We start from the raw sequence: 57,671 nt of genomic DNA on the forward strand, positions 1-57,671 counted from the left end.
ACAAAAATATCCGCATTACGGATGAATCGGCTTTATCTGTTGTTATGCAAGCTGCCGGACAACTTCAACTTGCGATTACTGCGCGCCTATCAATGAGCCTCAACAACACTCCGATGGCAGGAACCCAGCTCAATGTCGTTAGCGGAAACTACATCATTGCTCAGCCACTCGGCGTTGATGATGGTGTGGACTATTGCCATAGTGGACGCATTCGCCGCATTGACACCGATGCTATCAACCGCACTCTTGATCAAGGTTCAATTGTTCTGCTAGGTCCCATTGCTAGCTCTGTGACTGGCGAGTGCTTCAATTTATTATCGGAAGAAGTCGCCACCCAACTAGCGATAAAGCTGGGTGCGGATAAGCTGATTGGTTTTTGCTCCGAACAAGGTGTCATTGATGACAACGGCAATGCTGTCGCCGAGTTACTACCAATTGAGGCGGAGCATGTCATCAAAACACTTTCTGAAAATACGTCTCCTGACCTAGATTACAACACTGGGACACTGCGCTTTCTTAAAGGCTCTATTGCCGCTTGCCGTGCCGGAGTACCTCGTAGCCACTTGATCAGTTATAAAGTAGATGGCGCCTTAATTCAGGAGTTGTTCTCTTTCGACGGTATCGGTACCCAAGTTGTTATGGCGAGTGCTGAACAAGTGAGGCAAGCTAATATTGACGATATTGGCGGTATCTTAGACCTCATTCGCCCGTTAGAAGAACAAGGTGTACTGGTTAGGCGCTCTCGAGAGCAGCTAGAGCAAGAGATTGGAAAATTTACCATCATCGAAAAAGACGGCTTGATTATTGGCTGTGCTGCCCTTTATCCATACCCAGAAGAGCGTAAAGCTGAGATGGCTTGCGTAGCGATTCACCCTGACTATCGTGATGGAAACCGAGGTTTGTTACTGCTCAACTACATGAAACATCGTTCTAAATCCGAAACCATTGATCAGATTTTTGTCCTCACGACACACAGTTTGCATTGGTTCAGAGAGCAAGGTTTTTACGAAGTCAGTGTCGACTATTTGCCTGGAGCCAAACAAGGGTTATATAACTTCCAGCGTAAGTCCAAAATCTTAGCGTTAGATTTATAGCTTAACCTTAAATCAGGGAGCGAAACTTAACGTTCCACTATACCAACTAACCTCAAAGGGCAGGATTTAGTTCATTAACGCTCAACCCTGCACATCGAGCTTGTTTAGGAACGAGTTTGTTGAGGAGTAAGGCCACACATAAACCCTACTCCGGACTAGCGGGTCATCATGTAAACCCAACTTAGAAATGCGCAAACCATTGCTTGATTTTTGTTCCAATTTTATCTTTTAAATATACATTTGGTTGGCTATACTCTGCTCGCTAGTGATTGGTTTTTAACCAATACGAATGGATCTAGGTGATGTAATTAGCCTTCACCCTAAAATACTGGGCAATTGAAAAACTAGTTAGCTCCGTATTGCACACCAAGGACAGTTGTTAATCTGACTTTAAATAAGCCGAGACGAGCACTGTTATGAGAACAATCATTTGTAATTCGCTTCAAAGCTTCTGGGATATGGCTGACAATCAGTTTTTAGAAGGCCTAGACGTCCACTGTGTTTTCCCCGTAAATGACGCTATCCGAGATTTTATTCTTGCTTATCAACAGCAATACAAAATACGCAGCGTGTCTTTTACCAATGCGTTTGCAAAACATGCATAAAAGAAGACCGAGCCATAAGCTCGGTCTTCTTGTTTTAGTTGGTAAGCCGCTTTACTAACCCACTCGCGCGAGTGGTTTTCACCTTAATGCCTCGCTTCAGAACATTGAGTTCGGCGTAAAGAGCTAAACGCTTTTTCGCGCGGGTAATGCCTGTGTAAATCAACTCACGGGTTAATATCGGGCTAAAGTCTGGTGGCAAAATCATCAGGGTGTAATCAAATTCACTGCCTTGCGATTTATGGATGGTCATAGCGTAAGCCGTTTCATGTTCAGGTACTCGGCTTGGCAAGACCGATTTCACACTGCCGTCAGGTAACTCGAAAAAGACTTTCAAACGCGGTTCTTCTTCACTGTCATCTCGCATGCAAATACCAATATCACCGTTATACAAACCTAAACCGTGATCATTACGCGTAACCATGACGGGTCTGCCGTGATACCAAATTTCATCCTGAACTTGAATGAACTTGCGCGCCGCGAGCGCTTTCTCAATGCGTTGGTTTAGCCCAGCCACACCGAAGTCACCTTCACGGATCGCGCACAGCAGTCGGCATTGGTTGAAGGTATCTAACACCGCTTTGGCTTTGTGCGTTAGCGACTCTGGCTCTCCGGTTTTAGGATCAGTTTCCTGTTGTCCAATGCGTTTGAGGTAACGACCGTATTCCTGCACCAACGTCTGCATCATTTGGTTGTAATGTTGACTACTTAGTGCGAAATGTTCGATATCGGAAAAGTCACGCGCCCAGACGTTATCTACGCTCGCAGCAGAACCGGAATTAACCGCTTTTGCCAACTGACCAATGCCTGAGCGAGCGTCAAATCGGTAGCTCTTTTGCAGCATACATAAACTATCAGCAATGCTAGATGCACTGTTACCCGTATGGGCTAAAGTATCGAAGCCCGTCAGTTTTGCGATGGCTGACGCCTGCTCTTTGCCATAACCCAACGCATGGAACGAACAGATATCACCCAACACTGCCCCTGCTTCAACTGAGGCAAGTTGATCTTTATCACCTAGCAAAATCAGCCGCGCATGTTTCGGTAAGGCATCGACCACTTTATACATCATTGGTAAATCGACCATCGACGCTTCGTCGATAACCAAAATATCCAAATGCAGTGGATTTTGCTTGTTGTGACGAAATTCTGCGCTATTAGGAATCGCACCCAGCAACCGATGTAAGGTACTCGATTCAGTCGGAATTTTGGCTTTTAGCTCCGGAGAAACTGGCAGCTCTTGCACCGCTTTACCAATGGACTCGGTTAATCGCGCCGCCGCTTTCCCCGTCGGGGCCACCAGCTTGATGGTTAGATTTTTCTCTTGCGTCGCCTGTTCAATCAAAGCAGCAAGCAATTTGGTTACTGTCGTCGTTTTACCCGTACCAGGGCCACCAGAAATCACAGCAAATCGACGAGTTAACGCAACCGCCGCCGCGACTTTTTGCCAGTTCACACAAGCTGAGAGTGGCACGAGTTCATCCAGTATTTGCAAATCTTGAACCTTGCGCGCATTGCTAAGCACGGAATCAATGGCGTGCCAATCCAACGATTCGCTTGCGACCACATCAAGGTGGTCACACACCAATTGCTGACGCAACACTTGGTTGCTGCTTCCCGCTTCTACTGCTTTGCCCAACGCGTTAAACAGAAAATGGTATTGGCGTGCGAACAGATGGTTGAGCAACTCCGATAATCGCGCAAACTCTTGTGGTTGCAAGTTAACTGCGGCGCCCAGCTGATTGAGCTTTTCCGCCAGTGTCACTTCATAATGCCAATAGCGATGCAGATACAGACGCTCACCATCGAACATTAAAGGCAAGGCTTCTCCTTGCGCGCCGACCACGCTGGAATTTTGTAATACTTGAATCCAGTCTATGCCTTGCAACTGTGTGTTAAGCGCCAATGCCGACTCACCAAACAGCCCTAGCTTACTGGCTAAATCCGTAGTTTGCCCTTGTGCATCGCACAGAGACAGACAGATATGTCCTTTACCAAGCTCACTACTGACAACACCAGCGATAAACGCCAGTGCTTGGCTGTCCGACTGTTCATCATGCGTTTGAGAATCAATAAAACAGGCGAATTGGTAGTCGAGCTGACGAATAGCACCTTTGTGCGCCAAGCGTTCCAACACTACCAATAGGCTATCTTGGTCAGAATGAAGATTGTGATTTGTCGTCATTAAAGTAGCTCCATCTGCCCGGCTTGAGTTGAGCGCGTTTCAAGTACTTGACCATCAATCAAACGATCCATCTCTTGTAAGAACTCGAAAGTTGGTTTCGCGGCAAAAATGCCGTGGTCACTCTGCCCATCCATGCCGCGCAAGAACAAGTAATACACGCCACCAAAGTGCTGTTCATAATCATAATTGGCCAATCGGCTGCGTAGGAAACGATGCAGGGCTAACGCATAAATCTGGTACTGCAAATCGTAGCGGTGATCTGCCATCGCCGATTTCAGAGCCTCACCATGATAGTGCGTCACATCGTCGCCAAGATGATTCGATTTCCAGTCAAGCACGTAGTATTTACCTTGATGTTCAAACACCAAGTCGATAAAACCTTTGAGCATGCCTTGCACGGTTTGGAAACCTAAATCCCCCGCTTTCGCCGACAACGGATCGTGACGTTGAATGACTCGGTTTAACGCCGGTGCAGACAAAACTTCAATCGGCAGCAAAAATTCCATCTCCACCAAACGTTGCGACGGTGCTTTTTGATTCAGCAGCAAAGACTTACCATCCAACGGCGTTGCGAGTACGGTATCAATCAATTGCTGTAAAATAGGTAGCCACTCTTCATCGAGCTGTTCGCTTTCCATCAAGCCAAGGATGATTTGTGTATTCTCTTCCGTAGTGGCTGGCTGAGTAAATTCAACTTCCTCAAACAAGCTGTGCAGGAACGTACCCGGACGCGCACCACGAGGGAAGGTAAAAATAGAGCGCTCTGGCTCCACCAAATCCGCTTCGTCTTGCTCTTCAGATGAGTCGATATCAAAACCCGTAATCTCAATCGTGGCATCATGCTCGGCGTGATGAGAGCCTTGCTTGACCAAGCCAGAATAACTGGTGATGCGCCAGTTTCTATCGATAGGGTTTTGCAGCTCTTTCGCGCTAAGATCGTGTATTTCTTCTTGTGGCGCTACGTACTTCTCTTCGAGTTGCTGCGGCGGATCGGCCACAACGACACAATCAAGCTCGTCTTGTTGCTTTGTTAAACCTTGTTGCAAATCGTTAATGCCACCTTCTTGACCATTTTGAATCAAATAGCCAATCGCACTGCGGTGTACACCAGTTGGCTCTTTGGTCGAACGGCCATTGCGCAAAGGTGAGGCACCGATAAAACACGCATACACAGCTCGCGTTAGTGCTACGTATATCAAGCGTAAGTCTTCCGCCAAACGCTCTTTATCCGCGTGCTTCATGGACGCATCGTTGCCAGTAATATCCAGTACCGTGCGGTCATTGGCTGCATCGTAATATTTGGCTTCACTGGCTTCTCGATAGCTGAACACAAACGGCAGAAATACGAGGTCATACTCCAAGCCTTTTGATTTGTGAATAGTTACGATCTGCACTAAGTTACGTTCCGATTCTAAACGTTGGATTTGGTCATCACTGCCACCCAAACCGTTTTCCGCATCACTGATAGACTGAGCGAGCCAACGCAGTAGACCGTGATCGCTGTCCAGTTCATTACTGGCTTGTTGAAGCAGTTCACCGATGTGCATTAAATCGGTAAGCACTCGCTCACCATTTTCACCCTGTGAACTCGCGCCTTCTTCTAGTAATCGCTCGGCAATATGGCGTTTGCTGATCACCGCCCGCAGCATCGGCAGCACACCACGCTGAACCCAAAGTTTGCGATATTCTTTGAATTCGTTTACGGCGTTTTCCCACACAATTTCATCGTTATTAAGTGCATCCAAACTTGCTGCATCAAGGGCAAACAGCTCAGAGGCAAGACTTGCACGCAGCGCACGGTCATTTTCTGGAGTCAGCACCGCTTGCAGCAAACGCTGTAGATCCTGCGCCACTGAACTGGTAAACACACTGTCTCGGTTAGACAGGTACACGCTGGCAATGCCTTGTTCAGCCAGCGCTTGTTTGATCATTCGACCTTCACTACCTGTTCGAACCAACACCGCGATATCGCCCGCTTGAACCGCTTTCTGTTTTTCGCCATTCACCAGACACGCTTGCCCCTGTTGAGCCTGCGTCAAAATAGTTTGGATTTGGCTTGCAGTCGCCTCTGCCATTCGAGTCAAATACTCGCCTTTTGGTAGCGGTTTATCGTCCGCTTCTTGCAACCAATAAGTCAGCGCCGGTTGCTTTTGGCCACCCATAGTCCAAATGCGTTTTTCGGCATTGGGACTGTACTTAACGGGTAAGAACGGAATATCTGAATCATAGATAAATGGACTGTCTGGCAAAGCAAATACTTGGTTTACCGCCTGCACCATATCTGCGCTAGAACGCCAGTTGGTTCCTAACGTATAGTGGGCACTTACTTGGTTACGCGCTTTGATATAAGTGAAAATGTCTGCGCCACGAAAGCCATAAATCGCCTGCTTGGGATCACCGATCATAAACAAACCACATTCCGGATTATTCAGATAAATACGGCTGAAAATACTGTATTGAAGCGGGTCGGTATCTTGGAACTCGTCAATCATTGCGACGGGATACAAAGTACGAATACGCGCCGCTAAAAGCTCGCTTTCGTCCGTATCGATAGAAGCAGAAAGTTGCGTCAGCAAATCATCGAAAGAGAGCCACTGTTTTTGATTTTTCGCGTTGGCCAGCATTGCACGACAATGCTCAATCGCATGAGCAAGCAGTGGCGCTTTTAAGCTGATTGGATTGGCAAGAAATGTTTCAATGGCTTCAAATACCGCATGCTGCGGCGCACTGCCTTTCGGTGTTTTTTCCAACAAGACGTTTTGCGCGAATTTCTCCAGCTTGTCTGGATAATCGTAACCTGTAGTTTCCGTTGCAGCCCAAGCGCTTACCGCCTCCAACCACGTCGGCAGAGACTTTTTGTTGTAACTTCTCGGATTTACATCTGAAGACGAAATCAGCGTTAAGAAGCCATCTTGGCTTTCTCGCCACTGTGCTTTTAATTCATCAATTTTTTTCAAATTTTCAGTATGAAGATCAGCCAAACTGCCTTTCATTGCTGGAACAGAAAGGCTTAACGGCGCACCAGTTAAGTAATTGCTGATGTCAGACAACAACGCAGATGGAGAGCCCCATAGCTGGCGAATTTCTCCAGCCAAGGTAAATGGCAACGGGTAGAAATTGCGGCGCCAGTAATCGGCTACAACTTGCGCTTTTAGGTGACTTTCATCGGTCACAAACTCGTTATTAAATCGGCTGCCAGATTCAAACGCATTTTGCGTTAGCATACGTTGGCAAAAACCGTGAATGGTGTAGACCGCCGCCTCGTCCATCTGACGCTCTGCCTGCAATAAAATTTCTGCGGCTTGCTTGTGATCGTCAAACTCATTAAGCAAAGGTTGGATCACCGGGTCGGAACTCTGTCCACGCGCAAACGCGATTCGCGCATCATGGATTCTTGCCCTGATACGATCGCGTAATTCCGCAGTTGCCGCTTCGGTAAAGGTTACAACCAGAATTTGGTCGACCGTAAGCGGTACGCGATGTCGAGTTTCCGCGCTGCCATGACCAAGCAAAAGACGCAGATATAAACCTGCAATAGTGAAGGTTTTACCTGTACCTGCTGATGCCTCGATTAACCTCGCACCGTGCAGAGGAAACGTCATCGGTTCTAGTGGCGTTGGTTGAGGTTGCTCTGTGCGGTCTAACGTATGTAGAGGACACTCTGCACCTGACATTTGATCCATAACGCTGAATCTCTCCGGATTATTTACTAGGACGTATCACCTAATAAATGTGATCTATAGTTAAAAATTCTATTAATATGTTTAACAAGTTGGATAATTTAGAGCTTTGTGAGATCTTTCTCACGGTTATCCATAAGACGTACCGTTAGTATGCGCCCCACGAGATAAGCCAAACCTTTTTGGCGGCACAACTCAAATGAATTAAACAAAAGTATCATGGTCCCTCTGACCTTGTGGCCGTACAGCGAACGCCCTACAAAAAATAATGATTTTCTGGCGGCCACCCTACTCTTCCTTCTCTTTATCCAGCTGTCTTTATTACGCTTTTACATCATCAGCGTCTTGAACCGCTAAGCGCGCACCTTGCAGTACTAATGCTGTCAGCAAACGAACTTCTGAGGCCAACTCATCATTCCAAGCAGGCCAAATTCGAGAGATGTACGCATTACTGCCTTCGCCCGGGCTCATGAAGCCATCATTGAATGCGTCAGCCATTTTCTTCAAAGATTTCTCTTCGTAATCTACCCACTGACCGCGGCTAAAGCCCGCTTCAACACAAGCCAACGCCGTTTTCGGGAAATAAGGCAAAGGCTTAGTCATGCCTTCGAAAAATAAGCGAACTAATTCAGTCAGTAGCTGTTTGGCATACTGCGCATCGGCAATTTCTGGGTAGATCAAATGCAGCGCGCCTTCTTTACGATCGTAACCAATGATGTGAGTTTTCTTAGCATGACCCGACGCCGACATGGCAAGGTGATCGATCCACGCAGCAAGGTAATCCTGCGAGCGAATCTTACCGCTTCTATAGCGAATCAAACCGGATTGGTAGCATTGAGTCAGCCAACCTGTTAGGCGAACGTTTTTCTCTTCGCCTTCATTTCGCTCAAACAAGGAATCAAACGTCAGGTCGATTTCCAAATCGTCTTGAGGCGCACCAGATAAAAACGCCAGTTTATCCACCAGCTCTTCCGCCTGAACTCGGTTAGTTTCAAATTCGATATCACCAAACGCCCCCACCGGCAGTTTGCCTTGCGCGCGCTGTTGACTCATAAAGTGTTTAAGTACCTCTGTTTTTTTCTCTGGCTGCATCAATGTCGTTTCAAGCAAGGTTTCTAACAGCTCATCACGCATTTGATAGCTCTCCAAACCACCTAAAACAAAGGGTTCGTCGTCCTCCATCACCGGTAGTGGCGGTTCAAAGATTACTTTTAAACGACGATTGAAAAAATACTGCACAGGTAAGCGCCAGAAACGTTGCAACTCGACTAAGTCGAGCTCAAGTGGGAACGTCGCTCCTAACAGATAGTCGTCTAATGCCCGATTAAAATCACGACGAACATAGCCTTGCGATTGACTACTTTGAGTTAATGCCGCTGGAATCCACTCTTTCGCGTAGCTGGCGTGCATGCCTTGGAACGCACTTGGGCTAAACGGCACCATGGCGTGGGTATTCACCAACGCATTTAATAAGTTGTCGCCAGGCTCATCAACGGGCAACGCTTCATCACCACTTAAACAATAGTTTTGGTGGCAGTATTCCATCAGCTCAGAAACCAGAACCGAAGGTACTCGCTCGGTATTGTCTTGGATTGAACGGCCAACATAACTGATGTAGAGCGTTTGCTGTGCCGATAGCATTGCTTCGAGGAATAGGTAACGGTCATCATCTCGACGCGAACGGTCGCCCGGTTTGGTTCTTCCGGTCATCAAGTCAAAGCCTTCTGGCGGCATGGAGCGTGGGTACACGCCGTCATTCATCCCCAGTAGACAAACGGTTCTAAACGGAATAGAGCGCATCGGCATCAGGGTACAAAAGTTCACTTGACCAGCCAGGAAGCGCTGGCTGACTCGTGTGCCAGATAATTTGTTTTGAAGGTATTGGCTGATGATCGACGGCGACAACGCATCATCAAATGCGGCATCAGCTAATTGCTCTTTGAGTTGGCTGAGCGTATCGCGAATGGATTTGAGCGCCATTTCGCCTTCTAACTCAACTGAGAAGAAGTCATCCAGCAGTGAAACCAAAGTCTCTCGCCAACCATCAATAGTCTGAACATGAGAAAGTTTGCTTCGATAAGTGCTAATTTGTTGGATAAAGTGTGCCAACTTGCCCGCCAGCTCTGCACCCATGCCTTGCACTTCGTTGTACGGAGATAAACTGCCTTGCTCGGTTTCAAACAAACCTGCGGATTCTGGCATCGCGTAGCCAAGCAACATGCGTTGAATACCAAATTGCCATGTGTTTTGACGGGTTTCCGGCAGTTCAAATTCGCGTCCGGTATTGGCATCCAACCCCCAGCGAATCCCCGATTCCTCAACCCATTGTTTGGCTTGTAAGAAATCATCTTCGCTGAGTTCAAAACGCTTTAATATCGCCGGAGTTTCCAAAAGTTCGAGTAGTTCTGATGCCAAACAGCGCGTATTGGGTAAGTTCACCAACTGCATAAATGCGGCCAGAATTGGGCTCTCTTGATCGGCGGTTCGGTCAGAAATCGAATAGGGAATAAAACGCTCACCCGGTGCGTTACCAAAGACCGCCTGAATCGCAGGGCTGTAAGCGTTGATGTCCGCGACCATCACGATAATATCGCGCGGTTTTAACGTTGAGTCAGCATCGAACATCGCCAATAGTTGATCATGCAGCACTTCCACTTCACGCATCGGGCTGTGACAAGCGTGTAGGCTCAGTGATTTATCACCCAAGCTAACCACTTGTTTGTGATGACTGTTTTCAATCTGTTGGTCATCTTGATGTTCTTCAAGATTGAGAATATCCGCTTGCAATTGATGGAGCAGACTGTCGCGCTCAACATCAACAAAGGCTTCAATTTCATGAGATTCCAGCTGAGACAACAGATACATATTGTCGCGCCCGAGTTTACCCATGGACGCCAACAGACTGTTTCCGACCACATCGGTGTGCAGCTCATCGATCACATTATCTTCCAGTGATCCTTTCAGTTGCTCAGTTTCACCTTGCACTTCCGAGTGATCGTCCTGCCACACAACGTGCTGACGATGTTTCGCCGCCAAACGAGCCAGATATTTGCGATCTCGAACTTCACCCCAGTAATAACGACAAGGGTTAGTGAACATCAGATGCACGTCGATGTGTTCGCCAATTGCTTTTAGCGCATCCATATAGCGAGGCGGCAACGAAGAAATGCCAAAAACAAACAAACGCTTGGGTAAATGGTCAAAATTGCCGTTAAAACTCGCTAACGTGTCGATAAAGTGCTCATAAAGGTTGGCACGGTGATATGGAGACTGCCCTAACGACACAGTGTGATCATACAACGCTTGCCATAAGATCGGCTGCCACGGATGCTCATCTTCCAACTCTGCCACACTCTTCCCGGCTTCCCAACTTGCGATCCATTCCGGACGATACACCAAGTAACCATCGAAAATATCGGCAATTTTCTCAGCCAGCTGATACAGCTTAGAGTGGTCACTGTCATCTTTGAGGTACTGCGCTAACGGCGAAAACACCTCTTGGTTGAGAAGCCCCGGAAGCAAATGCATCAACTTCCACGTCATCGCTTCTTTGTTAAACGCACTGCGTTTTGGCACGTCTGGCAATACCTGCGTAAACATTTCCCAAATGAAAGTCGCAGGGAGCGGAAAATCAATGTTCGCGGCAACACCAAACTCTTTGGCCAATTCCATTTTTAGCCACTGGGACATGCCTGGACTTTGAACCAGAATTTGTTCTTTTTCGAACGGGTTTTCCAGCGGACTGATTCGAATCAGTTCGACAAGGAGTGATTTAAGAACGTCAACTTGGTTGGAGTGATAAACAGTAAACAAATTGGGAATACCGAGCGCCGATTGAAACTGTTAGCTAGCTTAGCACAGCCCTATTTAAACCCGCAGTGATCTCGCGTTCGGAAAAAACAAAAGGTTATATATCACTCAAATAGAGTATGAATCTTCTGAATTTTCACATGTCAATCAAGTCTGACACTTCCATACAAAATGTGACATTCGTCGCAACTATTCCATAATAAAAAACACTGTTTTATACTCCCTCTACCCATAATTTATAAACAAACAAAAAGTATGTTTCGCAAACTGTCTTCCAACAGCGCTTGGCTGATTGCTTTTTTTGCTTGCTTTGCAGTGTACCTGTCGATCGCTTGTTATCCTTTTGTGTTGTCTAACAATCAGAATGAACCGCTAACCTTGTTGCAAGGTTACTATTTGGTTTCGACTCAATATGGCTGGCTGGGCTTGATCGCTCTTCCATTTATGTTGTTGAGTTTATTGCTCTCTTTTCTACCGACTCGAGCATTCAAAGGTATCGTGATCGCTATCGCGATCTGTCTATTGATCATGTTTAAAGTCGATATCCTCGTTTTTCAGCAATACAAACTTCACATCAACGCCCTATTAATCCGTATGTTTTTCGAAGGTGGCGGTGATGTCTTCGATATTTCTTGGATGAGTTGGCTTATCTTCGTCAGTGAAGTTGCCGTTCTGGTGATCGGGCTCGCCTGTACCGTTTGGGTAAGTAATCAACTGTCAGAAAGCCGAGCTAAGTTCGTTTTGATCAGCGTTTGGTTTGCTGTATTGCTTAGCACACAGATGATTCATGCGTACAAAAACGCACTTTACGACGATGAAGTCAGTCAGTTTTCGAATAACTGGCCACTTTACTACCCGCTGACGGCTCGTAAATTTATTTACAAACACGACCTAGTGGATGAGAACATTGCATCGAAGAACCGCGTAGAGTTAACCAACATTGAACGTAGCTCACTCAACTACCCGCTTGCGCCGATTCAAGTGCAAAGCAAAGAGAAACAGCCCAATGTTTTGTTTATCTTGGTTGACGCGTGGCGCTACAGTGATGCGACGCCGGAAGTCATGCCAAATGTCAGCAAGTTCGCCGAAAAAACGGTGAATTTCACACAACATATGAGCGGCGGCAACTCAACTCAAGCGGGTATTTTCAGCCTGTTTTACAGCTTGCCCGCGACCTACTGGGAAAGCTTTTACGCAAGTCAACGCTCTCCTGTGTTTATGGATACGCTGCAAGCAGAAGGCTACCGCATGGGCATTTTTGGCTCAGCACCGCTCACCAGTCCGCCACTCTCTCGCACGGTATTCAAAAAAGTGTCGGATTTGACCCTGAAACAAACTGGGGAAACAGCTGTCGAGCGCGATCAGCAGATAACAGACAAGTTCATCGAGTTCCAAAAGCAGGACAGCGACAAGCCGTACTTTGGTTTTCTGTTCTACGATGCCGCCCACGGCACGGTGTTTCCTGAACCTGAATTTGCGAAATTCAAACCATACTGGGAACGCGTTGACCACATTTTGCTCAACAACGATTTTGACGCTTCGCTTTACCACAATCGATACAAGAACTCGTTGTACTACATCGACAGCTTGATTGGTGATGTGCTGAAAAACGTCGACTTAGACAACACCATTGTGGTGATTTCATCAGATCATGGTGAAGAGTTTAATGACCATAAGATGAACTATTGGGGCCACACGGGTAATTACAGTGACGTTCAAGTGCATGTGCCTCTTTACGTGTACATGCCAAATCGTCAGCCAGAGCAAGTTGATTACCGCACGATCCATTTTGACGTCGTGCCAACCATGATGAATACGCTGTTTGACGTTCAAGGCACAACGAGTTCATACAGCGTTGGTCATAACTTGTTTGATAGCTCTGCCTCTCGCGATTGGTATATTGCAGGCAGCTACTACAACTATGCATTGGTCGGCAAAGAACTGATGCTTGTGGTCAACCCTGGCGGGCACTCTCAGCAACTGAATCGCCAGCTAAAAGTCGAGAAAGAACAGAAAGTTCCTGTCGATATCATTCGTCATTCTCTGGATGAGATGTCGCGATTTTACAAAAAAGGCTAGCGTCCAACATCGACGCCGATTGAAATAAAAAAGCCTCTTGGTTGTAAGACCAAGAGGCTTTTTCCTATCTGCTATTTAAGCGTGATGAGCGTGCATCAAGCGTGGCTGAATCAACAAGTTGTTGATGTATTGTAAGGCCACATAAGAGACAACAAATGTTGCCACAATCAACTCAAGACCAGCTAAGCCTCGCACTTGTTGAACATAGTGCGCAGCCAATCCTTGCAACTCCATCCAATTCGCCATTTTAAACAGCGCCGTCGCACCGATCACCATCGGGAAGGTAAACGCTGCATAGCCAGGGCTGAATGGCAGTCTAAGCAATTTAAAGAACGCGAGATATATGATGGCTGTCATCAATACCGCGATACCAAATAGCATAGCGATGATCACTGGTGATGGTGTCGCAGTGACCGTTAAGTACCCTGCCAATGATAGACTTGCTGGCGCCGCCATAATTGCCATGGTTGGTTTTGCTGCATCCGGAATTTCATGGGTAAACATGAAACGGTAAATCATCATCGGCAACATGATCGCGTACGCCACCATACCAAACATCAATGCACCTTGTGCCACTGGTGCTAACATAGGGTTGCCAGAGAAAGACACATCCGCAACGATGATACCCACAGGCGGTACAAACCAACTAGGAACCATGTGGTGCAATTCAAAATCTTTGGCGCGATGGTAAACAAAGCTCACCAAGAATACGATGTGCAAAACCACCGCAATCAGCCAAAGCGCATCGCCAGCTAATGGGTAAAAATGGCCGAGAGAGTTCGATACCACCATAGTGCCCATCGCAAATGTCGGAACCACGCTGCCCACAACCGGATGAGCAAGATCTTGTCTCAATAGATGATTATGTAGCAAAAACTTGGTTGCCAATATAGCCAACAATATGCTCGCGATACCCGCACTAATCCACTGTCCGTAGCCATGTAATTCGGCGAAGTTTTCCCAACTCCAGCCCAAGCTTGCAATACCAAGAGCCAAACCCGCCATTGGAGTTGGCGCTCCCATTACTTTTGCTTTTGTTCTTTGAATCATGATGACCTCAACCAGACTCACTCTTGATGAGACGTATAATACGCTTGCACTTCGTTCCGATATATCTAATTATTTAAAACAAACGTTCAGAATTACTTAACGGTGGGGTATGGCAAGTCACATTTCTCTTAAACAACTGAAAGTGTTTACGACGATCACGCAGCACAAAACGCTCACAGCGGCTTCTGATAGTCTCTTTTTATCGAAAGCCGCAGTGAGCATGGCACTCTCAGAATTAGAAAAGCAGATCGGCCATCACTTATTTGATCGTGTTAATAACCGACTGATTTTGAACCAAGAAGGTCAAAAACTACTGCCACTGGCGGATGAATTACTCAACCGAGCCAAGGACATCGAGAGCATTTTCGATGGTGACCAAGCGCTATCGGGCCAACTTCGCATTGGTGCCAGCGACACCATTGGCAACCAAGTCGCGCCCTATTTGCTTAGCGAATTTCGTCAGCAAACGAACCATCGTTCTCAAAGTCTGTTCATTTCTAACTCCGCACAAATCTGCGACATGCTGACCGATTACGAGTTAGACATAGCCCTCATTGAAGGCAAAACACTTCACCCTGAATTGCAGTCTACCCAGTTTAGCGAAGATGAAATGTGCGTGATTTGCGCGCCCAATTCCCCAGCCGCGCACGAAGGGCCAGTAAACTTAACCGAGCTAGAAAACAGTGAATGGATATTGCGAGAGGCAGGCTCTGGTTCACGCGAATTTTTTATGCGCGTTGTCGCGCCGCGCTTGGAACATTGGCATGAAGCTTTTCAGCTCAATACCACCGAAGCGTTGATCAACTCAGTATCGGCAGGGTTAGGCTTGGGCTGTTTGTCACGTTTGTCTGCAGAACCTGCTATTCGTGACGGCCGCGTAAAACTGCTCGACATGCCTTTAGATATGAAACGTCGCTTCTGGTTACTGGTTCATAAAGAGAAATATCAAAGCCCATTGCTCAAAACGTTTATCGAATTTTGCCAAGATTGGGAGCGACCAACAAACCTTCCTTTGGCGGACAAATCCGCAAAGTGAAACCAAGATAGTTTAAATGCTAGTCAGTTAGTTGTACGTGTCTCTCATTCTGAGGCTTGTCGCTAGACTTGATTGGTCAAAAACTGTATAAAAAGCCAGTATCAATACACCAAATTAGGGGACCAACCATGGCTGTAATCGTCAAGTACGTGGTAGAACGCAATGGAGAAGAGAAAATGACTTTTACCTCTAAAGCGGAAGCTGACGCATACGACAAAATGCTGGATATGGCAGACGAGTTATTCTCACTGCTGGGTAAAAGTGAACTTCTAGAAGACGAAGGTAAGCAAGAAGATCTTGCAATGTTCCTTGCGCAAAACAAAGAAGAAGTGCTTTACGCTCTTGGTGCAAAACGTAAACCTGCACCAAAAAAAGCAAAGAAGCTTGAAGCTGTTGAAGAAGATAGCGAGCAAGAAGACGCTGCATAAGCCTCTCATTTGTTTAGAAAAAACGTCGCATTATGCGGCGTTTTTTTATTCCTGAAGTTAAACACTCTCTATTTCATAAAAACTAACCCCGGTAAACTCGTTTTTAGTCACTAGATTTAAAAAGCTATTGTCGATATTTGAAGTATAGATGCTTATTGGAGAACCACTTAATTTGAAGAGCCTCGGGGTTGAAACTTTAGCACGATCAATAACAAAACGCTTATATGGTCTAGTTCTATGAACTCTGCCATTTGGCTTGTAGTTTATCTCGCACAGTTCAGTATGTAATGCATCCAATTTAGAAGTCACATTAAGTGCATACCAAATGGAGTTATCCACATTTACAGGTAGGAATTCACAACAATCTCCGAGCGTATCTTTGAACAAGCTCGCAATATCATGGCGAACTACGTACGTACAGCTACCCCAGGCAGCAATCATTGGTTTTATTAAGTCATCGGAATCATCATGCCGGAGCCAATCAAGTGTCAATGGTTGCCAAGTTGATATTTTTGAAGCTCCATTGAATATTGGTAAAACTTCATTATTCACGTCGTCTAAACCCAATAGGCTCGTGTGCTCTAGATATAAATATTTATCCACATCTGGCTGAATACCAAATACCTTAGTAAAAGTTTGTTTTTTAAACTGCAATTTCATTCGCCCTTATTTTTCTGGTTATTGGAAACATGCCCATTTTCAAGTCGTCTCCAATATCCTCTAAAACCTCAACGATATCTTCTCTATCTGCATCCTGAGCAATCGTATTTTCAAGTAAATGTTCAACGTTCAAATAGTAAAATGAAGTATGGATACAGGAGTGAGAATAAGCTTCAACCATTTGCGAATGGGGCACATGTTTATTCCATCTTGGTAAAAATACACCATTTTCCGCACTATCTATATCGATTCGAAATGCTGATAGCCTCATTCTGGACTTTGCAGCTCTAATGTCTTTCCATGATACAATATGATGAGCAGCTACATTCTTAGGACGACATTGCCCTGTTTTTTTAAGGATGTTTTTGGACAAGCGATAACTATGGGCCTTATTATGCTCCCACCTTATATGTTGATTAAGTAAAAGATCATCTTTGGATATCACCCCTCTCTTATACTTAATAGAATCTATCACTGAACCTGCATAAAATATTTGAAATTGCGAAGCTTGCTTGGAAGCGAATAACTTATCACCAGTCACATTAAACAAATCTCTTTCCAGCTCAGACGTTGTAACCGTAACGACTTTTTTACCCATACTGATCTCATTGAAAATGCTTAAAAACGTAGATCAACCTTAATATGAATCAATATGAATATAAAGAATTATTTATCTCAAAACCGAGCCGCCTCAAGCTTGCGCCAAATTTATTTGAACTTATACGACACCTTGTTCTAAACAATTAAAAACATACCTCTGTATCTCGAAAGAACTCGCCAGAATAGGAAAACGCCCTTTCTTTCTAGAGCCGAGACAAGAAACTGCCTTCTATCGTTTCAGCAAAACTCCCCCAATAGACCACCTCGTAGCCACATTTCTCATCAGACAAACATATCTCTAAAAAGACAAAAGGTATCCATCTACGGACTTTCTCCATTTCCCCTCTTTAAACTCCCCAACACTCTCTTTATGATGACTGACAACTTAATTATTTCTTGTCAGTGAACAGACGAGACACAAGACTCAACACATGGAGATCAACTATGGCTTTCTTCTCTCTAGCCTTTGGTACGGCAACTAAAAACCGCGACGGCAAAATCATCGAAGCGTTTTTCCCAAACCCAGTTCTTAACCCAAGCGAAGCGCTTGTTAACGCACTAGCAGCAGTAGCAGGTTACGAGCAAGGCAACCAAGCTATCGAGATCTCTGCAGCACAAAGCGCAGAACTGGCAGCAGCATTTGAAGCAAACGGCGATGCGGCAAACGCTTCTTTCGCAGCAAAAGCAGCAGAATCAGCACAACCACTTGTACTGGTTATCCTTGCAACTGACGAGCAGCCACAAAGCGTTGCTGAAGGCTTCCTAAAACTTCAACTTATCTCTAACCGCCTAGTTCAACCGCACGGCACGGTACTAGACGGTATCTTCGGTCTACTACACAACATCGCATGGACTAACGAAGGTCCAATCGACCTACCTGAACTGGCAGAGCGTCAAATCGAAGCTCGCCTAGCGGGTCGTGCACTAAGCGTAGATTGCGTAGACAAGTTCCCTAAAATGGTGGACTACGTGGTACCAACTGGCGTTCGTATCGCTGACACTTCTCGCGTACGTCTTGGCGCACACGTTGGCGAAGGCACAACGGTAATGCACGAAGGCTTCATCAACTTCAACGCAGGTACAACTGGCGTGAGCATGGTTGAAGGTCGCATCTCTGCTGGTGTAGTGGTTGGTAACGGCTCTGACATCGGCGGCGGCGCATCTATCATGGGTACGCTATCTGGCGGCGGTAAAGTTGTGGTTTCTATAGGTGAAAACTCGCTACTAGGCGCGAACGCAGGTCTTGGCTTCCCAATGGGTGACCGTTGTACTATCGAATCAGGTCTATACGTAACTGCTGGTTCTAAAGTACGCATGCTAGATTCTGACGGTCAAGAAGTCGAAGTGGTGAAAGCACGCGATCTTGCTGGTGTTTCTGACCTACTGTTCCGTCGTAACTCTGTAACAGGTCAAATTGAGTGTCTTGCAAACAAGAGCGCGGTTGAACTGAACAGCGAACTGCATAAAAACAACTAATAAGTAGTTAAGAAAAATCCCCAGCAGGAAACTGTTGGGGGATTTTTTAGCTTAAGTCAAAATGCGTGATTACTGATTTAAAAAGCTGACCGCTTTATCTGGGAAATCAGTAAACAAACCATCCACTTTTACTTGGTTGTAGTACACATCCATCATGCCTTCAAAGCTGTCAGTGTACGCTGGAATGCGTCCGGGATCGGCGCGGAACGTGTATGGATGCACTTGCAAGCCAGCGTCTTTTGCAGCCTTCATCAACGGCTTGATGATGATATTGTCTTTGGTTGACTTATCATCCACCAGCATCGGCTTCCAAGGTCCAATTCCTTCCGCGTAACTCGCTACTTTCTTCATTCCGTCGGCTTCGAACATCCAGTCATAACTGTATGGTGTTGCCTTGTCGCCTTTGTACACCATAGTTTCGTTCCAGTCCGTGTAAGCCATAAGCTGAACGAGCTTTAAGTCCATGTCCATTGCAGGCATGAGTTCACTGTTGATGCGTTGAAGTTCATTCGCATCAAAACACTGAAGGTAGACTTTGTCGTCTTGAGAGCCGTAACCGTACTGCTTCAAGACTTTAAGTACTGCTTTAGAAATGTCCTTACCTTCATGACGATGGAACCAAGGCGCTTTAATTTCTGGGTAAATACCGATGTCATAACCCAGCGTTTTGTTTAAGCCTTGGATCAGCTCAATCTCTTCAGCAAACGTCGGCACGGTGAAGTCAGATTTCCACATAGGGAATCGGGTTGGATAGCCCGCTACTTTGTTGCCTTTCTCATCGATGTTGAACCCTTCGGTAACTCGCAAGGATTTGATTTCCGCCAGAGTGAAATCAATCGCGTAATAACGACCATCTTTACGTGCACGATCAGGAAAACGCTCCGCAACATCCGTTACGCGATCGAGATAATGGTCATGCAACACGACCAACTGGTCGTCTTTCGTCATTACCACATCTTGCTCTATGTAGTCAGGTTTCATTGCGTAAGCAAGTGCTTTGGCTTCTAGCGTGTGCTCAGGCAAGTAGCCCGATGCGCCACGGTGCGCAATGACAAGCGGCTTCGCAATCGCACCAGCAGAGAGGCTAAGTGCTAAAAAAGTAAGACATACTGACTTTGTTTTCATTGTTATTTCCTTGATAAAGCGAAGAGGCAGTATTCCACTGCCTCTTTAAATAAATATTACGCTAGCGCTTCCTTCTCGCGCTCTTTTTGCTCGTGGTGCGCACGTTCACCTAAGAAGGCGTACATCAAACACACGATAGAAGTAATACAAGAACCCACTAAGATGATAAAGCCACCATCCCAGCCAAAGTGGTCTACGGTGTAGCCCAAAATCGCGTTTGCGGCAACTGCCCCACCCAGGTATCCAAACAAACCAGTAAGACCAGCGGCAGTACCTGCGGCTTTCTTCGGAGCGAGTTCAAGTGCGTACAAACCGATCAGCATAACCGGACCATAGATTAGGAAGCCAATTGCAATAAGCGCCATCATATCTACTGTTGGGTTGCCCGCAGGGTTAAACCAATAAACCATCACTGCAACTGTCACTAGCACCATAAATAAGATACCAGCAGGTGCACGACGACCTTTGAACAATTTGTCAGAGATCCAACCACACAATAGTGTTCCTGGAATGCCAGCCCATTCGTATAAGAAATAAGCCCATGACGATTTATCTACCGAGAAATCCTTCGCTTCTTTTAGGTAAACAGGTGCCCAGTCCAGTACGCCGTAACGAATTAGGTAAACAAATGCGTTTGCAATTGCAATCGACCAAAGAAGTTTGTTGTTGAAGACGTATTTGAAGAAGATTTCCTTCGCTGTCATTTCTTGTTCATGGGACTTGTCATAGTCATCTGGGTAATCGTCTTTGTACTCTTCAATCGGAGGCAGACCACAAGACTGAGGGGTATCGCGAACCGTCATCCAAACAAACACAGCAACCAACGTGGCGAAAAATGCAGGAACATAAAATGCAGTGCGCCAATCATCATTAAATGCCCACAGGCCAAGAATAAATAGTGGACCAATCAAGCCGCCACCCACGTTGTGCGCCACGTTCCAAACCGAAACGATCTCACCACGCTCTTTACGTGACCACCAGTGCACCATGGTTCGGCCACAAGCAGGCCACCCCATCCCTTGGAACCAACCGTTTAAGAAAAGCAAAATGAACATCGCAGTGACGCTACCAGTCGCCCATGGCATAAAGCCAAAGCAAAACATCACTAATGCAGACATCAATAGGCCGCCACTAAGGAAATAGCGAGGGTTGGAGCGGTCTGAAACGCTGCCCATTAGAAACTTAGAGAGACCATATGCAATGGAAACAGCTGCCAAGGCGACACCTAAGTCTCCGCGGCTAAAGCCTTGCTCGATAAGATAAGGCATCGCCAAACTGAAGTTTTTACGAACTAGATAGTAACCGGCGTAGCCAACAAAGATACCGATAAAGAGTTGCCAACGGAGGCGAGAGTAGGTGCTATCGATGCTGCCAGGGGACAGACGATCAATGTGCGCCTTAGGTTTGAATATTCCAAACATAGGAACCTCATTATTTTGTATGCGATGGTAAAAACACAAAAGGAGCGAACGAAACAAAATAAATCTTCGTTCGAAAGTTCATGAATTGTATGGAGTTAGGATTTTATTTCTGTGACAAATGTTGCACATGGATTAAATATAAGTAAATACAGTAAATTATATGAGCATTAATTAGATCATCGTTCAACTTTACTCAAGATTCGTTAATATGAAACTGATGTTCAAACCTCTCACTTGAGCATTCCAATTCGAAACCTTTGAAACAAAGGCTCGAATTAGAACATAAACTAACCGTAAAAAGGGCGATTTACGCCTGCCCTACTCGCTCCGAACCAACTAATAACTAAAAAGCTGAAAAACGATCACGTTTAGCATCAAACGAAATAAAAAAAACAATTTTTATTTGAATACAAGCCGAAGCAATGATTCACAAACACAAGACATTAACAGCGTTTATTCTCTTATCAACTCATCCTATTGGTACCAATGGGATGACGATTGTTTCTAAAAGTCCAAACATGACAGCGTATTTTTTATATCACTGCTATCCCTTGATACATTTGACATTCCGCTACTCCTTTAGGGTTAATTGCTACACAAGTTCTGTGCAATAAATCTCCAAGCACGTAGCAGCTTCACAAAACTCCTCTTACCAGTTGTGCATTCTTTTTCACATCGGTAATTTGAGCGCTCTCAACACTGGCCTCGTGACAAATAAATTATTTTCGTTGTGTTCTTTTCCGGTTAAAAGATGCGCCATTTAACAAAAACGAAGACTTTGATTAACAAATTTATGCTCAAACGCTCATTTTTAACGCTCGTTTGTTTTCGCAAACGTTTATATATGCACAATAGTATCGTGCTAGACAGGCAAAAATGATCAAAGGACTTTTAACATGACAACGAACAAACACCCCTCTCTGCTCGGAGAATGTTTGGCCGAGTTTATCGGTACAGGACTACTTATTTTCTTCGGCGTAGGCTGTGTTGCAGCCTTAGTTCTAACAGGCGCATCATTTGGACAATGGGAAATCAGTATTGTATGGGGCTTCGGTGTCGCCATCGCGATTTACTGTACGGCTGGCGTCTCTGGTGCACACATCAACCCTGCCGTTACCATCGCACTTGCTATGTTCCATGGTTTTGATAAGGCGAAAGTGGTGCCATACATTATCGCGCAAATGCTTGGGGCATTCTGTTCTGCTGCGTTGGTTTACAGCTTATACAGCAACCTTTTCACCGACTACGAAATCGCTCATAACTTCGTTCGCAGCAGCCAAGATGCACTAGCAACTGCTGGTATCTTCTCAACCTATCCGCATGCCTCCCTATCTTTCTTTGGTGCTTTTGCTGTGGAATTCGTTATCACTGCTGTGCTGATGTTTGCGATTCTGGCTCTGGGCGATGAAAACAACGGCGCGGCACGTGGCGCAATGAACCCTCTATTGATCGGTATTTTGATTGCCGTCATCGGTGGTTCACTTGGCCCACTAACAGGCTTTGCGATGAACCCTGCTCGTGACTTTGGACCGAAGCTGTTCGCTTACTTCGCTGGTTGGGATTACGCTCTGACAGGTGCTAAAGACATTCCTTACTTTATCGTGCCTTTACTTGCTCCGATTGCAGGTGCGTGTTTTGGTGGTTGGTTGTATCCAAAAGCGATTGCCGCTTACCTTCCACAACAAGGTCACGGTTGCACGATTCCAAACCAATGTGAGACGGAAGAAGAAACAGAAGAAGCTAGAGCTTAAAACTGACGTAACTCGAACATTTACTAAAATATAAATAACGAAACAAAAGGATTCTTACCATGACTGAGCAAAAATACATTGTTGCCCTAGACCAAGGTACAACAAGCTCTCGCGCAGTGATTCTTGATCATGATGCGAACATCGTAAGCGTCGCGCAACGCGAATTTACTCAGATTTATCCAGAAGCTGGTTGGGTTGAACATGATCCAATGGAGATCTGGGCAACACAAAGCTCTACCTTAGTAGAAGCTCTAGCTAAGTCTGGCATCCGTAGCGACCAATTAGCGGCTATCGGTATTACTAACCAGCGTGAAACGACTATCGTCTGGAACAAAGAAACAGGTAAACCCGTTTACAATGCGATTGTATGGCAATGTCGCCGTACTGCTGATATCTGTGAAGATTTAAAAGCACGCGGTCTCGAAAACTATGTACGTGACAACACTGGTTTGGTGCTTGACCCTTACTTCTCCGGTACCAAAGTTAAATGGATTCTGGACAATGTTGAAGGCGCACGAGAAGACGCAGAAGCAGGTAAGCTGTTGTTTGGTACTGTCGATACTTGGTTAGTTTGGAAGATGACTCAAGGTCGCGTTCACGTAACCGACTACACTAACGCATCGCGTACCATGCTGTTTAACATCAACGATCTATGTTGGGATCAAAAAATGTTAGATGAGCTTGGCATCCCAGCATCTATGATGCCAGAAGTGAAGCGCTCATCGGAAATTTACGGTAAAACCAACATCGGTGGTAAAGGCGGTACTCGTATTCCTATTTCTGGAATCGCAGGTGACCAACAAGCAGCGCTTTACGGCCAAATGTGTGTTGAAGCGGGTCAAGCGAAAAACACTTACGGTACGGGTTGTTTCTTGCTAATGAATACTGGCCAAGAAAAAGTCACTTCGACACATGGCCTTCTAACTACTTTGGCTTGTGGTCCTGCAGGCGAACCAGCTTATGCACTTGAAGGCGCCGTATTCATGGGTGGAGCTTCTATCCAATGGCTACGCGATGAATTGAAAATCCTAAACGGTGCAGAAGACTCTGAATACTTCGCGACAAAAGTGGATACATCAAACGGCGTTTATGTCGTGCCAGCATTTACTGGTTTAGGCGCTCCATACTGGGATGCCTACGCACGTGGCACGATTGTCGGCCTTACTCGCGGTGTGAATTCAAACCATATCATCCGTGCAACATTGGAAGGCATCGCTTATCAAACTCGTGACGTACTGGATGCGATGCAAGCTGACTCAGGCATTAAGCTTGCGAACCTTCGCGTCGATGGTGGTGCAGTAGCGAACAACTTCCTCATGCAATTCCAATCCGATGTATTGAACACAGAAGTACACCGCCCTCAAGTAACTGAGGTTACCGCTCTTGGTGCAGCCTACCTTGCCGGCCTTGCCGTTGGTTACTGGGATAGCATTGATGAGTTGCAGAATAAAGCGGTACTTGATCGCACCTTTGAGCCACACGATGATGAAGAAAAACGCAATCGTCGTTACAAGGGCTGGAAACGTGCAGTGAAATGTGCACAAACCTGGTCTGAACTTCACGACGAAGAAGATTAATCTCATCTCCATAAGAAAAAAAGAGCGCCATTTGTGCGCTCTTTTTGCGCTTTATCCCCGATTCCTGAACTCGCTTACTTCTCACAACGAGCAAATTCGAGCACAATAGAGCTTCGAATTTGAAGCATTGGCCGTTACCAATGCACAAGGGAGTGGTAAGTGAAGCAAATACCTCGACACCAGCAGATTGTTGAGCTGGTGAAAAAACAAGGCTATGTCAGCACGGATGAGTTGGTAGAAAGATTCAATGTCAGCCCACAAACCATCCGACGCGATCTCAATGAACTCGCCGATGACAACAAAATTCGTCGTTATCACGGTGGAGCCACTATTCCTCTCAGTTCTGAAAACACATCTTACAACACGCGTAAAGCGCTCAACTTCAATGAAAAAGATGTCATTGCAGACGAGGTAGTCAAACACATTCCAGATGGTGCCACACTATTCATCGATATCGGCACCACACCAGAAGCAGTTGCGCGAGCGCTCAATAAAAATCATAAACAGTTGCGTGTTGTCACCAACAACATCAATGTTGCGACCATTCTTTTCCCTAACCCTGAAATCAAAGTCATCTTAGCGGGTGGAGAAGTCCGCAGCAGAGACGGCGGTATTGTTGGCGAGGCTACCCTCGATTTCGTTAAACAGTTCCGTCTCGACTTTGGTATTCTCGGCATTAGCGGTATCGACTTCGATGGCTCGCTATTAGACTTTGATTACCACGAAGTCCGGGTAAAACAAGCGATAATTGACAATAGCCGTAGTGTATTTCTTGCCGTAGACCACACCAAGTTCGGGCGCAATGCTATGGTGAAACTAGGCAATATTGCACAGCTCAACATGATCTTTACCAATAAGCAGCCACCAGAAGAAATCTTGTCAATTTTGAAGGAAGCTTCTATCCCACTTGAAGTGGTTGAAGCTAACGAATCAAACTCCGAAAACGAGTAACGTCAATCGTATAATTCCCCCTCAAATGACCTCTGCCTTAATTAGACAGAGGTTTTTTTGTGTCTAAATCACACAAAACGCTCACAAACGAAAATAATAGATGATCACAAACGAAACCTGAGCTAGGATTACATTATGTTCTAAAATGCTCGTTCGCTCACCAAGAGGTCAAATTTATGAGTATACAAAATAATGCTTCCACTACTAGCTCATCCACTACCTTAGACTTGATCGTAATCGGTGGCGGCATTAACGGAGCTGGTATTGCAGCAGACGCAGCTGGCCGAGGTTTGAGTGTTGGCTTATACGAAGCAAATGACTTCGCATCTGCGACTTCTTCAGCAAGTTCTAAACTGATACACGGCGGTTTACGCTACCTTGAACACTACGAGTTTCGTTTAGTTTCGGAAGCGCTCGCAGAGCGTGAGGTTATTCTTCGTAAAGCACCACACGTCGCACTACCAATGCGTTTCCGTTTACCGCATCGCCCATTCCTACGCCCAGCTTGGATGATTCGTTGTGGCCTTTTCCTTTACGATAACTTGGGTAAACGTACGACGCTGCAAGGCAGTAAAACCGTCAACCTTGCGAAATCTGGCTTGCTAAAACCAGAGATGAAAACGGGTTTCGAATACTCTGACTGTTGGGTTGATGATGCACGTTTAGTATTACTGAACGTTCTTGCGGCTCGCGAAAACCATGCTGAAGTGCGTAACTACTGCCGCGTGGAAAAAGCACACCGTGAAGGTGGTATCTGGCATGTTACTATTCACGATGTGATGACAGACCAACGTTTCGAACGTAAAGCGAAAGCGTTAGTCAATGCTGCGGGGCCTTGGGTAAAACAGTTCTTTGATGATGGATTAGAGCAAGCCTCTCCTCGTAACATTCGCTTAATCAAAGGCTCGCACATCGTTGTTCCTCGTATCCACAACGAACCGCAAGCCTACATTCTTCAAAACAAAGACAATCGCATCGTATTTATGATTCCTTACTTAGATAAGTTCTCAATCATTGGTACAACAGATGTGGAATACAAAGGTGACCCACGTGAAGTGTCGATCTCAGATGACGAAGTCGATTACCTCATTGATATCGTAAACCAACACTTTGTCCACCAGTTGACTCGCGAAGATGTAGTTTGGACATACAGCGGTGTTCGTCCTTTATGTGACGATGAATCTGACTCTCCGCAAGCAATCACACGAGACTACACGCTAGAGCTCGATGCGGAATACGACCATGCACCTCTGCTTTCTGTTTTTGGTGGTAAGTTAACGACCTACCGTAAGTTAGGTGAAGCAGCAATGAAGAAACTTGCTCCGTTCCTACCTGAAATGGGTAAAGACTGGACGGCCAACCAAACCCTTCCTGGTGGTAACTTCAGCTGTAGTCGTGAACAATTAGCTAAACAAATTCACGCTAAATACACTTGGGCGCCAGAAGCATTGATTCTTCGTTATGTCACACAGTTTGGTACCCAAACCTGGAACTTAATGGAAGGCACAACAAGTGAAGCTGACTTAGGACAAACGTTCTCGGCACAAGCAGGTGGTGTTTACCAACGTGAGATCGATTACTTAATGAACCATGAAATGGCAATGACCGATGAAGACATTTTATGGCGCCGTACTAAGCTTGGTCTTTACATGAACGAGGAAGAAAAACAGGCCTTAACGGACTATTTAAAGAAAAAGCTACAACAGAAAGTGGTTAATCTTTCTCAAGTTGGCTAACAGCTCCCCTCCCTCCCCCACAATAAAGCCTGCTTAGTTGCAGGCTTTTTGTTTTGTTGTTTAAGCACAACACCTTGGTGCGCTCCACTCGATTGCAAATAAGAACAACTATTCATAGACATTTGGCGTTAAATACAATCATACTCATTTGAAAAATAATGCATCAATGACTTCAGAGTACCGTACTCAGAGTATTGCCTCTGTATGGCAATGCAATTCTCGCGAAAGAAGTATCTTGAGGTTATTTTGGTATCGGCTCAAACAAGGAAAAGAAAATGGGTTTTATGATTGAACATTGGGACTTCTCAACCCCAGAAGCAACTCAACAATCCACCACGGCAGAGCAAATTCAAGCTAAGCATTGGTACCATTGCGAACGGCTGCATCCTGATATTCGTGGTTGGCTGGAGCAAAACCAAGTACCTCGAGCTACGGTTGATCATCTATTAGCCGACGAAAGTCGACCATCTTTCCATCCTTTGGATGACGAGAACTTCATGTTGATTTTACGAGGCGTCAATATGAACGGCAATGCATCACCAGAAGATATGCTTAGTATTCGAATTCTCTACTTTCAAGGCGCACTCATTTCAACTCGTAAAATTCCATCACGCGCGATCATGGAGATTCGCCAAGCATTAGCGGAACACAAAGGCCCAAAAAGTCTTGCCAGTTTACTTCATCAGATCATTGAAGGATTAAACAGTAAAATAGACATTTACCTTGATACGATTGAAGAAACACTAAACCAGTTCGACGTGAATGATGAGTCGACGTACAAACATATGGCGACTCAAAAAGCACTGATTTCTATCAAGCGTTTTATTCGCCCTCAGCAGTACGCTATCCGTGATCTTGTGGAGTCAGAATCAGAATTGATTGCTTTGAGACCTCATCAATATCGCTTCGCACACAATAATATTACGCGCATAAATGAAACACTTGAGTTTTATCTTGGAGAAGTGGCGCTTTTCCAAGAAGAGATCAAACATCATCGTGATGAGAAAACCAATAAAAACAGTTACCTGTTTACTTTGGTAGCAACGATTTTTCTACCAACCAGCTTCTTAACAGGTTTACTCGGTATCAATGTTGGTGGAATGCCAGGCGTGGAATCCACCATGGCATTCACCTGGTTCTGCATCGCCTTAATTGTCATTTTTGGTCTAGAGTGGTGGCTATTTAAACGCTTGGGGCTCACGAATAAAGCGGACGACGAAGACGAATAAACACTAAACCTATAAAGAACAAAAACCAAAAGAGGAGCACGCGGCTCCTCTTTTCTCTACTCACATTAGAATCTTATCCGGGGTGACCATCCACACGAGGGGTCACAAGCATCACACCAAAGCGCCACACAAATAGCCCAAACGCAACAATCCATAATCCGCCGCTGATATCAATCCACAGTATCATGTTCGCTGGATCAAAGATCACGGCGAAACTGCGAACCAAAGCTGCCGCGGTAATTGCTGCAAACGCAAGGCTCATGTTTGGCCCTTTGTAGATCATGCGACCAGTATGTCCCATCGTCACCCGTGTAATCATCGCTAAAATCAAACCGCCTAACGCACCTATCGCAAACAGGTGAATGAGGTTATGGCTGGCAAATGCATCTCCCCAGACGCCTCGCAAAATTAAGCTTAGTGGTAAACACAAATACGCAGCATGCAGCGACCACACTAAAGGCTCGCTCAGGGTTAACCAAGGTTTCCAGCGAACAAAACGCACCAACTGAGCAACACCTGCAAATAGCATCAAAGGACTACCTAGTTCTGCAAACGTCACAGGGAAAAAGCTCAGCACAAATAGCATTACCAATGGCAAGTTCGCGAACCACTCTAACCAAGCCAATGGTTGCGCTTTTTCGAAATTAAATCGACGCGCAGTAAAAAATGGAATCACACGTCCGCCCATCACTGACAACAGCAAGGTAAACCACCACAGCATTGCTTGCCACACCGCTGAAGAGCTAAAGGGCGGCATACCTTTTATCGTTGCGTAGCTTGCAAAGTTCGCAAAGATGGCCAAAAGAAACAGTGGAACGAAAAACAAATTACGCCAACCTTTGGCTCGATACACACGAATGCCCACCTCATAAGCGACAAACAGTAAAAATACCGCTTCGATACTGCTGGTTAACCATAACGGTGCTGGTGTCCAAAGCAATATGCGGGGCACTAACCACAAGCCAAATAAAGCCAGAAGCATGTAATGCTTGGTACCATTAATGCCAGTCCAGTTTTGTACCGCGGTCAGTACAAAGCCAACTACAATGGCCATCGAAAAACCGAACAACATTTCATGTACGTGCCACCACAATGCAGACACGGCTAATGCGTTTGGCTGTCCGCCTTGGAACATCCACACCCACAACGCAATCGCAACAATGGCGTAAATCGACCCAAACAGAAAAAACGGCCGAAAGCCTAATCGCAGCCATGCGGGGATTTTTTCTTCTACTTTTTTATCGGTGATATTCAGCATTATCTTGCCCTCAAGCGTCTCTCGATGCTGGTTAACTCAACTACATATTGATGCTACCATAAACATGTATAAAAAATACATGTTTATAATTAAGATTATACTTAAGAGGTAAAGTTGTGCTTCAGATGCGGGTTAGGTATAAACATGAGAGGCACAACTATCAGTTAAGGGATGCAACGACAATGTACATATTTGGCTATGGCAGTTTGATTAATTCTGCGTCGCGTAAGTTAACCGGACAAACGGGAGAAGCCATTCCCGTCATAGCACATGGGTTGGTTCGCTACTGGGGGAAGATTGACGACAGCTACAGCCTCTCTCCATTAGTGGTGAACCAAGGCGATGGACAGGTTAATGGCGTTTTACTCGAAGTAAATGAAGAAGCGCTCGCAGAATTCGACCGCCGTGAGCGAGGTTATCATCGTATTCAACTTCAGCCAGATCAAATCGAAACAGATGCGAGTTTTAACCAAGAACATGACATTTGGGTTTACGTAAAAGACGAGCCACTACCACCATGCGAAAAGAGCCCAATCATGCAAAGTTATGTTGATACCGTACTGGCAGGTTGCTTGGAAGTTTCCCACGCGTTTGCAGAGCATTTTGTGCGTCACACCATTGGCTGGCAACACGCGAAAGAAAATGACCGCCATCAACCCAAATATGGCAACCTTGCAGGCGTACAAGATCACCACTATGAGTTGATTGATAATCTAATCAAAAAAGGAGCCTAACGGCTCCTTTTTAGTATCTATGTTTTGCTTACGCGAGCTTAAAACTTGTAATCAACACCAACGTACAGGCTGTCAAAATCAAAATCTTCGCTGCCACCGTTTTCGGCATCAATACTTACCGAAGAAGCACGGTAGCCACCAGATACAACCAAACCTGAAGCGAACTCATAACCAGCCTCAACACCGTAGTTAAAGCCTACATCACGACCATCATCGGTAACAGTGCTAGATGATTTCACTTCATAAGAAACACTCATTACACCAAGGCCAGCAATCGCACCAACATAGAAGCCTGTACCTGCAAATTGGTATTTAGGCTTCGCATTGAAATTGAACGCAGAAGCATCAACACTAAATTTAACCGGCCACCCCATGTAAGAAAATGTTTCTTCAAAGTCGCCAAAGTATATGTACTCACCTTCAAAAGCTAGTTTGAAGTTTTCTGAATATTGAAGCTCTTTACCTACAGCGAAGCTAAGACCTGTCGCAGAAAAATCTTTTGACAAGCTTTTAACTTTAAGATCTGAATTTACCAAATCAGCACCAACATACCAGTTACCTTTTGCTTGAACTGATGCTGAAGCAACCACTGCACCTAAAGCCAATAATGGCAATACTTTTTTCATTATAATTTCCTAATTTTTCATACTGTTAGACAGCTTTTAAAAGCGCGGAGATTATAAATAGAGTTGAATACTTTCCTATTGATTTGTTTATAAAATGAGACACAAAACATAAACATGAACAATAAAACGTTTGCTTGATTAAACTCTAAACAGCTCGAGTCCTATTAAGTACTAGAGTTACCACAAGTAGCAAGTTTCCAAACCAGTCGCGTTTTTCAGTATTTTTACAGCAATATAATCCTTACGTTTACGGCTTTATTTATTACTCAATAGAGTCTATTTCATGAAAACAAGTTGGCTTGATATGATGATTTAAAGTGTTTAGGACTGTCTTACTAAAGGTTTGTGCATCTCTAAGTAGCTGTTTAAAATAGTCAGATTATTGAGCTCACACTTGGGCAGTGAGCAGTGCCAACGGGAAATTTACATGGCAAAGCTAAAAGATATCGCCATTGAAGCGGGCGTCTCACTTGCAACCGTATCGCGGGTTTTGAACAACGACCCAACGTTGAGCGTTAAAGAAGAAACCAAATACCGCATTTTGGAAATTGCAGAAAAACTGGAGTACCGCACCAGTAGCTCGAAGAAAGGCAACAAAGAAGCTAAGCAAAAACATCACTTTTTAGCCTTATATAACTACAAACAAGAAACAGAGGTGAATGACCCTTACTACTTATCAATTCGTCATGGGATTGAAACGCAATGCGACAAATTAGGTATTACGCTAACCAATTGCTATAACAGTGAAATTGATGTTGAAACGAAAAAGATAACAGGTGTCCTTTTAGTCGGAAATGTCGACCAAAAGGTAGTAGATAAATTACCTAAACGTCTAGCCGATAGCATCTGCTACATAAACTTTTCAGATCCAACCTGCCCTTATGATTGCGTTGATGTCGACCTTATTCGAATCAGTAGGCAAGTAGTTGATTTCTTTGTACAACGAGGCTACCGCCGCATCGGTTATATTGGCGGTCAAAACAAGCCCGACGCAGCTGACACTCGTGAAAATGTGTTTTTGGACTATGGCTATCTAAAAGGCGTGGTCGCAGAACAAGATATACACTATTGTGCCTGCTCTAGTTTGTCCGGTTATAACTTAGCGAAAGAGATGCTAGCCAAAGGTGACTTCCCGAAAGCAGTATTCATTGATTCAGACTCCATCGCGATTGGCATAGTACGTGCAATCCATGAATTTGGCTTAAAGATACCAGAGGATATTACGTTGATTAGTATGAATGATATTCCTACTGCTCGCTTTACCTTTCCGCCGTTGTCTACAATTCGTATTCACTCTGAGTTGATGGGAACTCAGGGAGTGAACTTACTGGTGGAAAAATACCGAGATGGACGCTTACAACCTCTTCATGTATACGTGCAAACAGAGCTTAAACTACGTGGTACAACTCAATGATACCTTTTCCATTAATCTCTTTTATGAATTAAATCTGGAACATCCCCCCCACCAACCAAAGACACTCATTTTGCTCAATCAGTACTGTTTCGGTATAACGCCGATAACTCAGCGGGTAGTAAGAAGTTCAACAACAAATAACTCTAAGCACCATGAATGCCCCAAATGTTTATCATTTAGAGGTGATGGTCGAAGAAACCAACTCGCGTAGCCAAATGCCTTTGTCTTCATTGTTTCGGCTGGAATGCCACAGCATAGCAATATCAAAATCCGCAACGGCGATCGGCGGCTTAACAGTAATGAGATCGTCCGAAAAGCCCTCCGCCAACGCCATTTTTTCTGGCACGATGGCAATGAGATCGCGCTTTTTCAACAGATGCCGAATAGTGAGAAAGTTGCGCGACGCCACGGTGACTTTGCGGCTCAAGCCATGTTCTGCGAGCTTTTGGTCTACTTGTGTCTTTAAGCTCCCATCGGGACTTACCAGAGCTTGCTCTATGTTCGCGAACGCTTCCAGAGACAGCTGTGTTTCCCCTTGCAATACCTGTTTATCACACATGCACACGTGCTTTTCGGTGTACAAGTACAAGCTCTCAAAGTTGTCATCCAACACCGGCATGCTGCCAATAATGACATCGAGCTTTTCATGCTCAGTTAATGCCACGTAGTTGCTACGATTGACGTTAATAAAACTGATCTGCGCCTCTGGGGCGCGCTGGCGTATTTCGTCATAAAGCCGAGGAGCAAAGATAAACTCGGCATAATCCGTTAACCCGATGCGACATACACCCGCGTAATTTTCAGGTTGGAAGGCAGACTTAGTGAGCAAGTCTTTGGCGATAGAATCCAATAAGTGATGCACAGTTGGCGCGATGTGGTGAGCGTGCTCGGTGGGCTCCATCTTGTGCCCTTTTCGCTCAAAAAGCGGGTCGTCAAACAACAACCTTAAACGAGACAAACTATGACTCATCGCCGACTGGCTAACGTAACTTTTCTCTGCCGCGACGCTAACGCTTCGATAGCGATACAAGTAGGAAAACGTCACCAATAAGTTCAAGTCAATGTTGCGCCACTGAATGTCCTCTTTCACTCCAACATCCTCATCCCATTTCATTCATAGATGAAATTAAAATCATCAATTTGAGTCATTTTAGAGCATTCGATAAATTAGCAACAATGCTTTTTAGATAAACAGGCTCGACATGTTCACCATATTCAAAACTTTTTTCTGGCTGGGTTGGTTCAGCTTCGGCGGCCCTGCGGCTCATATTGGTTATTTTCGCCAAACCTTTGTTGAGAAACTGAAATGGCTTGATGACAGCGAGTACGCGCAAATTGTCGCGCTCAGTCAGTTTTTGCCGGGACCGGGCTCAAGCCAAGTTGGCTTTGCTTTAGGCTATAAACGTGGCGGTTTAGGTGGCGCATGCGCAGCATTTGTCGGATTCACGCTTCCTTCAGTGGCCATCATGTTGGCGCTGGCGATGGTGAGCAGCCAAATCACCGACACCGCAGTGTTCCAAAACATCGTTCACGGCCTAAAACTGCTCGCAGTCGTCGTCGTGGCGGATGCGACTTGGGGCATGTACAAAAACTTCTGCCAAAGTAAACTGACCGCGGGTTTGTGCATCGCGACTGCGATTGCGTTGCTGGTGGCACCAAGCATCATGACGCAAATGTTCGTGTTGATCGCAGCAGGTTTTGTCGGAATGCGATATCTGAAGAAAGACTCCGCGCCATCAGCCGAGCCGTTTAAACCGTCTATCGCACCATTGGCTCTATTTGCGATGCTTTTACTCGGCTTACCGTTAGTGGCTCATACGTTACCTTTACTTGGGCTGTTTAGTGATTTTTTCCAAGCTGGTAGCTTAGTGTTTGGTGGCGGTCATGTGGTTCTGCCGCTTCTGCAAAACATTGTTGGCGACCAGCTCAGCCAAGATGCATTTTTAACAGGCTACGCCGCTGCACAAGCTGTACCAGGGCCAATGTTCACCTTTGCGACTTTTATCGGTTATGAGCTTTCGGATACGCCAATTTTAGGTGCGCTGCTCGCAACGCTTGGCGTATTCCTCCCAGGGTTTCTTTTACTACTTGGCGTTCTTAAGAACTGGCAAGCACTGGCAGGAAAACCGCTGGTCTCCGGCGCCATCAACGGTGTAAATGCCTCGGTAGTAGGGTTACTACTCGCGGCACTTTACCAGCCAGTATTTAGCAGCGCAGTTGTTGCTCCCATCGACATGGCGTTAGTGGTTGCAGGTTTTTATCTACACAAAAAGATCAACCTATCGGTGCTATGGATGATCGTGTTTTTTGTGGCAGCAGGCCTTGTCACGGGCATGATGTAGCCTGCTGATACGCCAACTATTGAATCTAGATAAACCACGGGCACTCAAATACGAGTGCCCTTGCTTAGATTAGATAGTGAAAACGGAACAGACCCCGATAAAAAGAGCATCACAAATTATGACTTAACTTCTCTCGGTTAAGCCATTGTTCATTCTTACCAACTTAACTGCATCATGACGAGAATGGACATCGAGTTTTTTGTACAACTTGTATATATGGCTTTTCACTGTACTTTCAGATAAAAAAAGTCTTGAAGCAATTTGTTGATTTGAAATGCCGTACACAAGTAGCTCTAGAATCTGTTTTTCTCTGCATGTTAACTCATCATGCTGCTGTTCTTCGGACAAATTTGCATGCCGATAATTGAGGACTAACTTCTCTAGGTACATTCTTGGTAGCCACAACCCACCTTTCAGTACGTATTCCGCGCCATCACATATATGTGTCACTGATGCACTTCGGAGCAAAATTCCTTTTAACAACTTCCAATGCAGTAAGTCCGTTTGTACTTTTTCACAAGGGACGTTGTGAAGCATAAAGGACCACCCAAATAGATCAAAATCTGGTAACTTTCCTTGTACTTCAAGCTGACGCATAAAATCGTAATCAATAAACATCAAATCGATACTGAGTGAGTGACTTCTGAACACCACTTCATCTGGTTGCATTATCTTTACATCGACATCATGAATGGAAGACAGCTGTTTTTTTATTAAGTTACTTTGTAAATTACTCTCAGCTAGCAGTATCAAGTGCTTCTTTTCCATAGTCCCACCACATTAACTTACCTGTTTCACCAACCCCCGTTAGAAAATTAATTGGAGGCAGCAAAGAGAATTTATCTTCATTTTAAGTAGAAAATATAGCACTTCAGAATGATATCGCATTTCTTTTCAGCACCGAAAAAGACTTAAAAAGTATGAACCTGTTGTGTTTTTATCCATACTTTTCAACCTGTGTTAGCATAAGGATATGATTTATAATATTAAATAATAAAGATAATAATTGGATAAAATGCCATTTATAAAAAATGGATGACTGCTCCGCTCAGTGCAATAGAACAAATTACTTCTTTATATTGGCTTCATTTCATACTTGATGAGTACTTAAAGTAAATACAAAAAATAACATTATGATTATGTTATTTTTTTCTTTAATACTTTAAAGAGACGTACCTAAATACTCCCTTCCAGCCTGAATCATTCTCAATAATGAGAACAGCTTTCACTGATCCTTTCTTATAATTTCATCGCTTCCCACAACATTTGAAGGAAGCAGCAAGAAGTTAAGTGCAGTCATTTTTAATCAGGAATAACAGGAAATGGAGTAATCGTTATGACTCTAAACAAAACAGGGCTTGCTTTAGCAATGTCAGCAATTTTATTTAGTGGCTCTCTAATCGCGAATGAGATCGATGATGGAGACGACAACATGCAATGGACTGACAGCGCTAATACCGATATCGGTTTATCTGGCAGCTTCAATGATAACAGTGACAATAGCGCATCTCTCGGTGTTGGTGATAGCTTCAACGACAACAGCGATAATAGTGCGTCACTAGGTATTGGTCATAGCTTCAACGACAACAGCGACACTGACAACAGTGCAACTCTTGGTGTTGATGACAGCTTTAATAACAACAGCGACAACTCAAACTCGAGCACTAACACAGCTCAAAGCCACAACGACAATAGTACGTCTAACGCTAACGACAACAGTACCAGTGCTGATCTTGATGTGAGCCTAAATAGTGATAGTAGTGACTCTAGTACTAACACAAATAGAAGCCACAACGACAACAGCGACTCTAGTACTACTGTAAGACGTAGCAACAACGACAACAGTGACTCTAGTATCAACAGTAGCTTTAACGATAACAGCGATAATCGTAATCAAAGCGACAACCGTAACCAGAGTGATAACCGTAGCTACGCTGATTCAAGCACAACAAACTCGAACAGCTTTAACGACAATAGTAACTATCAAAGTGACTCGAGCTCAACAAATGTTGATAGCTTCAATCAAGTCCATATGGATACAGATATGGTTGTTGCGAGCTCAAGCCTAATGGGTGGTGTTACAGGTGCATCAGTTATTTATGCAACTAACGCGGATGATACTCGAGTTCGAGTTGAAAACATGAACACCCTTGGTGGTCTTGGTGGTGCAGCTGGTATTACTACCGTTGGTCAAAATGCTGGTTCAAATTCACTTGTACAACAATCTGTTACAACTAATGCAAGTGTGTTTACTGGGGGTGAGTAACCGACTAGTAGGAGAAAGCGATGCGTTTGGCAATCTGTACTTTGAGTATGATAGTTGCCTGCACTGCACTCGCTGATGACATTGCATTATCTGGCGGAGAAGTTAGCTTGGATATCATGAATGAATCAAGAGGTGGACAAAATGTTGAACTCGACTTGGTTTATGCAGAATCAGATATCAATGGTATTTCGTCAGATAATGTCGCGTCAAACACCGTGAGTGGTAACAATATACTATCAAGTGGAGCGTTCGCAGACAGTTCGGGTATATCCAACGTAATTCAGAACAGCGGAAACAACGTTTTAATCCAGAACTCTACCGTCGTTAACCTGACACTCAAGTAAACAATATGAAAGTATTAAATAACTTAATTTGGCTGATGCTCGTTTATTCAGCATCAGCCATTTCATTAGAACTGCTACCTTACCGAGCACATTACTCTGTTCCTGTTAAAAGCTACAAAGAAATAGTGTTCGGTGATGTTTTTCGCCAACAGTATGACTTCAGCTGTGGCTCTGCCGCCCTGGCTTCTCTTCTCACTTTTCATTATGCAACAGAGTCATCTGAACAAGATATCTTCAAAAGCATGTTTGAAAAAGGTGATAAAGAAAAAATCAAAGAGAAAGGTTTTTCTTTGTTGGATATGAAGTTTTACTTGGATTCCATAGGGTTACGTTCTGACGGCTTTCAAGTAGGACTGGAGAAAATTAAAGAAGTCGGCGTCCCTGGGATTACTCTCGTTAATTTCGACGGGTATATGCATTTTGTTGTCATCAGAGGTATAAACAATCACTCAGTTATTCTAGGAGACCCTTCTAGAGGAACCATGATAATGAAACTGGATGAGTTTGAAAAATATTACCAAGGAATTGTGTTACTGGTCCGTAACGAAGCGGAAATGGGAAGGTCTAGCTTTATAACCAATGATAATTTCACCGTATATCAAAGATCACCATTAAAAACAGGAGTGTCTAGAGATTCCTTAGGGGTATTTAGCATTACTCTCCCAGTTTCCGGTGAAAATTAATATAACATTGTTTTAAATAACTTTAAGAAATTAACAACCTGAAAGGCCTACATTATGAACTACAATAAATTTTTGTTAGTGCTTTGTATGCTAATACCTCATTTTAATGTGAATGCTAAAGATGTTGGCCTGCAAGAACTTACTCCTCTTTCAAATTTATCTTTAGAAGAATATCGAGGTGGCTTCCAAATTACGGATGAGTATATTATTAATATTGGATTAAGCATTACTACGACTATAAATGGCGATGATATTTTGAACACAAACATTGCCAACTTAGTAATTGAAAATGGTAATTTAAAAAACATTAGCGCAAATAGTGAAAATCAAAGTGGAGATATTTTCAACCAGGGTATTGTTAACATCATACAATTTGGTGAAGGAAATATTATTGGAGATGATTCTATAGATTCACCCAAAATGCCTTCGTCTCAAAATCCTAATATAATAAGTTCAGACTTTATAAATTCAAGTATTATCAATATTATTCAAAACACGAAAGATAACAGTATTATTGGACTTAGCACGCTCGTAGACATTGATGCTCAAGTAAATGGGGTAATACGGGAAATCAAAGCAAACCAACAATTAGAAGACGCCTTATTGAACCACCTTCAATGAGCATTTCCATTTTTATCTGAAAAATTGTCACGTTAAGCTTCTTTGATATTAGAAACGACTGATATCTATGATTACATACCAAAAGAAAGGTAGATATATCAATAGGCCACCATCATTTTAAGAATATATACCTACTTTATCCAATATAATCCAATCAATTTATAATGCGAACACTAGGCGCTAACGATAAATTAGGCCCAAGACTCAAGGGCCTAATATCCATTTTACAAATTAAAAGGTACTCGTACTGTTAATTGAAAGTCGGGAGTATCTTCTGTAAGACCAGCTTGAGCACTAACATTGATAGATGAGCGTTCACTAAAGGCATAGTTTATACCAAAAGTTAATGCATCTAATTGAAGCAACTTAGCATCATCTGCCGATCTGCCATTTACTTTGCTTTTTAAAATAGTTTTATGGCTAAGTCCTAAAGAGAATGAAAGATCAGGATTCACCGCAAACCCCATTCCTCCTGAAAGAGAAATAGTGTCTCCAAGTTCAACATCAGCTTTTGTGTCGCCAACTGTAACAGTATCCTCTAAGTTATAAATATAACTTAGACTAGCGAACAAGACCGCAGGATCAACAGGGTGAATAAGAGATAAATTAGGCTCAAAACTCCAAAAACCCGAACCTGTAGGGACATCACTAAATGAGTTGCTTCCATCTTCAATAGAAACATCATAAGGCGATCGTCCTGTATCCGACTTTACTCTAAGGCCACCTACCCAGTATGGCGCAGACTCAAAGTTAAACTGGTGCCTCAATGCGAACTCTACATCACCAAGCCCTCCGCCATCCACCGTTGTGTTTACTACTTCACTGTTTGAACCATCTTGAATGGGGCGCGTAGAAACTTGGTCATTACGATACACATACGGCACTCTAACTTCTAACTCTGTGGCGTTTGTTAAACCGTACCGAGCAGTTAATCCAACGGTTACTGTAGTCCTATCCGAATCACTCACTTCAATTCGCCCAACAATCAGAGTTGGTAAGACTGTATACCCAACAACAGATACTTTGTTTGAAGAGTTTTGTGTATAGCTTAAAGACGAATCAAATGACCATTTACCTTTAGGTGTGAGAACGCCTGGGCGCTCAATAACATCACCAACCGTTTGGGCGCGCTGAGGAATATCATCTCCTTCAGCACCATATGCATTCCCCGCAATGAATAAACTACAAAGATAGGTACCCAGTAAAGTCTTCCGTAACATCGCATCTTTCCTTTTGCTGATGATCGTACCCAAGTAATCTCAGGCAATAGCTTGAGGTGAAGCTCCTAACTTTCCAAAGTAAGATTAGTATAGCTACTTCAAAACCACGACATACCTTTAAGTTTGGCGCTTTGAAGAAATTAGGAGACATTTATACTTATCTTCAACACTAAGCCACTAGTTAATAAATAATTAGGATAGATTCTATGTTTTCGCAATATTATGAATAAAATAAATTGCTTACCTGTGCTCTTAGTATGAAGTCGGTATGACATAACAGCTGAAAAGCCTGTTCTCTTTTGCGTAGCATCAATCACATTGCTTTTTAGATCGAGTCGCTCCGACTTCAACCATAACTAACGCTATCTTCCCCACATATTTCATCAAAATGCATTCCCGTGTCGCGATTTAACATGCTAAAGTTAACAATGCGTTAACAATTATAAATACAATGAGAAGACATGGAGTCACTTAAAATGAATCAGCCGAATCTAAATAGCGCTGCTGGTTGCGCTCTCCCACCACCAAATGAAATGATCCTCAAATGGGCTCAAGAGCGTCCAAATGAGGTCTACCTAAAACAAATTATTAACCGACAGTTTGTTGAGTACACATTCTCTGATGTTGCAGATCAAGCCTTAAAACTTGTCAGCGCACTACGCTCGCTTGGTGTAAAGCCTGGCGACAAAGTTGCGTTAGTATCTAAAAACTGTGCAGAATGGTTTATTTGCGATCTTGCTATGATGCTTGGTGACTATGTCAGTGTGCCAATCTTTCCTACCGCCGGTGCAGACACCATCGAATACTGTGTGACTCATAGTGAAAGTAAAGCGATCATTGGCGGAAAACTCGATGATCCCAAAGCAACTCAGCAAGTCATTGATGCTATGCCTGAACTCATTAGCATCGCTCTACCTTATGACACGGCACCTAAGTGTAAGCACGAATACCAAGCGCTCATTGCTGATGCAGTGCCAAGTGAAGAGCGTCCGCAGCATTACGATGACAAGCTAATGTCGTTGGTGTATACCTCAGGCACATCAGGGTTACCGAAAGGCGCGATGCTAACTTACGGCGCATTCAGTTGGTCTGTTCAGCAACTGATCAATCATATTGGTATCCAAGAAAACGACCGATTGTTCTCTTATTTACCGCTCGCTCATATTACAGAGCGTGTTTATATCTTCGGTTCATCGATTATGGGTGGCGTGCCAACAGCATTTCCAGAGTCACTGGACACTTTTATCGAAGATGTGAAGATGCACCGACCAACTCTGTTTATCTCCGTCCCACGATTATGGACGCTATTCCAGCAACGTATTCAAGACAAACTTCCACAGAAGAAGCTCAATATTCTGTTGAAAATCCCATTCGTCAATTCTTTGATCAAGAAAAAGCTAGCAGATGGTCTAGGTTTAGATCAGGCTCGAGTATTAGGCTGTGGCTCTGCACCTGTCTCGCCAGCGCTGTTGGAATGGTACCACTCAGTGGGCCTTGATATCACAGAGGCTTGGGGGATGACGGAATCATTTGCCTACAGCACGCTCAACTACCCATTTAGAGCTGACAAAATTGGTAGTGTCGGTAATGCAGGGCCAGGCATTGAGTTAAAAATCGCAGCCGATGATGAAATCATGGTGCGTGGCAAAGGGCTATTTTCTGGCTACTACAAAAATGATATTGCCACCCAAGAGTCTTTTGATTCAGAGGGCTGGCTACACACAGGCGATATCGGCGCTATCGATTCAGATGGTTATCTAACGATTCAAGGCCGTAAAAAAGATAACTTCAAAACCGCCAAAGGTAAATTTGTCTCTCCGGTACCTATCGAGAAAAAGCTTTTCGAGTACAGTCGCGTAGAGATGATGTGTCTCATCGGTTTAGGGCTACCCGCTCCGATTCTTTTGGTTGTGCCACATGACTTCCCTAACTTTGATCGAGAGCGATACGCACGTACCACACGTAAAGTTATTGCCAGGATGAATCAAGAACTCGCCTCTCATGAGCAAATCAAAGGTGTGTTAATGATTAAAGAACCTTGGAGTATAGAAAATGGCGTACTGACGCCAACGCTTAAAATTAAACGTCATGTGCTCGAACAAAAGTATCATGAGATAGGCCACAATTGGCCAAAAGATGAATTGGTCGTGTGGGAAGAAGACTTGTAATTTTGCTTGCACTCCTCAACACCATTGGGGAGTGCAACTTAACTTTGAGCTTGAATCAAACTCATAGACTACTCTCTCCAGAATGGCTTACTCACTTCACAACTAATCTCCCTTTCACCTAATCCAATATCGTCCCAAAGGTGCTTTGGTAACTCTCTCAAGTGACGACGTGTCTTATAGTTCCTTCTCCAAGCCGCCAGTTTAGAATAAATTAACTGTAACCCGCTCTGATGGGCAGTAGGTATAGTACGCTCACAAGTGTGTGTCATGTTTTCCATTTCAAAGATCCCTATACAATGTTGACCACTTAATAATCAGCGACTACGCTGATAACCTCAAGCGATAGAATCTGCCATAGAGTTAAGGAAAACTAATGTGAAAGATCGAATGCCTCCCTTACAAAGCTTGTATTACTTTTTCGTTGCAGCAAAGGAAGGAAGCTTTAAAACGGCAGCAAAAGAACTGTTTGTTACGCCAGCGGCCATTAGTCAGCAAATTCGTCATTTAGAAGAGTTCTTAGGCACGGACCTATTTGTTCGTCAGCACAGAAAAATCGTGCTCACACCAGAGGGAGAGCTACTGTTTAGTCAGGCAGAAAGAGGGTTTGCTCATTTGCAGCAAGGGGTAAGATTAGTCAATCAAGATCCAAACCCGAACCACCTTTCGATATCAACACTCCCCTCTTTCGCTCATCATTGGTTAGTCCCGAAAATTACGGCTTTTCGTCAGCGTCACCCTGATATCGCCTTGCTATTAGAACCAACCAATGATTTGGTGTCTTTTCAAGATAGCCAGATAGATTTATGTGTTCGTTACGGTTTAGGAAAGTACCCCAATTTAGAATCACAATGGCTAATGGACGAAGCTTTTTATCCAGCTTGTCATCCGGTGTACCAGAAAGAGCACGGGATCTATAACATCGAGGATTTAAGCAAAGCTGAGCTGATTGAAGATGTTTGGCCTGATCTTGATTGGAATATGTGGTTAGCAACCTTGGGTCACTGCGCAGCAAAGCCTACCTTAAAATACAGTGGATCACATCTCGTGCTTGAGGCTGCACTATCACTTCAAGGCGTGGCATTAGTAAAACACAGTTTAGCTCATCAATATTTTCGTTCTGGCAAATTGGTCCGAATTGGAGATATCGCTATCAAGCCCAACTTTGCGTATTACTTGTGTGCGCCAAAAGGCTACTTAAAAAGACCTAAAGCTCAATTGTTTGCGCAATGGTTGAAGGAAGAAATAGAAATATTTGAAAAGTCAGTGGTACCAGACTTTAGGACCATTGACCTAAAAGGCAACAGTACTAGAACGGCATCATAACAATCGTCAAAACAAACGCTAAATAGGAATAAAACAAACACGCTCTGCGTATAAGACTGCTAAATACAAAAAGCCCCGCACTAAGCGGGGCTTTCAAGTTATAGAGTTAACTTAAGAATTACTTCTTAGCGTTACGCTCTTTAACGTCAGCAATTACTTGCTCTGCAACGTTTGTTGGACATGGTGCGTAGTGTGAGAACTCCATAGAGAACTGACCACGACCAGAAGTCATAGTACGTAGAGTACCGATGTAACCAAACATTTCTGATAGAGGTACATCACCCTTGATACGTACGCCAGTAGACGCTGCTTGTTGGTCTTTGATCATACCACGACGACGGTTAAGGTCACCGATTACGTCACCAACGTGATCTTCTGGAGTGAACACGTCAACTTTCATGATTGGCTCAAGAAGTTGCGCGCCAGCTTTAGGCATAGACTGACGGAATGCACCTTTCGCTGCGATTTCGTAAGCGATAGCTGAAGAGTCAACTGCGTGGAAACCACCGTCGAATAGTTCAACTTCAACGTCTAGAGTAGGGAAGCCAGCTAGAACACCGTGCTCCATCATTGACGCAAAGCCTTTCTCAACTGCAGGCCAGAATTCTTTAGGTACGTTACCACCAACAACTGTTGATTTGAACGTGAAGCCAGAGTTTGGCTCACCTGGTTTGATGCGGTAGTCGATCTTACCGAACTGACCAGAACCACCAGACTGTTTCTTGTGCGTGTAGCTATCTTCGATTGCTTGAGTGATAGTTTCACGGTAAGCAACCTGTGGAGCACCAACTTCTAGCTCAACGCCGTAAGTACGCTTAAGGATATCTACCTTGATGTCTAGGTGAAGTTCACCCATACCTTTCAGGATAGTTTCGCCTGAATCTTCATCAGTCTCAACTTGGAATGATGGATCTTCTGCAACCATTTTACCGATCGCGATGCCCATCTTCTCAGAACCGCCTTTATCTTTAGGCTTAACTGCGATAGAGATTACTGGATCTGGGAAGATCATTGGCTCAAGAGTACATTCGTGCTTAGGATCACATAGAGTGTGACCAGTTTGAACGTTCTTCATACCAACTACAGCGATGATGTCACCAGCTTGTGCTGAATCGATCTCGTTACGCTCGTCCGCGTGCATCTCAACCATACGGCCGATACGCTCTGTTTTACCAGTTGCAGAGTTAAGGATTGTGTCACCTTTCTTCATCTTACCAGAGTAGATGCGGATAAAGGTTAGAGCACCGAAGCGATCATCCATAATCTTAAATGCAAGAGCACGTAGTGGCTCGTCTGCAGATACAGTCGCAACTTCACCAGTTGGCTCACCAGTCTCTGAATCAGTTAGAGGCTGTGGATCAACTTCTGTTGGAGATGGTAGGTAATCAATTACCGCGTCAAGAATAAGTTGGATACCTTTGTTCTTGTACGCTGAACCACAGTAAGTTGGGAAGAATGCTAGATCACGAGTACCTTTACGGATACAACGTTTGATGTCTTCTAGAGATGGCTCTTCGCCTTCTTCTAGGTAAGCCATCATTAGATCTTCGTCTTGCTCTAGAGCAGTTTCGATTAGCATTTCACGGTATTCAGCAGCTTTTTCTACCATGTCTGCTGGAATATCTTGAACTTCGTAGTTCTCTGGTTGGCCAGACTCATCCCATACGTAAGCTTGTTGGCTTAGTACGTCTACAACACCTACGAAATCTTCTTCGATACCGATAGGTAGAGTCATAACTAGAGGTGTAGCACCTAGTACGTTCTGTACTTGATCTACAACTTTGTAGAAATCTGCGCCCATACGGTCTAGTTTGTTAACGAAGATCAGACGTGATACGTGTGATTCGTCAGCGTAACGCCAGTTAGTTTCTGACTGAGGCTCAACACCACCAGAACCACAGAATACACCGATACCACCGTCAAGTACTTTTAGAGAACGGTAAACTTCGATAGTGAAGTCAACGTGTCCAGGAGTATCGATGATGTTTAGACGGTGATCGTTCCAGAAACAAGTTGTTGCTGCAGACTGGATTGTGATACCACGCTCAGCTTCCTGCTCCATGAAGTCAGTAGTAGTTGAACCGTCGTGAGTGTCACCGATCTTATGGATCTTACCAGTTAGCTTTAGGATACGCTCTGTAGAGGTAGTTTTACCCGCGTCTACGTGAGCAAAAATACCAATGTTTCTGTATTTTGATAAATCAGTCATTGTCTTACTCTGTTAATAAGGTATAAAGTGCGCGCAGAGTATATCACATTCTGTCAATACTGATACCCTTGCGTGCGGATGGAAGAAAAAAAATTTTAACGTGAAATTTCCGTCCCCAAAGCATAGTCAAACACAGCAATTTATGTACTTTATTCGCATTTTATTGAGGACGGATAGAACAGTTTGTGATTGCACAAATACCATTCTTATGAGCATTACAGCTCGTCAAAAGCCTCTATAGCTTCCGACAATTTCTTAACGCCGTGAATTTGCATGCCAGGGATGCCACCTTTCGGCATGTTGGCTGCTGGCACGATGGCTTTCTTGAAACCATGTTTGAACGCTTCATTCAAACGCTCTTGCCCACTTGGCACTGGACGGATTTCGCCCGCAAGCCCTACCTCACCAAAAATCACCACATCTTTAGGGAGTGGACGGTCACGAAAACTCGATAAAAGCGCCATAACTAAAGCAAGATCAGCGCTCGTCTCCGTCACCTTAACACCGCCAACCACATTAACAAAGACATCTTGGTCTGCCATTTGTAAGCCACCATGCTTATGCAACACCGCGAGCAAAAGTGATAGGCGGTTCTGCTCCAAGCCGACCGCAACACGACGAGGGTTGGCTAACTGCGAGTAATCCACCAGCGCTTGAATCTCTACTAGCAGAGGGCGCGTGCCTTCCCAAACCACCATGACGGAAGAGCCTGATGTTTCTTCTTCACCACGAGAAAGGAAGATCGCTGATGGGTTACTCACTTCTTTCAATCCTTGGCCTGTCATTGCAAAGACACCAAGCTCATTCACAGCGCCAAAACGGTTTTTATGACTACGCAAAGTGCGGAATCGGCTATCCGTTCCACCATCGAGTAGTACCGAACAGTCGATAATGTGTTCAAGAACTTTGGGGCCCGCAAGGGTACCATCTTTTGTTACGTGACCAACAATAAATACCGCAACATTATTCTGTTTTGCGTATCGTGTCAGAGCCGTCGCAGATTCACGTACCTGAGCAACACTGCCAGGCGACGATTGAACATCAGAAACGTGCATCACCTGAATCGAGTCTATTACCATTATACGAGGCTGCTCTTTTTCGGCGATTTGGCAAATTTTGTCGACGTTCGTTTCCGATAGCATTTTTAAATGATCTTTCGGCAAGCCCAATCGGGAAGCACGCATTGCCACCTGCTGTAACGACTCTTCACCGGTTACGTAAAGCGTTGGCATTTGCGCAGATAAACTACACATGGTTTGCAACAGAAGGGTTGATTTACCTGCACCAGGGTTACCACCAATCAAAATTGCGGCACCTGGCACAACACCACCACCCAAGACGCGGTCAAGCTCTTTAAACCCACTGGTGAAGCGAGGTACTTCTTGCAGATCAATTTCGGATAGCGTTTGAACCGTTGCTTCTGTTGCGGAACCAGCGTAGCCGCTTAAGCGTTCATTGCGAGCAACGGTTGGCGATGCAGCGATACGTACTTCTGTTATCGTATTCCATGCACCACATGCGTTACACTGCCCCTGCCAACGGGGAAAGTCCGCGCCACAATCATTACAAACATACGCTCGTTTTGCTTTCGCCATGATGCCTCAATTTTTTCTACAAATGTGACTAAGCACAGCCAAGTCAGACCTGAACTGAAATGAACTATTGATATACTTAAGTATTACTTCGCTTAGCCGATACAATTTAAAGTAACGACATACTCTAACAGAAATAATGCAGCAATCTGAAATTCTCTCGCTCGCAGAACGACTCATTCCCGTTTACGGTACGAATGACTTTGACTTTGTCCTTGGCCAACTGACCGAGGAAGAGCCGCCTTCGGCCAAAATTTTGGTTAAAATGGAACTTAACCGCTTAATGGCTCCATGCAAAAAAAGCATTGATTTGCGAGGTCGCGTTCAAGGCGAATGTCGCGAGTATATTTTGGATGGCATTCCACATTGGTTGGATGATGTTGCTTTCAACGCTTACCATAAAAACATCAAAAAGTTTGGCTGCTACACGGAAGGAATGTGGGAAGCATTGGTCAACACGCGAAATAACTTTCGCGTAATGAGCAAGCGCCTTACTCAGCAAAAAACGCAATCGTTAACGGATCCTAAAAGCCCGTTCTTAGCAGAACCCGTTCACCTAGGCTACGATTTAAAGCGCCAAGAAAAACGCTTGAAAGTCCAATCTCAAGTTGAAATTTGCCGTTCTAAAGGACAGCTTCTTCATGGATTAAGCATTGATTTATCTAGCTCTGGCGCAAAGTTCAAAGTCCCTAGCGCATTTAAATATAACCTTGGGGAAATTATTCAGGTCACGTTTACTGAATTTGCCAGCAAATCTAACGTTGCAGGTATAGAGAAACCGCTTGCATACCGCATACTCGCGGTTGATGACTGTTACGAAAATGACTCAGTTCGATACCTCAGAACCATACGCTTAACTGACACCAATGTCGTCACCAGAGTGATAGATGAAGCGCTCAACAGTGCTGCTAAAAGGGCTCGTCACGACAATCAAGACAAGATTATTCGAGCTCGAACTCGCGGTTATGAGCACATCGCACTAAAGCACACCAGCAGCTTGCCTCTATTCTTTGATGGTAGTGACCTAAAATTAGCAATGTTAACGCCAAACAATCAAAAGCTTTGGCAATACTGGCACGATGAGAGAAACCAGCAAATGTTTGGTTCCTTATTCAACGAGCAACGCATCGCGTCACTCATTAAGCCTGGTGTGAAAGGAACAACCAATGTCCTTTATTCATTTACTCACGAGCACGAGAATCGAACCTATTTCTATTCGATGTTTCGCCCTGAAGCAACTCGCGAACAGCGCCAGCTATTTTGGCATTTAGGTGGCAAACGAGAGAGTTGGCGCGCCTTTAGAATTTCAATCTTTGAACTATCTGAGCAAGAACAGGAAGACCTAGCAGCTTTCTCTCCAGAGTTAGCAGAAACGTCTCAATCACTGACTCATATTGGTATTTTGCAAGAAATTGCTGACGAAAAATCAGGGCAGGATTACCTGCTAACTGAAAAGCCGCGCTTACCCGCTAATACGTTAAACGCGTTTCGTCATCCGAGAAGAGTTATCGGCAATCCAAAGGGCATTTATTTTGATGCAAAGTCTCGTCGAAAAGAGCCTCGTTATCGTTTTAAAACACCTTTAGAGTTGTACTCAGGACAAACTAAAACAGGCGGCTGTACTGTTGACCTTTCCAAACGAGGACTCGGAATTAGGCTAAGTGAGCCTACGATGTTACGTTCTGGGCAAGAGGTAAGAATCAACTTTCGAGAATTACAACTCTACGATAAAAAATTGCCGTTAATGTCGGTGCCATACCGAGTAATTCGTGTAAGCCCAGACGGTTGTAGCGTGCAGCTAGTTATTGATGAAAGCAGCCAAACCATGAAGGTAATCGCTTTTTTCAACAGCATTATCGAGCACAATCAAGACAAGCTAATCCCGCAAAAAGAGACGCTACCAAGTAATGCTCTACTTGAAAGGCTGCACTGCATGTTGCTCTCGCGTACGCTGAGCACGCCCATTTTTATCAGTAAGAGTACGTCATCTTCAATCAAAACCCCCGTTATCGGGGTGAACTTGCCGCTACCTAAACACATTGAGCTTTTTGCCCGTCTTGGGCATGACCAACTGTTGTCACTTGAACCTATCTTTAAAGGTCGGACAAGCACATTAATCGCAGAGCCAATAAAACGTGTAGAAGGTGCTCAAGCCAGACATCAGGATATCTACATAAGCGCCGCAAAAGTAGGCAATAAAATTACAGGCATTGAGTCAAAGCTTCATCAAGAGTTCAACAGCGTAAAAGAGCGGATTCAATTTATAAAGAAAGCGCGAATGATGGGTGACTTTTACGTGATTCGCCTTTCTACTGCGCCAATTTTCGATCCGATGACATCATTACTGCAACAAGATTTAAGTGACTTAACCCAATTTGGCGTACATCAAGCGAGCAAGTTAGAAAAAGAGTTAACAGCGCTCGTTGGTTACAGTGAATTTGAAGACATTACTGAAGAGGTTGTAATTAGATTGGAGTTAACCGAGTAAATTCAAAGTCATACCAAATTGAAAAAAAACACCGCCTTTCTGGCGGTGTTTTTGAATGGATGGTTAAGGTTTAGCTTTCCAGCTGACCTTTTGCTGCTTCACCAATGCGCCAGATAAAATACAGAGCACACCGCCCAACCCTGCAAAGCGAATCGCTGATTGCGCTTGAGCTTCCACTTTTGGTTTTGCGTGATACGCAATCCCTAATCCTGCCACCGACATCATCACAAGATCATTAGCGCCATCACCGACAGCAACCGTGTTGTGCTGCTCAATTTCATATTCATCCGCCAGTTCCACTAGAATGTCAGACTTCATCTGCGCCGTTACCACATCGCCAAGTACTTTACCCGTGAGTTTGCCGTCAATAATTTCTAATTGATTGGAGCGAGCAAAGTCTAAGTCGACTTTATCTTTGATGTAATCAGAGAAGTAAGTAAAACCACCGGAGGCAATCGCTGTTTTCCAGCCCAAGGCTTTCAACGTCGCAATTAGCGCTTCAAAGTCCGGCATGAATGGTAACTGGGAACGAACTTGTTCAAGAATTGATTCATCGGCACCTTTGAGCTTACCAACTCGCTGACGTAAACTTTGCTCAAAATCCAGCTCACCTTGCATGGCACGTTCAGTGACTTCAGCGACCTCATCCCCTACTCCTGCCAGTTTCGCGATTTCATCAATACACTCTATCTGGATCGCCGTTGAATCCATATCAAATACAATCAACCCTTGAGTTGATAGATCGGGCACTTCATTAAGCGAGGCGTAATCTAGGTTGAGACTTTGTAAGATCGTTTCATGTTGAGGAGTCAACTCTCCGGCCATCAGGGCTACTTCATATTGGCCAACTTTCCACGTTTCTAGTATTGGGTTGTAAAAGCCGGTGAAGAAATCAATGTCTTCGAAGTGACTTGGCGAAAGGTACTCAGCAAATACGATCCAGTTTGCTTTTGCTTTATCTAATTGGGAGGCAAATCGAGTCTCGGGTAATCGTTTTAAAAGTGTCGTATGTTTTCTGATAGGCAAGCTTTTTGACGCGTCCATGTATATAATCCCTTATGACTTTGCTAAAACGTTACCTCAACAAACTAAAAAGGCAAGTCTTTGTTTTATTTTAAATGGATGAGTAAAGAGCATGAGTGAATCTTTGTTCTCAGTAAGGAATGCCCTAAGAATTCTGGCACTAATCCTACTGTGTGTGATGTTGTTTATCACAATAAAAAACAGTGTTGTGATCAGTAAGGGTAATGAGAAAATTCAAGCACAACAGCTTGAAACGCTCACCAAAGTTTTGATTTCACAGGCGTCTCTTTCTGCCAGTGAGATGATTTTAACTAAAGATCAAGAACGATTACTTCAGCTAACAAACCAGCTAGCACAAGACCGTTTAGTGTTTGATGCAACAATCTACGATGCACAGGGTGTACGTTTAGCGTCTAGTGAAGAGGCATTATCGGTACGCGAAGTTCTTGGCCTGGATACGCCTTTGGCAACAGCTTCCATTGGTCGCCAGCAGTTGGTTGAACCAGTTTTTGCAGATGGTGCGCTTATCGGTTTTGTTCGCGTGACCTTTGAGACGGGCCGGGTGACGGCTATTTCTGACCACCACTATCGCAAGAGCGATCGTTATATGTACATGATGGTCTTAATGAGCTTTGTCTGTGGTATGTTGTTCATCTTGATTTTACGTCGACAACCGATACGTCGTAAAAAAGCGCCAAACCTGCTGCTAACCAAGTAACTAGGTAGCGCTAACAACTCATATAAAAACAGCCCGCAATGTGTGGGCTGTTTTTTTAGCTCTTGAGAGCGAAAAATAGAATGACTCTTCGTCGCTTACTCTTCGTCACCAAGCAATACTGAATCTAGTGCGATTAGCATCATGTCGTTGAATGTCGTTTGACGCTCGTCAGATGTAGTCTGTTCGCCAGTCTTGATATGATCAGAAACCGTACAGATTGTCAGAGCTTTTGCACCGTATTCTGCCGCAACACCGTAAATACCAGCCGCTTCCATTTCAACACCAACAATGCCGTACTTGTCCATTACATCGAACATTTCTGGATCTGGCGTGTAGAAAAGCTCTGCTGAGAATAGGTTACCAACTTTAACGTCAATACCGCGAGCTTTTGCAGCGTCTTCTGCCGCACGAACCATGTTGTAGTCTGCGATTGCCGCGAAGTCATGACCTTTAAAGCGGATACGGTTCACTTTAGAGTCAGTACATGCACCCATGCCGATCACAACATCACGCACTTTGATGTCTTCATTCACTGCGCCACAGCTGCCAACACGGATGATTTTCTTCACGCCGAAGTCTTTGATTAGTTCAGTCGCGTAAATCGAGCATGATGGGATACCCATACCGTGGCCCATTACCGAGATCTTACGGCCTTTGTATGTACCTGTGTAACCAAACATATTACGAACGTCACACACTTGAACGACATCTTCAAGGAAAGTCTCTGCGATGTATTTTGCACGTAGTGGATCACCAGGCATCAGTACGACGTCTGCAAATGCACCCATTTCAGCATTGATATGTGGAGTTGCCATTTTCTTTTCCTTAACCTTTCTCTAGCGCTCCGCGCTTAAGGCGATATAAGCCAGAGTATTCTCATTTCCGACAAGCAGCATTTACATACTGCAAACATAAAACTAGGAGCTATCAAGCTCCTAGTTTTCAAAAACCTAACTAATTATAGGAAGTTCTTACCGTAATCCATTGGAGAAGTACCGAAGTAACTTGCCAATGTTTGACCGATATCTGCGAATGTTTCGCGGCGGCCAAGAGAACCAGCTGGTACTTTTTGACCATAAACCAATACTGGGATGTGCTCACGAGTATGGTCAGTACCTGGCCATGTTGGGTCACAGCCGTGGTCTGCCGTTAGGATAAGCACATCGTCTTCTTCCATAATCTCTAGCACTTCGTTGATACGATCATCGAAGTACTCAAGTGCCGCTGCGTAACCCGCTACGTCACGACGGTGACCGTAAGCTGAGTCGAAGTCTACAAAGTTAGTGAATACGATCGTGTTGTCGCCCGCTTCTTTGATTTGCTCTAGCGTTGCTTCGAACAATGCAGGGATACCTGTCGCTTTCACTTTCTTAGTGATGCCGCAGTTTGCGTAGATATCAGCAATCTTACCAATAGAAACCACGTTGCCTTGCTTCTCATCAACGAGCTTCTGAAGAACCGTTGCTGATGGTGGCTCTACAGAAAGATCACGACGGTTACCTGTACGCTCAAATTGACCTTTACCAGCACCAACGAATGGGCGCGCGATAACACGACCAATGTTGTAATCTTCTAGCTCTTCACGTGCGATTTGGCAAAGCTCTAGTAGACGGTCTAGACCGAAAGTCTCTTCGTGACATGCGATTTGGAATACAGAGTCAGCAGACGTGTAGAAGATTGGTTTGCCAGTCTTCATGTGCTCTTCACCAAGATCGTCAAGAACTTGAGTACCAGACGCGTGACAGTTACCTAGGAAACCGTCAAGACCTGCACGCTCAAGAATGCGGTCAGTCAATTCTTTCGGGAAGCTGTTTGCTTTGTCAGTGAAGTAACCCCAGTCAAACAGAACAGGAACACCTGCGATTTCCCAGTGACCAGACGGCGTGTCTTTACCTGAAGAAAGCTCTGCTGCATGACCGTATGCACCAATGATTTCAGCGTCTGCGTCTAGTCCAGGTGCGAAGCGACCTGTCGATTCTTTATGCGCCATTGCCAAACCAAGTTTCGATAGATTTGGAAGGCGAAGTGCACCTTGGCGATTGTCGTTATCTGCTAAGCCTTTGTCACATTGGTCAGCGATGTGACCTAGTGTGTCTGAACCTACATCACCAAATTCTTTAGCATCGGCAGTTGCACCGATACCGAATGAGTCTAGTACTAAAATAAATGCTCTTTTCATTGCTCGTTCCTTAGGCCCACTCGGCTTTTTATTATGGTTGAGTAGGCCTTGTGTAATTACTTGTTCTATTAGATATCTTCTGCACGAATTTGGCGGTAAACCTCTGGAGTTGGTGTGTATTCACCACCTACTTTGATTGCACTGCGCAGTGCTTTTGCCGCTTCTTCCCATTGCTCTTCAGTGCGAGCGTGGATGACCGCAAGAGGTTTATCACTGTCTGCGACCTCACCTAGGCGGATGAACTCGTCGAAACCAACTGCGTAGTCGATTTCATCAGTAGCAACACGACGACCACCACCCATAGCAACCACAGCCATGCCGATAGCACGTGTATCCATTGCAGAGACAATGCCCGTTTCTGTTGCGTAAACTGGCTTAATGATTGCTGCTTTTTCTAAGTAGTTGTCGTAGTTTTCTACGAAGTCCGCAGGGCCGCCTAAACCGGCAACCATCTTGCCGAAGCACTCAGCCGCTTTGCCGTTATCCAGCACTTCCATCAGTTTTGCGCGTGCGTCTTCTGTGTTCTCAGCAAGCTTGCCAAGTACTAACATTTCAGCACATGAAGCCATGGTCACTTCAAGTAGACGAGGATTACGGTATTCACCCGTTAAGAAACGAACCGCTTCACGAACTTCCACTGCGTTACCCGCTGAAGACGCCAATACTTGGTTCATGTCCGTAAGAATTGCCGTAGTTTTAGTGCCAGCACCGTTTGCTACCGCAACGATTGATTTTGCTAGCTCTTCAGACGCTTCGTAAGTTGGCATAAATGCACCTGAACCCACTTTTACGTCCATCACTAGCGATTCCAGACCCGCCGCCAGTTTCTTAGAAAGGATCGACGCCGTAATCAGGGAGATATTGTCTACCGTTGCGGTAATATCACGAGTCGCGTAAACACGCTTATCCGCAGGAGCAAGGTCACCAGTTTGACCGATGATCGCCACACCAGCGTCTTTGGTTACTTGACCAAAAACATCGTTGCTCGGCGTAATGTTGTAACCAGGGATAGATTCAAGTTTATCCAGCGTACCGCCTGTATGACCAAGACCGCGGCCAGAGATCATAGGTACGAAACCGCCACACGCTGCCACCATTGGGCCAAGCATTAAAGAAGTTACGTCACCCACACCACCGGTTGAGTGTTTGTCGACAATTGGACCACCGAAGTTCATGTGGCTCCAGTCGATAACCATGCCCGAATCACGCATTGCACACGTTAAGGCGATGCGCTCATCCATGGTCATTTCATTAAAGAAAATCGTCATAGCAAACGCCGCAATCTGACCTTCAGATACCGTGTTGTTCGCTACGCCTTGAATAAAGAAGTTGATTTCGTCTGCGGTAAGTACTTCACCGTCACGTTTTTTACGAATGATTTCTTGTGGTAAATACATTAGTGCCTCCCAAGCTCTTTTGAGCCATGGTTGTAGTAGGATAGAAGAGGTTTGGTAGCACCCGTTTAGGTGCTACCGTTCAGACGTATTATTGGAATTAGTACGCTGTTGGATCAGCGACGTCGTCCGATACTTCTAATGTATTTAGTAGGTTGGTTAGCAGGCTAGACGCACCAAAACGGTAGTGACGAGCATCAACCCAGTTGTCACCTAGGATTTCGTCAGCCATTGCTAGGTATGCTGCTGCGTCTTCAGCAGTGCGCACACCACCTGCTGGTTTGAAACCAACAGTTTCTGCAACACCCATGTCGCGAATAACTTCAAGCATCATGCGAGCGTATTCTGGTGTTGCGTTTACTGGCACTTTACCAGTTGAAGTTTTAATGAAGTCAGCACCTGCTTCAATACAGATTTGAGATGCTTTCTTGATTAGTGCTTCTTCTTTTAGTTCACCTGTTTCGATGATCACTTTAAGAAGAATGTCACCACAAGCTTCTTTACATTGCTTAACTAGTTCGAAGCCTACTTTCTCATCACCCGCCATTAGCGCGCGGTAAGGAAAAACTACGTCAACTTCGTCTGCACCGTAAGCAACCGCCGCTTTTGTTTCAGCAACTGCGATTTCAATGTCGTCGTTACCATGTGGGAAGTTCGTTACTGTTGCAATACGAACCTCTGGCGTACCTTGCTCACGAAGTGTCTTCTTAGCAATAGGAATAAAGCGAGGGTAAATACAAATTGCAGCTGTGTTGCCTACTGCTGTTTTCGCGTCATGACATAGTGAGATCACTTTTGCATCAGTGTCATCGTCATTCAACGTAGTTAGGTCCATAAGTTTAAGTGCACGTAGCGCTGCTGCTTTTAAATCGCTCATTTCTATCTCCGATCAATATTCAAAAAATTCACTACTCAGCCTTACATCACGTCTTTAACTATAATCAACAAGTCGAGACAATGTGAGTAAATGGCTAAACAGTCTATTAATGAACGGACTTGGTTCCCTGAAGACTCGGCATATACAGCGAAAATTTATCATATGCCAATTGCTATCCTTGTCACCGCACAGTACCAGTTTGGCCTATGGCACAACAATCTATGATTGCGGTGTCTTTAATATCACATCACAAAGCAAAACGCCTATTAGATCTGATATTGCAGGGCAATTCATTTGCCCATCGATTATGTAATATTCATTACGTGATTAAGAATCAAGCTTAACCACTATCCTGTGATTAATACATTATAGAGTTTCACCGCAAAACTGTAGCACCAAATAGAGCGCAAACGGTTTGTATCTCAAAATTTCCTAGCCCCTATTCCATTGACTGCGTAATACCTCGACTAAGGCAAACACCCGATGAAATTTTGGAGCCCGAAAAACGAAAAATGCCCCGCAGCAATCTCTTGCTACAGGGCATGATGTAAAACGGCGTCTATATATTAAGAACCGATTCTAATTATAGTGCTGCAAGGCTTAAGCAGAAGCCTGCAATTGTCGCTGCCATAAGGTTAGACAACGTACCTGCAAGAACTGCTTTAACACCCATGCGAGCGATGTCACTACGACGGTTTGGTGCAAGGCTACCTAGACCACCAAGTAGAATCGCGATAGAAGAAAGGTTCGCGAAACCACATAGTGCGAATGAGATGATAGCTGTTGTCTTCTCAGACATTACTTCACCGGTTGCCGCGATTACTTGAGCGTTTTCACCTAGATATGGTGTGAAGTTCAAGTAAGCAACGAATTCGTTCACTACGATTTTCTGACCGATGAATGAACCAGCTGTTACAGCTTCTGCCCATGGAACACCGATTAGGAATGCTAGTGGAGAGAACGCGTAACCTAGGATTAGCTCTAGTGTTAGTTCTGGCATGCCGAACCAACCACCGATGCCACCTAGCATACCGTTGATTAGCGCGATTAGACCAACGAATGCGATTAGCATTGCACCTACGTTAAGCGCAAGTTGTAGACCAGAAGCCGCACCGCCCGCAGCTGCGTCGATTACGTTAACTGGTTTGTCGTCACCGCCGTCCATCGCTTCTTCGATACTTTCGTGAGGCTGGTCAGTCTCTGGGTGAAGGATTTTAGCGAACAGTAGACCACCTGGTGCTGCCATGAATGATGCCGCAACTAGGTACTCTAGTGGAACACCCATAGATGCGTAACCAGCTAGTACACCACCAGCAACAGAAGCTAGACCACCACACATTACCGCGAATAGCTCTGATTGAGTCATTTTTGGAACGAATGGGCGAACAACTAGAGGTGCCTCAGTTTGACCTACGAAAATGTTAGCTGCCGCTGACATTGATTCCGCACGAGAAGTGCCTAGCGCTTTTTGTAGTGCGCCACCAAGAATCTTGATAACCCATTGCATAACGCCAATGTAGTAAAGAACTGAAATCAGTGCAGAGAAGAAGATCAGTGTAGGAAGAACACGGAATGCGAAGATGAAACCGCCGCCGCCGAATACTTCGAACATCTTGTCAGAAACAAGACCACCGAACAGGAATGATGAACCATCGTTACCGTAGTTGATAACGTTAGAAACACCTGAAGAGAAACCGTTTAG

General features: G+C 44.6%; 45 protein-coding genes (2 of these 45 cut by a window edge). 23 read left to right on the top strand and 22 right to left on the bottom strand.

The features are described 5' to 3' along the window. A protein-coding gene (argA, locus tag R7E47_RS11840; protein WP_318084313.1) for an amino-acid N-acetyltransferase crosses the window boundary here: on the top strand, window positions 1-1,094 show its 3' portion. It extends 244 nt beyond the left edge of the window; the window shows 1,094 of its 1,338 coding nt (coding positions 245-1,338); its start codon lies off the left edge, out of view; the stop codon is at window positions 1,092-1,094. A 416-nt stretch (window positions 1,095-1,510) separates the two neighbouring features. Continuing rightward, complete coding sequence (locus R7E47_RS11845) at window positions 1,511-1,699, top strand: hypothetical protein (RefSeq protein WP_005380230.1); 189 nt, start codon at window positions 1,511-1,513, stop codon at window positions 1,697-1,699. 34 nt (window positions 1,700-1,733) lie between these two features. On the opposite strand, the gene recD is transcribed toward R7E47_RS11845, so the two are convergent. From recD to recC, 3 genes are all read right to left on the bottom strand, one after another. Then, window positions 1,734-3,881, bottom strand: a complete 2,148-nt coding sequence (gene recD / locus R7E47_RS11850; RefSeq protein ID WP_171344504.1) for an exodeoxyribonuclease V subunit alpha — start codon at window positions 3,879-3,881, stop codon at window positions 1,734-1,736. After that, on the bottom strand, window positions 3,881-7,555 hold the full coding sequence (recB, locus tag R7E47_RS11855) for an exodeoxyribonuclease V subunit beta (protein WP_318084323.1): 3,675 nt from the start codon (window positions 7,553-7,555) through the stop codon (window positions 3,881-3,883). The genes recD and recB overlap by 1 nt, the downstream gene beginning before the upstream one ends. 327 nt (window positions 7,556-7,882) lie before the next feature. Continuing rightward, a complete protein-coding gene (gene recC, locus R7E47_RS11860) occupies window positions 7,883-11,374 on the bottom strand; it encodes an exodeoxyribonuclease V subunit gamma (RefSeq protein WP_318084314.1) in 3,492 nt (1,163 codons plus the stop codon). A 252-nt stretch (window positions 11,375-11,626) separates the two neighbouring features. Between recC and R7E47_RS11865 the strand changes: the two genes are divergently transcribed. Next, window positions 11,627-13,450, top strand: a complete 1,824-nt coding sequence (locus R7E47_RS11865) for a DUF3413 domain-containing protein (protein ID WP_318084315.1) — start codon at window positions 11,627-11,629, stop codon at window positions 13,448-13,450. A 75-nt stretch (window positions 13,451-13,525) separates the two neighbouring features. Here the strand turns inward: R7E47_RS11865 and R7E47_RS11870 are convergent, their stop codons facing one another. Then, the gene (locus tag R7E47_RS11870; protein ID WP_017636010.1) at window positions 13,526-14,500 is read right to left on the bottom strand and encodes a TDT family transporter; all 975 of its coding nucleotides are present in this window, start codon (window positions 14,498-14,500) and stop codon (window positions 13,526-13,528) included. Between the two features lie 109 nt (window positions 14,501-14,609). Between R7E47_RS11870 and R7E47_RS11875 the strand changes: the two genes are divergently transcribed. Next, window positions 14,610-15,536, top strand: a complete 927-nt coding sequence (locus R7E47_RS11875; protein ID WP_017636009.1) for a LysR substrate-binding domain-containing protein — start codon at window positions 14,610-14,612, stop codon at window positions 15,534-15,536. 128 nt (window positions 15,537-15,664) lie between these two features. Beyond that, window positions 15,665-15,964 carry a YebG family protein gene (locus tag R7E47_RS11880; protein ID WP_005380208.1) on the top strand — a complete coding sequence of 100 codons (300 nt, stop codon included), beginning with the start codon at window positions 15,665-15,667 and terminating at the stop codon, window positions 15,962-15,964. Between the two features lie 57 nt (window positions 15,965-16,021). On the opposite strand, the gene R7E47_RS11885 is transcribed toward R7E47_RS11880, so the two are convergent. Further along, window positions 16,022-16,618 (bottom strand): hypothetical protein, encoded by a 597-nt coding sequence (locus R7E47_RS11885; RefSeq protein ID WP_152560880.1) that lies wholly within the window; start codon window positions 16,616-16,618, stop codon window positions 16,022-16,024. Further along, window positions 16,608-17,222: an AHH domain-containing protein gene (locus R7E47_RS11890; RefSeq protein ID WP_318084316.1), complete on the bottom strand. Its 615-nt coding sequence runs from the start codon at window positions 17,220-17,222 to the stop codon at window positions 16,608-16,610. The genes R7E47_RS11885 and R7E47_RS11890 overlap by 11 nt, the downstream gene beginning before the upstream one ends. A 446-nt stretch (window positions 17,223-17,668) precedes the next feature. On the opposite strand from R7E47_RS11890, the gene dapD reads away from it, so the two are divergent. Beyond that, window positions 17,669-18,700 (top strand): 2,3,4,5-tetrahydropyridine-2,6-dicarboxylate N-succinyltransferase, encoded by a 1,032-nt coding sequence (dapD, locus tag R7E47_RS11895; protein ID WP_025768219.1) that lies wholly within the window; start codon window positions 17,669-17,671, stop codon window positions 18,698-18,700. 69 nt (window positions 18,701-18,769) lie between these two features. On the opposite strand, the gene glpQ is transcribed toward dapD, so the two are convergent. Then, a complete protein-coding gene (glpQ, locus tag R7E47_RS11900) occupies window positions 18,770-19,825 on the bottom strand; it encodes a glycerophosphodiester phosphodiesterase (protein ID WP_005380201.1) in 1,056 nt (351 codons plus the stop codon). 56 nt (window positions 19,826-19,881) lie between these two features. Next, window positions 19,882-21,246, bottom strand: a complete 1,365-nt coding sequence (gene glpT / locus R7E47_RS11905; RefSeq protein ID WP_005380199.1) for a glycerol-3-phosphate transporter — start codon at window positions 21,244-21,246, stop codon at window positions 19,882-19,884. 896 nt (window positions 21,247-22,142) lie between these two features. Between glpT and R7E47_RS11910 the strand changes: the two genes are divergently transcribed. The 5 genes from R7E47_RS11910 to R7E47_RS11930 all read left to right on the top strand — a co-directional run bounded on the left by R7E47_RS11910 (window position 22,143) and on the right by R7E47_RS11930 (window position 28,490). Next, on the top strand, window positions 22,143-22,997 hold the full coding sequence (locus tag R7E47_RS11910; RefSeq protein WP_005380195.1) for an MIP/aquaporin family protein: 855 nt from the start codon (window positions 22,143-22,145) through the stop codon (window positions 22,995-22,997). 59 nt (window positions 22,998-23,056) lie between these two features. Then, window positions 23,057-24,574, top strand: coding sequence for a glycerol kinase GlpK (glpK, locus tag R7E47_RS11915; RefSeq protein WP_005380193.1), 1,518 nt, complete (start codon window positions 23,057-23,059; stop codon window positions 24,572-24,574). Between the two features lie 159 nt (window positions 24,575-24,733). Further along, on the top strand, window positions 24,734-25,525 hold the full coding sequence (locus R7E47_RS11920; RefSeq protein ID WP_005380192.1) for a DeoR/GlpR family transcriptional regulator: 792 nt from the start codon (window positions 24,734-24,736) through the stop codon (window positions 25,523-25,525). A gap of 176 nt (window positions 25,526-25,701) precedes the next feature. Continuing rightward, window positions 25,702-27,261 carry a glycerol-3-phosphate dehydrogenase gene (gene glpD, locus R7E47_RS11925; protein ID WP_017636005.1) on the top strand — a complete coding sequence of 520 codons (1,560 nt, stop codon included), beginning with the start codon at window positions 25,702-25,704 and terminating at the stop codon, window positions 27,259-27,261. A gap of 275 nt (window positions 27,262-27,536) precedes the next feature. Further along, complete coding sequence (locus tag R7E47_RS11930) at window positions 27,537-28,490, top strand: CorA family divalent cation transporter (protein WP_005391702.1); 954 nt, start codon at window positions 27,537-27,539, stop codon at window positions 28,488-28,490. Window positions 28,491-28,563: 73 nt separating this feature from the next. Here R7E47_RS11930 and R7E47_RS11935 read toward each other — a convergent pair whose 3' ends face one another. Then, a complete protein-coding gene (locus R7E47_RS11935; protein ID WP_258670710.1) occupies window positions 28,564-29,748 on the bottom strand; it encodes an NnrS family protein in 1,185 nt (394 codons plus the stop codon). A gap of 182 nt (window positions 29,749-29,930) precedes the next feature. Between R7E47_RS11935 and R7E47_RS11940 the strand changes: the two genes are divergently transcribed. After that, the gene (locus R7E47_RS11940) at window positions 29,931-30,482 is read left to right on the top strand and encodes a gamma-glutamylcyclotransferase family protein (protein WP_025768214.1); all 552 of its coding nucleotides are present in this window, start codon (window positions 29,931-29,933) and stop codon (window positions 30,480-30,482) included. Window positions 30,483-30,520: 38 nt separating this feature from the next. Here R7E47_RS11940 and R7E47_RS11945 read toward each other — a convergent pair whose 3' ends face one another. Further along, window positions 30,521-31,108: an outer membrane beta-barrel protein gene (locus R7E47_RS11945; RefSeq protein ID WP_005380175.1), complete on the bottom strand. Its 588-nt coding sequence runs from the start codon at window positions 31,106-31,108 to the stop codon at window positions 30,521-30,523. A gap of 427 nt (window positions 31,109-31,535) precedes the next feature. Here R7E47_RS11945 and ebgR point away from each other — a divergent pair, with 427 nt between their 5' ends. Next, a complete protein-coding gene (ebgR, locus tag R7E47_RS11950; protein WP_053349838.1) occupies window positions 31,536-32,522 on the top strand; it encodes a transcriptional regulator EbgR in 987 nt (328 codons plus the stop codon). A gap of 172 nt (window positions 32,523-32,694) precedes the next feature. On the opposite strand, the gene R7E47_RS11955 is transcribed toward ebgR, so the two are convergent. Continuing rightward, complete coding sequence (locus R7E47_RS11955; protein WP_053349839.1) at window positions 32,695-33,612, bottom strand: LysR family transcriptional regulator; 918 nt, start codon at window positions 33,610-33,612, stop codon at window positions 32,695-32,697. 112 nt (window positions 33,613-33,724) lie between these two features. Between R7E47_RS11955 and chrA the strand changes: the two genes are divergently transcribed. Beyond that, a complete protein-coding gene (gene chrA / locus R7E47_RS11960) occupies window positions 33,725-34,864 on the top strand; it encodes a chromate efflux transporter (RefSeq protein ID WP_318084317.1) in 1,140 nt (379 codons plus the stop codon). 123 nt (window positions 34,865-34,987) lie between these two features. Here the strand turns inward: chrA and R7E47_RS11965 are convergent, their stop codons facing one another. Next, the gene (locus R7E47_RS11965) at window positions 34,988-35,632 is read right to left on the bottom strand and encodes a helix-turn-helix transcriptional regulator (RefSeq protein WP_005380169.1); all 645 of its coding nucleotides are present in this window, start codon (window positions 35,630-35,632) and stop codon (window positions 34,988-34,990) included. Window positions 35,633-36,200: 568 nt separating this feature from the next. Here R7E47_RS11965 and R7E47_RS11970 point away from each other — a divergent pair. The 4 genes from R7E47_RS11970 to R7E47_RS11985 are packed head-to-tail and all read left to right on the top strand — an operon-like array spanning window position 36,201 to window position 38,778. Beyond that, window positions 36,201-37,130 carry a hypothetical protein gene (locus R7E47_RS11970; protein WP_005391691.1) on the top strand — a complete coding sequence of 310 codons (930 nt, stop codon included), beginning with the start codon at window positions 36,201-36,203 and terminating at the stop codon, window positions 37,128-37,130. 20 nt (window positions 37,131-37,150) lie between these two features. After that, a complete protein-coding gene (locus R7E47_RS11975) occupies window positions 37,151-37,474 on the top strand; it encodes a hypothetical protein (protein ID WP_005380167.1) in 324 nt (107 codons plus the stop codon). 5 nt (window positions 37,475-37,479) lie between these two features. Further along, a complete protein-coding gene (locus R7E47_RS11980; protein WP_005380165.1) occupies window positions 37,480-38,157 on the top strand; it encodes a C39 family peptidase in 678 nt (225 codons plus the stop codon). A gap of 54 nt (window positions 38,158-38,211) precedes the next feature. Beyond that, a complete protein-coding gene (locus R7E47_RS11985; RefSeq protein ID WP_005380163.1) occupies window positions 38,212-38,778 on the top strand; it encodes a hypothetical protein in 567 nt (188 codons plus the stop codon). 224 nt (window positions 38,779-39,002) lie between these two features. On the opposite strand, the gene R7E47_RS11990 is transcribed toward R7E47_RS11985, so the two are convergent. After that, window positions 39,003-39,998, bottom strand: a complete 996-nt coding sequence (locus R7E47_RS11990) for a transporter (protein WP_005380160.1) — start codon at window positions 39,996-39,998, stop codon at window positions 39,003-39,005. 476 nt (window positions 39,999-40,474) lie between these two features. Here R7E47_RS11990 and R7E47_RS11995 point away from each other — a divergent pair, with 476 nt between their 5' ends. Then, window positions 40,475-42,166, top strand: a complete 1,692-nt coding sequence (locus tag R7E47_RS11995; RefSeq protein WP_031779037.1) for an AMP-binding protein — start codon at window positions 40,475-40,477, stop codon at window positions 42,164-42,166. A gap of 68 nt (window positions 42,167-42,234) precedes the next feature. On the opposite strand, the gene R7E47_RS12000 is transcribed toward R7E47_RS11995, so the two are convergent. Then, window positions 42,235-42,444: a DUF1127 domain-containing protein gene (locus R7E47_RS12000; RefSeq protein ID WP_005380156.1), complete on the bottom strand. Its 210-nt coding sequence runs from the start codon at window positions 42,442-42,444 to the stop codon at window positions 42,235-42,237. A gap of 97 nt (window positions 42,445-42,541) precedes the next feature. Between R7E47_RS12000 and R7E47_RS12005 the strand changes: the two genes are divergently transcribed. After that, the gene (locus R7E47_RS12005; protein WP_005391685.1) at window positions 42,542-43,489 is read left to right on the top strand and encodes a LysR substrate-binding domain-containing protein; all 948 of its coding nucleotides are present in this window, start codon (window positions 42,542-42,544) and stop codon (window positions 43,487-43,489) included. A gap of 118 nt (window positions 43,490-43,607) precedes the next feature. Here the strand turns inward: R7E47_RS12005 and fusA are convergent, their stop codons facing one another. Both fusA and radA read right to left on the bottom strand, forming a co-directional pair. Further along, window positions 43,608-45,698 (bottom strand): elongation factor G, encoded by a 2,091-nt coding sequence (gene fusA / locus R7E47_RS12010; RefSeq protein ID WP_005386444.1) that lies wholly within the window; start codon window positions 45,696-45,698, stop codon window positions 43,608-43,610. A 215-nt stretch (window positions 45,699-45,913) separates the two neighbouring features. Beyond that, on the bottom strand, window positions 45,914-47,293 hold the full coding sequence (gene radA, locus R7E47_RS12015; protein WP_005386443.1) for a DNA repair protein RadA: 1,380 nt from the start codon (window positions 47,291-47,293) through the stop codon (window positions 45,914-45,916). Between the two features lie 136 nt (window positions 47,294-47,429). Between radA and R7E47_RS12020 the strand changes: the two genes are divergently transcribed. Then, the gene (locus tag R7E47_RS12020; RefSeq protein ID WP_005380143.1) at window positions 47,430-49,778 is read left to right on the top strand and encodes a PilZ domain-containing protein; all 2,349 of its coding nucleotides are present in this window, start codon (window positions 47,430-47,432) and stop codon (window positions 49,776-49,778) included. Between the two features lie 63 nt (window positions 49,779-49,841). Here the strand turns inward: R7E47_RS12020 and serB are convergent, their stop codons facing one another. After that, complete coding sequence (serB, locus tag R7E47_RS12025) at window positions 49,842-50,822, bottom strand: phosphoserine phosphatase (protein WP_005380142.1); 981 nt, start codon at window positions 50,820-50,822, stop codon at window positions 49,842-49,844. A 91-nt stretch (window positions 50,823-50,913) separates the two neighbouring features. On the opposite strand from serB, the gene R7E47_RS12030 reads away from it, so the two are divergent. Next, on the top strand, window positions 50,914-51,519 hold the full coding sequence (locus R7E47_RS12030; RefSeq protein ID WP_005391677.1) for a YtjB family periplasmic protein: 606 nt from the start codon (window positions 50,914-50,916) through the stop codon (window positions 51,517-51,519). Between the two features lie 95 nt (window positions 51,520-51,614). On the opposite strand, the gene deoD is transcribed toward R7E47_RS12030, so the two are convergent. The 4 genes from deoD to deoC all read right to left on the bottom strand — a co-directional run bounded on the left by deoD (window position 51,615) and on the right by deoC (window position 55,969). Next, entirely contained in the window at window positions 51,615-52,334 is a 720-nt protein-coding gene (deoD, locus tag R7E47_RS12035; RefSeq protein ID WP_005380140.1) for a purine-nucleoside phosphorylase, read from the bottom strand. A 143-nt stretch (window positions 52,335-52,477) separates the two neighbouring features. Continuing rightward, window positions 52,478-53,698: a phosphopentomutase gene (locus tag R7E47_RS12040; RefSeq protein WP_054700480.1), complete on the bottom strand. Its 1,221-nt coding sequence runs from the start codon at window positions 53,696-53,698 to the stop codon at window positions 52,478-52,480. Window positions 53,699-53,766: 68 nt separating this feature from the next. Further along, window positions 53,767-55,095 (bottom strand): thymidine phosphorylase, encoded by a 1,329-nt coding sequence (gene deoA, locus R7E47_RS12045; RefSeq protein ID WP_025768209.1) that lies wholly within the window; start codon window positions 55,093-55,095, stop codon window positions 53,767-53,769. Window positions 55,096-55,192: 97 nt separating this feature from the next. Next, complete coding sequence (deoC, locus tag R7E47_RS12050; protein WP_005380133.1) at window positions 55,193-55,969, bottom strand: deoxyribose-phosphate aldolase; 777 nt, start codon at window positions 55,967-55,969, stop codon at window positions 55,193-55,195. A gap of 90 nt (window positions 55,970-56,059) precedes the next feature. Between deoC and R7E47_RS12055 the strand changes: the two genes are divergently transcribed. Next, the gene (locus tag R7E47_RS12055; protein ID WP_005391675.1) at window positions 56,060-56,194 is read left to right on the top strand and encodes a hypothetical protein; all 135 of its coding nucleotides are present in this window, start codon (window positions 56,060-56,062) and stop codon (window positions 56,192-56,194) included. A gap of 358 nt (window positions 56,195-56,552) precedes the next feature. On the opposite strand, the gene R7E47_RS12060 is transcribed toward R7E47_RS12055, so the two are convergent. Then, a protein-coding gene (locus R7E47_RS12060) for a NupC/NupG family nucleoside CNT transporter (RefSeq protein WP_005380131.1) crosses the window boundary here: on the bottom strand, window positions 56,553-57,671 show its 3' portion. 165 nt of this gene lie beyond the right edge of the window; 1,119 of the gene's 1,284 nt are visible here — the last part of the coding sequence; the start codon falls outside the window, past its right edge; the stop codon is at window positions 56,553-56,555.

This window comes from Vibrio sp. Vb1026, from assembly GCF_033338745.1.
Lineage (GTDB): Bacteria > Pseudomonadota > Gammaproteobacteria > Enterobacterales > Vibrionaceae > Vibrio > Vibrio alginolyticus.

Coding starts and splice junctions, on each gene's coding strand:
- glpK (WP_005380193.1), top strand. CDS start 23,057: ATGACTGAGCAAAAATACATTGTTGCCCTAGACCAAGGTACAACAAGC.
- R7E47_RS11990 (WP_005380160.1), bottom strand. CDS start 39,998: ATGTTACGGAAGACTTTACTGGGTACCTATCTTTGTAGTTTATTCATT.
- R7E47_RS11865 (WP_318084315.1), top strand. CDS start 11,627: ATGTTTCGCAAACTGTCTTCCAACAGCGCTTGGCTGATTGCTTTTTTT.
- ebgR (WP_053349838.1), top strand. CDS start 31,536: ATGGCAAAGCTAAAAGATATCGCCATTGAAGCGGGCGTCTCACTTGCA.
- deoD (WP_005380140.1), bottom strand. CDS start 52,334: ATGGCAACTCCACATATCAATGCTGAAATGGGTGCATTTGCAGACGTC.
- glpQ (WP_005380201.1), bottom strand. CDS start 19,825: ATGAAAACAAAGTCAGTATGTCTTACTTTTTTAGCACTTAGCCTCTCT.
- R7E47_RS11985 (WP_005380163.1), top strand. CDS start 38,212: ATGAACTACAATAAATTTTTGTTAGTGCTTTGTATGCTAATACCTCAT.
- recD (WP_171344504.1), bottom strand. CDS start 3,881: ATGACGACAAATCACAATCTTCATTCTGACCAAGATAGCCTATTGGTA.
- R7E47_RS11940 (WP_025768214.1), top strand. CDS start 29,931: ATGTACATATTTGGCTATGGCAGTTTGATTAATTCTGCGTCGCGTAAG.
- R7E47_RS11870 (WP_017636010.1), bottom strand. CDS start 14,500: ATGATTCAAAGAACAAAAGCAAAAGTAATGGGAGCGCCAACTCCAATG.
- fusA (WP_005386444.1), bottom strand. CDS start 45,698: ATGACTGATTTATCAAAATACAGAAACATTGGTATTTTTGCTCACGTA.
- R7E47_RS12055 (WP_005391675.1), top strand. CDS start 56,060: ATGGCTAAACAGTCTATTAATGAACGGACTTGGTTCCCTGAAGACTCG.
- R7E47_RS11880 (WP_005380208.1), top strand. CDS start 15,665: ATGGCTGTAATCGTCAAGTACGTGGTAGAACGCAATGGAGAAGAGAAA.
- serB (WP_005380142.1), bottom strand. CDS start 50,822: ATGGACGCGTCAAAAAGCTTGCCTATCAGAAAACATACGACACTTTTA.
- R7E47_RS11890 (WP_318084316.1), bottom strand. CDS start 17,222: ATGGGTAAAAAAGTCGTTACGGTTACAACGTCTGAGCTGGAAAGAGAT.
- R7E47_RS11965 (WP_005380169.1), bottom strand. CDS start 35,632: ATGGAAAAGAAGCACTTGATACTGCTAGCTGAGAGTAATTTACAAAGT.
- radA (WP_005386443.1), bottom strand. CDS start 47,293: ATGGCGAAAGCAAAACGAGCGTATGTTTGTAATGATTGTGGCGCGGAC.
- deoA (WP_025768209.1), bottom strand. CDS start 55,095: ATGTATTTACCACAAGAAATCATTCGTAAAAAACGTGACGGTGAAGTA.
- dapD (WP_025768219.1), top strand. CDS start 17,669: ATGGCTTTCTTCTCTCTAGCCTTTGGTACGGCAACTAAAAACCGCGAC.
- glpT (WP_005380199.1), bottom strand. CDS start 21,246: ATGTTTGGAATATTCAAACCTAAGGCGCACATTGATCGTCTGTCCCCT.
- recB (WP_318084323.1), bottom strand. CDS start 7,555: ATGTCAGGTGCAGAGTGTCCTCTACATACGTTAGACCGCACAGAGCAA.
- R7E47_RS11930 (WP_005391702.1), top strand. CDS start 27,537: ATGGGTTTTATGATTGAACATTGGGACTTCTCAACCCCAGAAGCAACT.
- R7E47_RS11995 (WP_031779037.1), top strand. CDS start 40,475: ATGAATCAGCCGAATCTAAATAGCGCTGCTGGTTGCGCTCTCCCACCA.
- R7E47_RS11845 (WP_005380230.1), top strand. CDS start 1,511: ATGAGAACAATCATTTGTAATTCGCTTCAAAGCTTCTGGGATATGGCT.
- deoC (WP_005380133.1), bottom strand. CDS start 55,969: ATGAGCGATTTAAAAGCAGCAGCGCTACGTGCACTTAAACTTATGGAC.
- R7E47_RS11910 (WP_005380195.1), top strand. CDS start 22,143: ATGACAACGAACAAACACCCCTCTCTGCTCGGAGAATGTTTGGCCGAG.
- R7E47_RS11935 (WP_258670710.1), bottom strand. CDS start 29,748: ATGCTGAATATCACCGATAAAAAAGTAGAAGAAAAAATCCCCGCATGG.
- R7E47_RS11975 (WP_005380167.1), top strand. CDS start 37,151: ATGCGTTTGGCAATCTGTACTTTGAGTATGATAGTTGCCTGCACTGCA.
- R7E47_RS11875 (WP_017636009.1), top strand. CDS start 14,610: ATGGCAAGTCACATTTCTCTTAAACAACTGAAAGTGTTTACGACGATC.
- R7E47_RS11945 (WP_005380175.1), bottom strand. CDS start 31,108: ATGAAAAAAGTATTGCCATTATTGGCTTTAGGTGCAGTGGTTGCTTCA.
- chrA (WP_318084317.1), top strand. CDS start 33,725: ATGTTCACCATATTCAAAACTTTTTTCTGGCTGGGTTGGTTCAGCTTC.
- R7E47_RS11980 (WP_005380165.1), top strand. CDS start 37,480: ATGAAAGTATTAAATAACTTAATTTGGCTGATGCTCGTTTATTCAGCA.
- R7E47_RS12040 (WP_054700480.1), bottom strand. CDS start 53,698: ATGAAAAGAGCATTTATTTTAGTACTAGACTCATTCGGTATCGGTGCA.
- R7E47_RS12030 (WP_005391677.1), top strand. CDS start 50,914: ATGAGTGAATCTTTGTTCTCAGTAAGGAATGCCCTAAGAATTCTGGCA.
- R7E47_RS12020 (WP_005380143.1), top strand. CDS start 47,430: ATGCAGCAATCTGAAATTCTCTCGCTCGCAGAACGACTCATTCCCGTT.
- R7E47_RS11970 (WP_005391691.1), top strand. CDS start 36,201: ATGACTCTAAACAAAACAGGGCTTGCTTTAGCAATGTCAGCAATTTTA.
- R7E47_RS12000 (WP_005380156.1), bottom strand. CDS start 42,444: ATGGAAAACATGACACACACTTGTGAGCGTACTATACCTACTGCCCAT.
- glpD (WP_017636005.1), top strand. CDS start 25,702: ATGAGTATACAAAATAATGCTTCCACTACTAGCTCATCCACTACCTTA.